General features: G+C 68.9%; 33 protein-coding genes (2 of these 33 cut by a window edge). 26 read left to right on the forward strand and 7 right to left on the reverse strand.

Annotated features, from left to right (window positions below; genetic code table 11):
* On the forward strand, nt 1-368 hold the 3' end of the coding sequence (locus tag ACFWO8_RS05960) for an acyl-CoA dehydrogenase family protein (protein ID WP_378944254.1). It extends 1,384 nt beyond the left edge of the window; 368 of the gene's 1,752 nt are visible here — the last part of the coding sequence; its start codon lies off the left edge, out of view; it ends in the stop codon at nt 366-368.
* 210 nt (nt 369-578) lie between these two features.
* Here ACFWO8_RS05960 and ACFWO8_RS05965 read toward each other — a convergent pair whose 3' ends face one another.
* Nucleotides 579-1,010, reverse strand: a complete 432-nt coding sequence (locus tag ACFWO8_RS05965) for a ferritin-like domain-containing protein (RefSeq protein WP_378944257.1) — start codon at nt 1,008-1,010, stop codon at nt 579-581.
* Entirely contained in the window at nt 1,007-1,762 is a 756-nt protein-coding gene (locus tag ACFWO8_RS05970; protein WP_378944260.1) for a hypothetical protein, read from the reverse strand. The genes ACFWO8_RS05965 and ACFWO8_RS05970 overlap by 4 nt, the downstream gene beginning before the upstream one ends.
* Before the next feature lie 183 nt (nt 1,763-1,945).
* Here ACFWO8_RS05970 and rimP point away from each other — a divergent pair, with 183 nt between their 5' ends.
* The 7 genes from rimP (at nt 1,946) to ACFWO8_RS06005 (ending at nt 9,053) form a co-directional block, all read left to right on the forward strand.
* Nucleotides 1,946-2,575, forward strand: coding sequence for a ribosome maturation factor RimP (gene rimP / locus ACFWO8_RS05975; protein WP_378944264.1), 630 nt, complete (start codon nt 1,946-1,948; stop codon nt 2,573-2,575).
* Complete coding sequence (gene nusA / locus ACFWO8_RS05980; protein WP_378944269.1) at nt 2,572-3,600, forward strand: transcription termination factor NusA; 1,029 nt, start codon at nt 2,572-2,574, stop codon at nt 3,598-3,600. The genes rimP and nusA overlap by 4 nt, the downstream gene beginning before the upstream one ends.
* Before the next feature lie 69 nt (nt 3,601-3,669).
* A complete protein-coding gene (locus ACFWO8_RS05985) occupies nt 3,670-3,981 on the forward strand; it encodes a YlxR family protein (RefSeq protein ID WP_378912298.1) in 312 nt (103 codons plus the stop codon).
* 108 nt (nt 3,982-4,089) lie between these two features.
* Entirely contained in the window at nt 4,090-7,125 is a 3,036-nt protein-coding gene (infB, locus tag ACFWO8_RS05990) for a translation initiation factor IF-2 (RefSeq protein WP_378944274.1), read from the forward strand.
* A 95-nt stretch (nt 7,126-7,220) separates the two neighbouring features.
* Nucleotides 7,221-7,514: a DUF503 domain-containing protein gene (locus ACFWO8_RS05995; protein ID WP_056811534.1), complete on the forward strand. Its 294-nt coding sequence runs from the start codon at nt 7,221-7,223 to the stop codon at nt 7,512-7,514.
* A 90-nt stretch (nt 7,515-7,604) separates the two neighbouring features.
* Entirely contained in the window at nt 7,605-8,051 is a 447-nt protein-coding gene (rbfA, locus tag ACFWO8_RS06000; protein WP_378912296.1) for a 30S ribosome-binding factor RbfA, read from the forward strand.
* 3 nt (nt 8,052-8,054) lie between these two features.
* Nucleotides 8,055-9,053, forward strand: coding sequence for a bifunctional oligoribonuclease/PAP phosphatase NrnA (locus tag ACFWO8_RS06005; protein ID WP_378944279.1), 999 nt, complete (start codon nt 8,055-8,057; stop codon nt 9,051-9,053).
* A gap of 76 nt (nt 9,054-9,129) precedes the next feature.
* Here the strand turns inward: ACFWO8_RS06005 and ACFWO8_RS06010 are convergent, their stop codons facing one another.
* A complete protein-coding gene (locus ACFWO8_RS06010; RefSeq protein ID WP_378944282.1) occupies nt 9,130-10,293 on the reverse strand; it encodes an MFS transporter in 1,164 nt (387 codons plus the stop codon).
* Nucleotides 10,294-10,671: 378 nt separating this feature from the next.
* On the opposite strand from ACFWO8_RS06010, the gene ACFWO8_RS06015 reads away from it, so the two are divergent.
* The 4 genes from ACFWO8_RS06015 to truB all read left to right on the forward strand — a co-directional run bounded on the left by ACFWO8_RS06015 (nt 10,672) and on the right by truB (nt 14,862).
* Nucleotides 10,672-12,021 (forward strand): MATE family efflux transporter, encoded by a 1,350-nt coding sequence (locus ACFWO8_RS06015; protein ID WP_378944287.1) that lies wholly within the window; start codon nt 10,672-10,674, stop codon nt 12,019-12,021.
* 140 nt (nt 12,022-12,161) lie between these two features.
* Nucleotides 12,162-13,103, forward strand: a complete 942-nt coding sequence (locus ACFWO8_RS06020; RefSeq protein ID WP_378946139.1) for a metallophosphoesterase family protein — start codon at nt 12,162-12,164, stop codon at nt 13,101-13,103.
* A gap of 155 nt (nt 13,104-13,258) precedes the next feature.
* The gene (npt, locus tag ACFWO8_RS06025; RefSeq protein WP_378944291.1) at nt 13,259-13,930 is read left to right on the forward strand and encodes a 4'-phosphopantetheinyl transferase Npt; all 672 of its coding nucleotides are present in this window, start codon (nt 13,259-13,261) and stop codon (nt 13,928-13,930) included.
* A 20-nt stretch (nt 13,931-13,950) separates the two neighbouring features.
* On the forward strand, nt 13,951-14,862 hold the full coding sequence (truB, locus tag ACFWO8_RS06030) for a tRNA pseudouridine(55) synthase TruB (RefSeq protein WP_378946143.1): 912 nt from the start codon (nt 13,951-13,953) through the stop codon (nt 14,860-14,862).
* Nucleotides 14,863-14,951: 89 nt separating this feature from the next.
* Here the strand turns inward: truB and ACFWO8_RS06035 are convergent, their stop codons facing one another.
* A complete protein-coding gene (locus ACFWO8_RS06035) occupies nt 14,952-16,442 on the reverse strand; it encodes an FAD/NAD(P)-binding protein (protein WP_378944295.1) in 1,491 nt (496 codons plus the stop codon).
* Between the two features lie 195 nt (nt 16,443-16,637).
* Here ACFWO8_RS06035 and ACFWO8_RS06040 point away from each other — a divergent pair, with 195 nt between their 5' ends.
* Complete coding sequence (locus ACFWO8_RS06040; RefSeq protein WP_378944299.1) at nt 16,638-17,753, forward strand: LuxR C-terminal-related transcriptional regulator; 1,116 nt, start codon at nt 16,638-16,640, stop codon at nt 17,751-17,753.
* Between the two features lie 140 nt (nt 17,754-17,893).
* The gene (locus ACFWO8_RS06045) at nt 17,894-18,730 is read left to right on the forward strand and encodes a hypothetical protein (RefSeq protein ID WP_378944304.1); all 837 of its coding nucleotides are present in this window, start codon (nt 17,894-17,896) and stop codon (nt 18,728-18,730) included.
* 42 nt (nt 18,731-18,772) lie between these two features.
* On the opposite strand, the gene ACFWO8_RS06050 is transcribed toward ACFWO8_RS06045, so the two are convergent.
* Nucleotides 18,773-19,534, reverse strand: coding sequence for a metal-dependent transcriptional regulator (locus tag ACFWO8_RS06050; RefSeq protein ID WP_378944307.1), 762 nt, complete (start codon nt 19,532-19,534; stop codon nt 18,773-18,775).
* Between the two features lie 100 nt (nt 19,535-19,634).
* Here ACFWO8_RS06050 and ACFWO8_RS06055 point away from each other — a divergent pair, with 100 nt between their 5' ends.
* The 6 genes from ACFWO8_RS06055 (at nt 19,635) to ACFWO8_RS06080 (ending at nt 51,971) form a co-directional block, all read left to right on the forward strand.
* Nucleotides 19,635-20,603, forward strand: coding sequence for a bifunctional riboflavin kinase/FAD synthetase (locus ACFWO8_RS06055; protein ID WP_378944310.1), 969 nt, complete (start codon nt 19,635-19,637; stop codon nt 20,601-20,603).
* Nucleotides 20,604-20,730: 127 nt separating this feature from the next.
* The gene (gene rpsO / locus ACFWO8_RS06060; RefSeq protein WP_056811493.1) at nt 20,731-21,000 is read left to right on the forward strand and encodes a 30S ribosomal protein S15; all 270 of its coding nucleotides are present in this window, start codon (nt 20,731-20,733) and stop codon (nt 20,998-21,000) included.
* Nucleotides 21,001-21,413: 413 nt separating this feature from the next.
* On the forward strand, nt 21,414-23,687 hold the full coding sequence (locus tag ACFWO8_RS06065) for a polyribonucleotide nucleotidyltransferase (RefSeq protein ID WP_378944315.1): 2,274 nt from the start codon (nt 21,414-21,416) through the stop codon (nt 23,685-23,687).
* Nucleotides 23,688-24,280: 593 nt separating this feature from the next.
* Entirely contained in the window at nt 24,281-48,652 is a 24,372-nt protein-coding gene (locus tag ACFWO8_RS06070; protein ID WP_378944319.1) for a non-ribosomal peptide synthase/polyketide synthase, read from the forward strand.
* Nucleotides 48,653-48,824: 172 nt separating this feature from the next.
* A complete protein-coding gene (locus ACFWO8_RS06075) occupies nt 48,825-50,183 on the forward strand; it encodes a M16 family metallopeptidase (RefSeq protein ID WP_378944324.1) in 1,359 nt (452 codons plus the stop codon).
* A gap of 261 nt (nt 50,184-50,444) precedes the next feature.
* Entirely contained in the window at nt 50,445-51,971 is a 1,527-nt protein-coding gene (locus ACFWO8_RS06080; protein WP_378944327.1) for a tetratricopeptide repeat protein, read from the forward strand.
* Here the strand turns inward: ACFWO8_RS06080 and ACFWO8_RS06085 are convergent.
* The gene (locus tag ACFWO8_RS06085; RefSeq protein WP_378944330.1) at nt 51,968-52,309 is read right to left on the reverse strand and encodes an ArsR/SmtB family transcription factor; all 342 of its coding nucleotides are present in this window, start codon (nt 52,307-52,309) and stop codon (nt 51,968-51,970) included. The genes ACFWO8_RS06080 and ACFWO8_RS06085 overlap by 4 nt on opposite strands.
* 107 nt (nt 52,310-52,416) lie before the next feature.
* Here ACFWO8_RS06085 and ACFWO8_RS06090 point away from each other — a divergent pair, with 107 nt between their 5' ends.
* Nucleotides 52,417-53,610 carry an MFS transporter gene (locus ACFWO8_RS06090; protein WP_378946151.1) on the forward strand — a complete coding sequence of 398 codons (1,194 nt, stop codon included), beginning with the start codon at nt 52,417-52,419 and terminating at the stop codon, nt 53,608-53,610.
* 42 nt (nt 53,611-53,652) lie between these two features.
* Here ACFWO8_RS06090 and ACFWO8_RS06095 read toward each other — a convergent pair whose 3' ends face one another.
* Nucleotides 53,653-54,048: a VOC family protein gene (locus ACFWO8_RS06095; protein WP_378946154.1), complete on the reverse strand. Its 396-nt coding sequence runs from the start codon at nt 54,046-54,048 to the stop codon at nt 53,653-53,655.
* Nucleotides 54,049-54,183: 135 nt separating this feature from the next.
* Between ACFWO8_RS06095 and ACFWO8_RS06100 the strand changes: the two genes are divergently transcribed.
* The 5 genes from ACFWO8_RS06100 to ACFWO8_RS06120 form a co-directional block, all read left to right on the forward strand.
* Complete coding sequence (locus tag ACFWO8_RS06100; RefSeq protein WP_378944333.1) at nt 54,184-55,290, forward strand: zinc-binding dehydrogenase; 1,107 nt, start codon at nt 54,184-54,186, stop codon at nt 55,288-55,290.
* Nucleotides 55,291-55,388: 98 nt separating this feature from the next.
* On the forward strand, nt 55,389-56,135 hold the full coding sequence (dapB, locus tag ACFWO8_RS06105; protein ID WP_378944336.1) for a 4-hydroxy-tetrahydrodipicolinate reductase: 747 nt from the start codon (nt 55,389-55,391) through the stop codon (nt 56,133-56,135).
* A gap of 35 nt (nt 56,136-56,170) precedes the next feature.
* Nucleotides 56,171-56,629: a hypothetical protein gene (locus ACFWO8_RS06110; protein ID WP_378944341.1), complete on the forward strand. Its 459-nt coding sequence runs from the start codon at nt 56,171-56,173 to the stop codon at nt 56,627-56,629.
* Nucleotides 56,630-56,636: 7 nt separating this feature from the next.
* Nucleotides 56,637-57,089 (forward strand): flavodoxin family protein, encoded by a 453-nt coding sequence (locus ACFWO8_RS06115; protein WP_378944346.1) that lies wholly within the window; start codon nt 56,637-56,639, stop codon nt 57,087-57,089.
* A 142-nt stretch (nt 57,090-57,231) separates the two neighbouring features.
* On the forward strand, nt 57,232-57,671 hold the 5' portion of the coding sequence (locus ACFWO8_RS06120; protein ID WP_378946157.1) for a response regulator. 208 nt of this gene lie beyond the right edge of the window; only the first 440 of its 648 coding nucleotides appear in the window; the start codon lies at nt 57,232-57,234; the stop codon falls past the right edge of the window.

Below are 57,671 nucleotides of genomic sequence, written 5' to 3' on the forward strand. Positions count from 1 at the left end.
TCTACGAGCAGGCCCAAGCGCTGCGCAACCTGCTGCTCACCGCGGCCCCCGACGCGGCCCAGCAGAAGGACCTGGACTTCATGCTGACCATCGGCCACCTGTTCTCCACGGTGGTCTACGGCCAGCTGATCCTCGAGCAGGCCGAGCTCACCGGGCTCGACCGCGATGTGCTCGACCAGATCTTCGACTTCCAGATCCGTGACTTCAACACCCACGCCACGGCGGTGCTCGGCAAGCCGTCGGTCACCGAGGCTCAGCGTGCATGGGCGATCGCTGCCCTGCGCAGCCCGGTCGCCGACGCCGAGCGTTTCGACCGGGTGTGGCAGCAGGTAGCGGCCTACGACGGCGCGTACGCGATGCGCCCGTAGTCGGGCCCTCGGTTCCGGGTGGGTCGCTGAGCTACCCGGAACCGTGTCCGAACCCCGCCGAGGAGCAATGCTGAACTGGTCGGCACGGTCGTCATCGGTGGATCGGTTCGGCCGGATATCGGCTCGCTATGAGCCGACCATCGACCGGATCGCCCATGGGTCGAGTCGTCTGTGCAGGGCCCGGAATCGCCACAAATGTCGGCTCGTTGCCTACGCCCGCCCCGGGAAGGTGACGGTGACCGGGACCGATCCCAGAATCGTCTGCCAGCGGGCGCGGCGGACGGCGGCCTCGGTGAGTGCCTCCGTCGCGGTGGCGCGGACCGATTCGTCGGTCGCGTTCTCGACGACCGCGTACCACGCTGCGGCACAATCGGATTCGACGCTCACCGCCAGATGAGCGGCCGGGATCGGGTCGTCGACCGGCGCGGGCGGGGTGTAGGCGGCGCCGGGGGCGTTCGGTGCTGTGCCCTCTGCTTCGAGCAGCTCGACCGTGGCGTCACGGCGTGCTCGATGCGCGGCGCTGAACTCGGCGACCAGGCGGGATCGGTCGGCGTTGGCGTACGCGGCGATCAGGCCGTAGGAGTAGACGGCGGCGTACTCGGCATCGAGCGCGTTCTGCAGGGACTTGCGCTGTTCGGTCATGTCAGCAGGACTCCTGCCTGGGTGGCGCAGGCCGCACTGATCGACGCGAGAAGTCCGGCGCGATAACCGGATTCGGTGCGGGCCAGGGCGGCGGCGGATTGTTGGGAGCGGACCAGCTGATCACGCAACTGCGCGACGGTAGTCGGCTGCGCGGCCGCGGTCTCGACTTCGGCGGCGGGCACCGGGGAACCATCGGGGCCGGGCACGGTCACTGTGCCCGTGCGATGTACGGGGGTGGTGCCGTCGCCGTAAACGCCGATCACCCGGTCGATTTCGGTGCGAAGCGCGTCGGCATGGGCAGTGCGCTCGGTGGCGATCGTGCTCAGCGCGGCGTTCGACTGCGGTGCCAGCGCGATCGCGGCCGTCGCGGCGGCGGCATCGGCTCGGGCCAGAACCTCTTGCGCGGCAAGAGAATCCGGCGCGTGCACGGTATCGTCCGCAGCGCAGGCGGCTAGCGCGGCCACTGCGGGAATGCCGATCGCGCTCGCGCCGACGAGTCGCAGCAGTGTGCGGCGGCGCCACATCGACCGTGTGTCGGCCGGAGCGGGCACCGACGGTGAAAGCCGCTGCACCGGTGTGGGATGCGGCACTATGGCGGCTGGGCGCGGCGGGGTCGCGCCGGTGGGAGTCGGCGTCGACCCGGCGAGGTGCGCGGTGGCAGGCTCGACCCGTAACTGATGGGGTTCGTGCCGGTCGGAGCGCATGCCGGAAGGTCGCCCGGCTCTCGGCGGGACGGTATGGCGGTGGGGCACGTGCACCATCGTGCCAGATCGCGCGCGGGTAGTTCGCGCGCGCGGCGACACGCCTCGGGCACGCCGAGTCGGACCGGTGCGTGGTGCTCAGCGCCTGGTCCTTTACACTCTCTGAGCGCGTTACGCTAGACCTTCGGCGTAGATATTTCCGATCGCGTCACAACTGAACCAGGAGCCGCCCATATGCCGATGCCCACCGAGGAAAGGGTGAGCCAGCTTGTCGCTGAGCTCGTCGCACGCCGGGGGTTCGACCTCGAGGGCGTCGCGATCGTGGCTGCGGGCAACGGCGAGTTGGCTCCGGTTCGGGTGAAGGTCACCGTCGACAGCGACGGCCCCGCGAACCTGGACGCCATCGCCGCGATCAGCCGTGAGATGTCCGAACTTCTCGATGCCGCAGGCGATTTCGGCGAATCCGCCTATCTGCTCGAAGTGACGACGCCCGGCGTGGAGCGCCCGCTCAGCACCGAACGGCACTGGCGGCGCGCACAGGGCCGCAAGGTCCGCGTCAAGCTGGCCGACGGTGCCGAGCGGATCGAGGGCAAGGCCCGTTTCGACGCGCGCGTCGGCCCACTCGCCGACGACGCGACCATCGCACTCGTCATCGGCGGCAAGGCGAAGCCGCATCGCGTTCATGTGCGGTTGGCCGATATCGCCGAGGCTGTCGTCCAGGTCGAATTCAACGCACCGGGCGCCGCCGAACTCGAACTCGCCGGCGGCATCGCGCCGGGCCGCCCGGTACCGGGCGAAGAGCCCGCCGACCTGGCCGCGCCAGGACAACACCTTGACACTCCCACCGAAGGGGTTGCGGAATGAATATTGAAATCGAAGCCTTGCGGGCGATTGTCGCCGACAAAGGCATCTCGATCGAGACCGTGATCTCGGCGATCGAGTCGGCGCTGCTCACCGCCTACCGGCACACCGACGGCCACGAGGCCAACGCACGCATCGACATCAACCAGAAGACCGGTGTGGTGCGGGTGATGGCGCGTGAACTCGACGCCGACGGCAACCTCGTCTCCGAATGGGACGACACCCCTGAGGGTTTCGGCCGCATCGCCGCGACCACCGCCCGCCAGGTGGTGCTGCAGCGGCTGCGTGACGCCGAGAACGAGAAGTCCTTCGGTGATTTCGCCACCCATGAGGGCGAGATCGTCGGCGGTGTGGTCCAGCGCGACGCCAGGGCGAATGCTCGCGGCATCGTGGTGGTTCGCATCGGCAGCGAGGCCAACGGGGCCGAGGGTCTGATCCCGCCCGCCGAACAGGTGCCGGGGGAGACCTACGAGCACGGCGACCGGATCAAGTGCTACGTCTACGGCGTCTCGCGTGGCCAGCGTGGCCCGCAGATCCAGCTCTCGCGCACGCACCCGAACCTGGTGCGGCGGCTGTTCTCGCTCGAGGTGCCCGAGATCGCCGACGGCTCCGTCGAGATCGTCGCGGTGGCCCGCGAGTCGGGACACCGTTCCAAGATCGCCGTGCAGTCCACCGTGCCCGGCGTGAACGCCAAGGGCGCGTGCATCGGCCCGATGGGCCAGCGCGTGCGCAACGTGATGAGCGAACTGGCGGGCGAGAAGATCGATATCATCGACTACGCCGAGGATCCGGCGACCTTCGTCGGCAATGCGCTCTCGCCGTCGAAAGTGGTATCGGTCACGGTCGTCGATCCCGACGCCAGGGCGGCCCGCGTGATCGTGCCGGACTTCCAGCTGTCCCTCGCCATCGGCAAGGAGGGGCAGAATGCCCGCTTGGCTGCCCGTCTGACCGGCTGGCGCATCGATATCCGCAGCGACGCGGCTCCGCAACCGGACGACTCCACCCGGCCGGAAGCGCACCGTAGTTGATCCAGGCACATCGAATCCCTGCCTGCGGATGACATGTTGGTAACTTCCGGAGGGGAGGGGTTCGTCGTTATGACCGGGTCACCGGTAGAGTGGGTACAGGACCGGCCCGCGCAATCCGTTCGCACCTGTATCGGATGCCGTCAGCGTGAGCCATCTGCCGACCTGTTGCGGATCGTTGCGCAGCATCGGAACACCGATGTCGCGATTGTTCCCGATCCGCGGCGCAGACTTCCCGGACGGGGTGCCTGGCTGCACCCCGTTTCAGCTTGTTTGCGTTCCGCAGAGCGGCGCCGAGCATTCGGCAGAGCCCTACGAGTGTCCGGAAATCTGGATATCTCAGCCCTGGAGCAGTACCTCGAGAACAGGCACGAGCACTCATGAGCACACCGTGAAGCACCAACGATGAACGTCCGTCGGAGATAACCCGAGGTCGTGCGGGCCCGCCTTACCTAGGCGGCGTCACTGCTCGGCCTCTCAGTGAGGAGAGCAGTGGCAGGCAAGGCCCGCGTGCACGAGTTGGCTAAAGAGCTCGGTGTCACAAGCAAGGAACTACTCGCGAAGCTCAAGGAGCAAGGCGAGTTCGTGAAGTCGGCGTCCTCGACGGTGGAAGCACCCGTCGCACGTCGTCTCCGTGAATCTCTGGCGTCGAAGTCCGCTCCGGCGGCCGATGCCAAGTCGGCGGCCCGTCCCGGCCCGTCGGCGGCAGCGGCAGCAGCCCGTCCGGCTGGTGCCAAGCCCACCCCCGGTGGCCCCCGCCCCGGTCCGCGCCCGGCTCCGGCCGCTCCCGCCCCGGCAGCTCCTGCCGCGCCGGTTGCGCCCAAGGTCGAGACCGCTCCGGTCGAGGCGAAGCCCGCACCCGCGGCACCCGCGAGCCCCGCTCCGGCCGCCGCGCAGTCGGCTCCGGCCGCCAAGCCCGCAGGCGCCCCGGCGCCCGGCCCGCGTCCGGCTCCCGCCGCGCCGCGTCCGGCACAGGCGCCCGCAGCGCAGACCCGTCCGGGTCAGGCCACTCCCGGTGCGGCCGCTCCCGGTCCGCGTCCGGCCGGTCCCGGCCCGAAGCCGGGGCCCAAGGCTCCGCGCGTCGGCAACAACCCGTTCAGCTCGGCCCCCGATCGTGAGCGTCCCGCGCCGCGTCCGGCCGGTCAGGGTCAGGGTCAGGGTGGCGCTCGTCCGACTCCGGGTCAGGGCGGTCCCCGTCCGACTCCGGGTCAGGGCGGTCCCCGTCCGGCTCCCGGCCAGGGTGGTCCCCGCCCGCAGGGTGGTCAGGGCCAGCGCCCGGCCGCCGCGCAGGGCGGTGCCCCGCGTCCCGGTGGTCCCCGTCCCAACCCGGGTTCGATGCCTCCGCGTCCGAACCCCGGTGCCATGCCGGCACGTTCGGCACGTCCTGCCCCCGGTGGCGGCGCGGGTCGTCCCGGTGGCGGCGGTCGTCCCGGTGGCGCTCCCGGTGGTGGCGGCGCAGGCCGTCCCGGTGGTGGCGGCGGTGGCGGTTACCGCGGTGGCGGTGGCGGTGCTCCCGGTGCTCCCGGTGCCGGTGCTCCCGCGGCCGGTGGTTTCCGTGGTCGTCCCGGTGGCGGCGGCGGTCGTCCCGGTGGCCCCGGTGGCCGTGGTGGCGCGGCAGGCGCGTTCGGTCGTCCCGGCGGCGCTGTCCGTCGTGGTCGCAAGTCGAAGCGGGCCAAGCGCGCCGAGTACGAGAACATGCAGGCTCCCGCCGTCGGTGGCGTGCGGCTGCCCCGCGGCAACGGTGAGGTCATCCGCCTCGCTCGCGGCGCGTCGCTGTCGGACTTCGCCGAGAAGATCGACGCGAACCCCGCTGCTCTCGTGCAGGCACTGTTCAACCTCGGCGAGATGGTCACCGCGACCCAGTCGGTGAACGACGAGACCCTCGAGCTGCTCGGCGGCGAGATGAACTACGTCGTCCACGTGGTCAGCCCCGAGGACGAAGATCGCGAACTGCTGCAGTCGTTCGACCTCACCTACGGCGAAGACGCCGGCGGCGAGGACGACCTCGAGCACCGTCCGCCGGTCGTGACCGTCATGGGTCACGTCGACCACGGTAAGACCCGACTGCTCGACACGATCCGTAAGGCCAACGTCGCTGAGGGCGAGGCCGGTGGCATCACCCAGCACATCGGTGCCTACCAGGTGCTCACCAACCTCAACGAGGAAGAGCGCCTGATCACCTTCATCGACACCCCGGGTCACGAGGCGTTCACCGCCATGCGTGCTCGTGGTGCGAAGGCCACCGATATCGCGATCCTCGTGGTCGCGGCCGACGACGGCGTCATGCCGCAGACGGTGGAGGCGATCAACCACGCGCAGGCCGCGGATGTGCCGATCGTTGTCGCGATCAACAAGATCGATAAAGAGGGTGCGAACCCGGACAAGATCAAGCAGCAGCTCACCGAGTACGGCCTGGTCACCGAGGAGTACGGCGGCGACACCATGTTCGTCAACATCTCGGCCAAGCAGGGCACCAACATCGATCAGCTGCTCGAAGCCGTGCTGCTGACCGCGGATGCCTCGCTCGACCTGCGGGCCAACCCGGACATGGACGCCCAGGGTGTCGCCATCGAGGCGCACCTCGACCGCGGCCGTGGCCCCGTGGCCACCGTGCTCATCCAGCGCGGCACGCTGCACGTCGGTGACTCGATCGTGGCGGGCGACGCCTACGGTCGCGTCCGTCGCATGGTCGACGAGCACGGCGAGGACGTCCACGCGGCGACCCCGTCGCGCCCGGTCCAGGTCATCGGTTTCACCTCGGTGCCCGGCGCGGGCGACAACCTGATCGTGGTCGAGGAAGACCGCATCGCCCGTCAGATCGCCGATCGCCGCAATGCGCGCAAGCGCAACGCGCTGGCCGCTCGCAGCCGCAAGCGGATCAGCCTGGAAGATCTGGATGCCGCCCTGAAGGAGACTTCGGAGCTCAACCTGATCCTCAAGGGCGACAACTCCGGTACCGTCGAGGCCCTCGAAGAGGCGCTGCTCGGCATCCAGATCGACGACGAGGTGCGTCTGCGCGTCATCGACCGCGGTGTCGGTGGCGTCACCGAGACCAACGTCAACCTGGCGTCGGCCTCGAACGCGATCATCATCGGCTTCAACGTCCGCGCGGAGGGCAAGGCCACTGAGCTGGCCAACCGCGAAGGCGTCGACATCCGGTACTACTCGGTGATCTACCAGGCGATCGACGAGATCGAGAAGGCCCTCAAGGGCATGCTCAAGCCGATCTACGAAGAGGTCGAGCTGGGCCGGGCGGAGATCCGCGCGATCTTCCGTTCGTCCAAGATCGGCAACATCGCCGGTTGCATGGTCACCTCGGGCTCGGTCAAGCGCAACGCCAAGGCGCGCCTGATCCGTGACGGTCGAGTGATCGCGGAGACGATGACCATCTCCTCGCTCAAGCGGGAGAAGGACGACGCTCCTGAGGTTCGCGAAGGTTTCGAGTGCGGTATGACCGTCACCTACAACGACATCAAGGACGGCGACATCATCGAGGCCTACGAGCTTCGTGAAAAGCCGCGCGACTGATCAAACGCAATACCGTTCGACCCACGCCGCATCCGATTCTTCGGGTGCGGCGTGGGGTCTTGCGGGATCCCCCATCTACCAGGAGGTGAGCACCGCTGTTCATCGGTGCGCTCGAATTCGATCTACTGCTCGGTGACGTGCATTCGCTCAAGGAGAAGCGGTCGGTGATCCGGCCGATCCTCGCCGAGCTCCAGAAGCGCTTCGGCGTGAATGCGGCCGAAGCCGGCGATCAGGACCTGCACCGCCGGGCATTGCTCGGTGTGGCCATGGTCAGTGCGGAAACGGGACACCTCAACGAGGTGCTCGACAAGTGTGAGCGGCACGTTGCCGCGCGTCCGGAGATAGAGTTGCTGGCAGTACGCCGCCGGATCTTCGGACCCGAAGACTAGAGGCTGCGGCACGGGTGTCAAGGCCCGGAGGCGGGAGCCTGCGTAACCACGCAGGGCCTCACCCGTGCCGCCGAAGAGAGGAGCACTCCCATGGTGGATCAAGCCAGGGCACGCCGACTCGCCAAGCGGATTTCCGCGATCGTGGCTACCGCGATCGAATACGAGATCAAGGATCCGCGATTGCGGTTCGTCACCGTCACCGATGCCAAGGTGACCGGCGATCTGCGCGAGGCGAACGTGTACTACACGGTGATGGGCGAGACCATCGATGCCGAACCCGACTACGTCGAAGCCGCCGCCGGACTGGACGCGGCCAAGGGTGTGTTGCGGTCCAAGGTGGGCGCGGGTACCGGAGTGAAGTTCACCCCGATCCTGTCTTTCACTCTCGACAAGGTGCCCGAGGTGGCCCGCGAGATGGAAGAGTTGCTCGCCAGGGCGCGCGCCATCGACGACGAGGTGGCCAAGGTCGCCGCCAATGCCAAGCACGCGGGCGAGGCCGACCCGTACAAGGCCGATCGCGACGACGAAGACGAGTAGGCGGTGACCAGCGTCCGCGACGGGACCGAACTGGGCGCGGCCGTCGCCGCATTGGCGGCGGCGCGGTCGGTGACGATCCTGTGCCACGTGCAGCCCGATGCCGACACCGTCGGTAGCGGGCTCGCGCTGGCGTTGGCGCTGCACCGGCGCGACGTACCGGTGTGCGTGTCCTTCGCCGAGCCCGCTGAGCTGCCCGCCTCGCTGCGGACCCTGCCCGGTGTGCGGTTGATCGTGCCACCGGCGCAGGTGCCGCACGAAGTCGACCTGTTGATCGTCGTCGACTGCGGCGCGCGCAACCGTCTCGGTGCTCTCGCGGACCGATTACCCGGTGCGACAATGACATTGGTGATCGATCACCATCGCGCCAACGACGGCTTCGGCACCGTCGACCTGATCGACGAATTCGCGGCCTCGACGACCGAACTGGTGACCCGGCTGCTCGACGCCTGGGGCGCGGAGATCGACGCCGACATCGCGCACTGCCTGTTCGCGGGTCTGGTCACCGACACCGGCTCGTTCCGCTGGGCCCGCCCCGGTAGCCACGCTATGGCTGAGCGTCTGCTCGCCACCGGCATCGACGGCACCGAGATCACCCGTGTCCTGCTCGACACCCACCCCTACGCCTGGCTCCCGATGCTGTCGACGGTGCTGTCCACCGCCGTGGTCGTGCCATCCGCCGGCGGTGTCGGCCTGGTCTACGCGCTGGTCCGCGCCGCCGACACCCACGATGTGGGTCCCGAAGAGGTCGAAAGCGTCATCGACGTCATCCGCACCACCGCCGAAGCGGGCATCGCCGCGGTGTTCAAGGAAGCCCGCGGCCACAACGACCGCTGGACCGTCTCACTGCGCTCCCGCGATTCCGCCCCCGGCCGCACCGACGGCGTCGACGTCGCCGCGGTCGCCAGCGGTTTCGGCGGCGGCGGCCACCGCTTCGCCGCCGGCTACACCACCTACGGAAACGCCGATGATGTTGTGCGCGCACTGATTACCGCACTCGGCTGACCTCTCGATCGCGGTGATCGCCGCGTGGTGGTGTCACCAGATCGGGGCAGTTGCGCTCGGTGTCGTTCGGTGGTGTTCAGACCGCCGCGGCGCTGTCGCGGCGGAGGCGGAGAGCAAGGGGGACGCCGAGGATTGTTGTGGTGGCGCAGAGGGTGAAGGCTAGGGATGGGGTGTCTACCAGGAGGCCGGTCAGGCCTGCCACGACGAGGCCGCCGAGGTTGCCGGTCATCCAGATGAGGCCCGCGGCGGTGCCTTCGGCGGCGCCGGTGTGGCGTTCGGCCATGGCCAGGACGATCGGGAGGGCGGGGAGCAGCGTCATGCCGATGAGGGCGAAGGCCACGAATCCTGTCGCCAGGCCGGGGGCGAGGGCGACGAGCAGGCAGGCGGCGGCGCTGGCGGTGAGGCCGACCAGCACGGCGGGAAGTTCGACGCCGCGGCGCAGGACCGCGACCGGTACCACCGCGCAGCCGACCACACCGGCGAGCACGTTCACCAGCAGCACGATGCTCGCCGCGTCGGCGCTGACACCGGACGGTTCCAGCAACGCCTGGCCGAAGGTCGCCAGCGCGACGAACGTGCCGAAGGGGAAGAACACGGCGACGCAGAGACGCCGCACATACCGGTCGCCGATGGTCGCCCGGAGCGCGCTGAGCGAGGTCGAGGTGCTCGCCGCGGGCCCGGTACCCGCGCGCATCAACTCGACGGTCAGTGCGATCGCGGCCAGGGCGGCGAAGATCGTGCCGACCGCGGTGAGCGTGGTGAGCTGGCTTTCGGCGGGGAGCGCGGCACCGAGCACGAACGCCGCCGCCATTCCGGCGAAAGTGCTCGCGGTGCCGACCGCGATGCCGGTCGGCCGATCCTTCTCGTCGAGATAGTGCCCGGCGATTCCGGTGATCGCGTTGAGCACCAGCGGTTGCGCGATCGCGACGACGGTCTGACCGATGAGCACGATCGCGAAACCGCCGTCGAGCAGGCGCAGCGCCGCGCCGATGGCGGTGAGTACCGCTCCGGCGATCAAGCTGGGCCGGAACCAGCGATCCAGTGCGATCCCCGCGGGAACGGCCAGCACGACGTAGAGCAGCGGGAACATGTTCGCCAGCCACCCGACCGCGGACTCGGAGACGCCGAAGTGCTCCGCCGCCACGGTCGTCACCGGCGCATAGGTGAGCCACACCAGCTGGGTCGCCGCGCCGACCAGGGCGAACGCCGTGATCACCCGCCATCGCTGCACAAACACCATGGTCGATCCTGAGTTGTTCGGGCGAACCGGGTGTCCGCGGCGTGATGTCGTCCACCCGAGCTGGGCGGACGACCAGTATCGCCGCCCATCCTGCCCGCCGTCCACACTTCAGACCTGCGATTCATGCTGATCGGTTGGTATGTCGGCAGTTCCGTCCGCCGACGCCGACTTGATCGACAGTTCGTGTGGTGGAGGCAGGCCGAGAACTCGGCTGCCGCGCGGCGATCATCCCCGGCGGTCGGCGAGATCGTCCTTGTGGCGATGCGCGCGATGGGCGATGTTGTCGGTGGCGTGTGCCACCATCGGCAGGTCGGCAGCGCGTTCGCGCCCAATTGTTCGTGGTGACCGTGGGAGGTCGGTGTGGGGTCCGCTGAACCGATGGATGAGGCCGTGACCGGCGAGGTCGACCGGGCCGGGCCACGGCGCATTCTCGGCATCGCCGTGCCTACCCTGGGCGTGTTGGTTGCCGAGCCGCTGTATCTGCTCTTCGACATCGCGGTGGTCGGCAGGTTGGGGGCGCTGGCGCTGGCCGGGCTGGCCGTCGGGGCGGTGATCCTCGGGACGGTGAGCACCCAGCTGACGTTCCTGTCCTACGGGACGACCGCGCGCGCGGCCCGCAGACACGGTGCGGGGGACCGGATGGGTGCGGTCGAGGAAGGCGTACAGGCCAGTTGGGTGGGTGTCGCGGTCGGTCTGGTGATCGTCGCGGTGATCCAGGTGTTCGCGGTGCCGTTGTGTTCGGTGCTGTCCGGCGGTGGGGAGATCGCCGACGAGGCGCTCGCCTGGGTACGGATCGCGCTGTTCGGCGTGCCGTTGATCCTGCTGTCGATGGCGGGTAACGGGTGGATGCGCGGCGTGCAGGATGTGCGACGACCATTGACCTACGTGGTGGTGGGACTGGCACTCTCGGCTGTGCTCTGTCCGGTCCTGGTATACGGATTGCTCGGTGCGCCGCGGATGGAACTGGCCGGTTCCGCGGTGGCGAATCTCGTCGGCCAATCGGTCTCCGGTGTCCTGTTCGCCTATGCCCTGCTGCGCGAACGTGTTTCGCTACGGCCACAACTCGCGGTGATGCGCGCTCAACTCGTGCTCGGCCGCGACCTCATCGTCCGCAGCCTGTCCTTTCAGATCTGCTTCGTCTCCGCCGCCGCGGTGGCCGCCCGTTTCGGCGCCGCGTCCGTCGCTGCCCACCAACTTGTCCTGCAACTCTGGAATTTCCTTGCCCTGACCCTGGATTCGCTCGCCATCGCCGCCCAGACCCTGGTCGGCGCGGCTCTCGGTGCGGGAAACGCGCACGGCGCCAAGGCGATCGCCCGCCGGGTAACCGTCTGGTCCGAGATCTTCGCCCTGCTCCTGGCCGCCGCCTTCGCCGCAGGTGTGACCGCGATCCCGCTGCTGTTCACCGACGATCCGGAGGTTCTCGAACGTGCCCACGTCATCTGGTGGTTCTTCGTCGCCATGATCCCGGTCGCCGGCGCCGTCTTCGCCCTCGACGGCGTCCTCCTCGGCGCGGGCGACGCCGCCTTCCTCCGCACCGCGACCCTCGCCGCCGCCCTGACCGGCTTCCTCCCGCTGATCTGGCTGTCGCTGATCTTCGACTGGGGCGTGGCAGGAATCTGGTCGGGACTGGTCGCCTTCATGCTGCTGCGATTGATCGCCGTCGTCGCCCGAGCGAAATCGGGCCGCTGGGCCAGGGTGGGGGCCGACGTACCGAGCGGGGCGGCGTGACTCAGCGCGGACAGGGGCTCGACACACGGTTTCCCGGACCGCTGGACCACCTCGTCGCCGAGGCCGCGGACGCGCAGGGGTGAACCCGGAGGTGTCGCGTGTCCGGGGTGTGCGACTGTGGACAGGTGAATCCGAAGTTGATGGCGGTCAGCGATGTGCATGTGGGGCATCAGGGGAACAAGCCTGTGGTGGAGCAGATCGTTCCCGACTCGCCCGAGGACTGGTTGATCGTCGCCGGTGATGTGGGGGAGAAGGCCGAGGAGGTGCGGTGGGCGCTGGAGTTGTTGCGCGGCCGCTTCGCCAAGGTGATCTGGGTGCCGGGTAATCACGAGCTGTGGACCACGCCGAAGGATCCGGTGCAGATGCACGGCGCCGCCCGCTACGACTATCTCGTGGCGATGTGTCGTGACCTCGATGTCGTCACCCCGGAGGACCCGTTCCCGGTGTGGACGGGAACGGGTGCCGAGAAGTACGGCGGCCGGGTCACCTTGGCACCGATGTTCCTGCTCTACGACTACTCGTGGCGACCGGCGGGCACGAAGACCAAGGCGGAGGGTTTGGCACTGGCGCGCGAACGCAATGTCGTCGCCACCGACGAGTTCCTGCTGACCCCCGACCCGTACCTCACCCGCGATGCCTGGTGCCACGCCCGCGTCCAGTACACCCAGCGCCGCCTCGACGCGCTGCCCCCCGAAACCCCGCTGGTGATGATCAACCACTTCCCCCTGGTCCGCCAGCCCACCGACATCCTGTTCTACCCGGAGTTCTCGCTGTGGTGCGGCACCGACCTGACCGCCGACTGGCACACCAGCTACAACGTGGTCTGCTCGGTCTACGGCCACCTCCACATCCCCCGCACCACCTACTACGACGGCGTCCGCTTCGAGGAGGTCTCCCTCGGCTACCCCCGCGAATGGAAACGCCGAGGCATGCCGAACCCGCTCCTACGCCAAATCCTGCCCGACCCGGTCTATGCCGAAGGCGACCTGAACTCCTGGGGCGGCCACTTCAAGGTAACCCCGGAGATGGAAGCCGCAGCGGCGGAAATGCGCGAAAAAGCCGAACGCAGACGAGGCATCTAAGCGCAAATTTGCACGAGAACGCCACGCCTGATTTCGTAAGAACATCGGTAACTCACCGGGCACGAGCAAACCCGCCCACCCCGGTACCGCCAGACGCCCACGCTGCTGAACCAGCACCCGAGTCTGGCCAAAATACGCGGAGAGGCGGAACAGCAGTGCTGGAGAGGATATTGCCGAGGAGTGTGGCTTCGGCGGAGTTGTTGGTGTTTCCGGAGGAGTTGACAGCGCATCCCGCCGAGGAACACCTCATCGCCAAATCCGTGGAGAAGCGTCGCCGCGATTTCATCGGCGCCCGGCACTGTGCTCGCCTCGCCCTCGAACAGCTCGGTGAGCCGCCCGTCGCGATCGGCAAGGGTGAACGCGGCATGCCGCTGTTCCCGCGCGGCATTGTCGGCAGCCTCACCCATTGCGACGGATACCGTGCCGCCGCGATGGCGCACGCGCTGCGTTTCCGCTCGGTCGGGATCGACGCCGAACCGCACGGCACCCTGCCCGAAGGCGTGCTCGATTCGGTCAGTCTGCCCGAAGAACGTGAGTGGCTGTCCGCCACGCCCGGCGAGGGCCTGCACCTGGATCGGCTGCTGTTCTGCGCCAAGGAGGCCACCTACAAGGCCTGGTTCCCGCTGACGCTGCGCTGGCTCGGTTTCGAGGACGCGCATATCACCTTCGAGATCGACTCCCGCACAGACGATTCGGGATCGGGCACCTTCCACACGAAACTGCTCGTGCCGGGCCTGGCGAACGACGGCGGCGCCGCGCTGACCGAGTTCGACGGCAACTGGTTGATCGCCGACGGGCTGATCCTGACCGCGATCGCGCACGTCTGATGGCGGCGCGAGTGTCGCGGGTGGGCGAGCTCGGCGGTCTCGTGATCGTCGACAAGGACAGCGGGCTCACCAGCCACGATGTCGTGGCGCGCAGCCGAAAACTGTTGCAGACCAGGAAAGTCGGCCACGCGGGCACTCTCGATCCGATGGCCACCGGTGTGCTGGTGCTCGGGGTGGAGCGGGCCACCAAACTGCTCGGCCAGCTGCTCCTCACCACCAAGGCCTACACCGCGACGATCCGCCTCGGCCAGGCCACGAACACCGACGACGCCGAGGGCGAAGTCACCGCGACGACGCCCGCGGTGCACATCACCGACGACGAGATCGCGGCCGGTGTCGCGGCCCTGACCGGTGACATCGAGCAGGTCCCCGCCACGGTGAGCGCCATCAAGGTCGACGGTGAACGCGCCTACGCGCGCGTGCGCGCCGGCGAAGAGGTGCAACTGGCCGCCCGCTCGGTGACGGTGTCGCGCTTCGATATCCTGGCGCGCCGCGATATCGCCGACGGCGAATTCGTCGATGTCGATGTCGACGTCGAATGCACCTCGGGCACCTACATCCGCGCGCTGGCCCGCGACCTCGGCGCCGCCCTCGGCGTGGGCGGCCACCTGACGGCCTTGCGCCGTACCAGAGTCGGCCCCTTCACCCTCGAGCACGCCCGCACCCTCGAAGAACTGGCAGCTGCCGCCGAGGCGGAGCAACCGCTGCTCAGCCTCGATATGGACGCAGCTGTCCGTATCTCCTTCCCGCTCCGAGACATCGACGAATCGCAGGCCACCGACCTGCGTACCGGTCGCTGGCTCGAACCTGTCGGCATCAAGGGCGTCTACGCTGCCATCGACCCACGCGGCCGGGCGATCGCACTCCTGGAGGAGAGCGGTAAACGCGCGGGCTCGGTCATAGTGGTGCGCCCGAGGGGAATCGGCGACTGACCGGTGCGCCCGGTGCCGGTCGATCTTTCGACGACCGATGCCTGCTCGGGCTACGGTGGCCGCGGTGACGAATCCGCCGCCGACAGAGGTCAGCTGCGCACCGTCGCAGACGCCGCCTGTCGTCCGAGTTCTGGGCGGGGAGATTCCCTCGTCAGGTGCGCGGCCAGCATCGCCGCTTCGGCGGCGAGGCCGGGTGGATTGGTGGCGATGAACATCGAATCCGCTGCCAGGTTGCCGAGGACGTGCCAGGTGTCGGCGCGCAGTGCGCGGGTCCGTGGTTCGGCGCGTAGACCGCCCGTGGGTGCGAATTCCGCTGTGCCACTGTCGAGTAGGCCTGCCATCAGCGCCTCGGTGTCCTGCGGGGTGCGGTAGGCGGGTGGGTTCACGGCGTTGATAACGATGTCGGCCGGCCAGCTGGATTCGTCGGTCACCGTGAATGCGGAGTCGGCCGCCGTGATCGCCGTGATTCCGATGCGCAACCGGACCTGGCCCGAATCCACCAGGCGCAGCAGGATTTCCGCGTTGTGCGGGACCATCGGTGAGCTGAGACTGCTGATGGTGCGGTGATGGCCGGTGCGCAACATCGTCCGGTCGTCATCGGTGAGGGCGGGCCACAGGATCGGGCCCATCGTGCGAATCGCCATCGTGACCAGGCGTCGACCGAGCAGTGTGGAATCGACATCGGCGAGCTGGCGGCGCAATCGGTGTGTCGGGTCCTCGGTGCCGGTGGCCCGGATCTCGGCGGCGAACTCGTCGAAATCCTCGCCCAGGTCGGCCAGCTCGGCCCGTAGCAGCGAGACCACGTCGGTGAACTCGACCGGACCGCGCGCCGCCAGGTCCAGCGCGGCGGCCGGGGTGAGGTGTCGCGGTGTCAGTGGTTGTGGACGTTGCTGCACGAAGGGCAGGATGCCGCTGCGCGACAACAGGGTGATCGGACCTCGATGGCCGTTCGCGGTCAATGAGGCGGCGATGTCGACGGCGGTCAGGCCGCTACCGATCACGGCTACCCGAGCTTCGGGTCCCACCTCGGTGAGGGTGTGCGCCAGTGGATACGGCTCGTCGATGTAGCCGGGCGCGCCGGTCAATCCGTACCGGTCACGAGGGCGGCCGCTGCCGACACAGAGCGCCACACGATCGACCGGATGCGCCGCCCCGCCCTCGGTGCGCAGCACCACCGGCTGTCCTGCGGCGACGCCGGTCACCCGGTCGTTCACGACGCTGACCTGCCATCCGTCGCGCCGCAACCCGTCGATCGACGCCCGCGCCGATTGTTCCAGGTACTCCCCGTACAGCGCGCGTGGCACGATCGGCTGACCCAGCCCGGGATCGACGAAGCGCCCGGCATCCGGGTGCTGCGTCAGCCACCGCTCGAAATGCCCACGATCGTTGGCTCGCACGGACATCAATCCGGGCGGTGCGTTCACCCGCACCGCGGGCACGTCGTGCTGGTAGGCACGGCCCCGCCACAGCGCCGACGTACCCTCGAACACCGTGATCGTGCCTGGTTCTCGGTCGGCGGACGCGAGCGCGTCGAGCAGTCCGACCGCGGCCACTCCCGCACCGATGATCCCGATTCGCATATCGACTCCTGTCGTCAGACGGCATTGCCGCACAAGCTCATTCGATGGCGTGACGACGTGTGTCGATGTCGTGCGCGCTCGTTGTTCAGCGTGGTCGCGCGCGGGCCGCTGCGAAATCCCGCGTTTGCGGGATGTGCCGGAAGCCCCCTCGATTGCGGGATGGCCACGGGTGCTCAACCCGACGACAATCGATGAATGACCGCCCCGGCTTCGCCCTCGATGACCGCCCTGCTCACCGGGGTCGCGGCCGCGCCGGACGCGCACGAGTTGTTCGCGCGGACCTCTACCCGACTGCGTCGGACGGTGGGGTTCGATGCCGCGGTGTGGGTGGCCACCGATCCGGTCAACGGTCTCACCACCGCGCCGGTGCGGGTGGAGAACCTGCACGAGGGCGGCTGCGGGATCTACTGGGAGTCGGAGCTGTTCGCCGAGCACGTCAACTTGTTCCGCGATCTGGCGCTGGCACCGGTACCGGTGGCCGGATTGCGCGCGGTGACAGGCGACCGGCCGACGCTGAGCCCGCTGTATCGAAACTTCATGCGCCCGCGTGGCTTCGGTGACGAGTTGCGGGCCGTGCTCCGCGTGGACGGGCAGGGCTGGGGACAGGTGAGTCTGTTCCGGGAACGCGGCAGGCAGGCGTTCGCCGCCGCCGATATCGCGGTGCTGCAAGCACTGTCGGCCCCGATGGCGCGTCGGCTGCGTAGTTTCGCGCGACCGGCGACAACGGGCTCGGACGGCGTCCACGCACCCGGCCTGCTGCTGTTCGGCGCCGACGGCGCACTGCTCTCGGTGAACGACGAGGCCCGTGAACTGCTCGCGCTGATGCCGCCGGGCCCGTCGACGACGACCGATACCGGACTCGAATTGCCCTTGCCGGTCTGGATTCTCAGCACCGCGGGGCGTGCGCGGCTCACCGGCGACAGCGCCCGCATCCGAATCCGGACCCTGACCGGGCAGTGGCTCGTCTGCCACGCCTCGTGCCTGCGTGATGTGAACGGCGAACCGACGACCACGGTGCTGGTGATCGAACACGCGACCCCGTCCGACGTCGCCGCACTCGTCGTCGCGGCCTATGAACTGACCCGCCGCGAACTGGAGGTCACCGAACTCATCGCGGCGGGGCTGTCCACCGCGGGCATCGCCCGGCACCTGCTGGTCTCCGCGCACACGGTGCGCGACCACGTGAAGTCCATCTTCGACAAGACGGGCGTCACCAGTCGTGGTGAGCTCGTCGCGGCCTTGTTCACCGAATACCGGCAACCGGCGTCCGAACCGGTCACGCTGCGTGTACTCGACGGGCACGCCAGCTGAGCCGCGGCCCCGAATCCCTGGAGCGTCGCGGCACCTTGCCGGTGAGATCAGGCTGTCAGTGGCACTGGACGCGTGGCTAACGCCCTGTCCGGAACAGGCGATAGCGAAGATATATAGCTTTCGCGTCGGAGGGGCAGACCATGACTGCGATCAGGAAGACCTGGATCGGTGTCGTCGCCGGTATGACGATAGTGCTCGCGGGCTGTGGCAGCGGCGATCCGCAGGGTCCGGCAGCGCCGCGTCCGACGACCACGATCACCGCGCCGAATTCGGTCACCGCTCCCAGCGCTGCTCCCGCGGTCACCCAGGCCGGGCCGCCGCCTGCCGCTTCTCCTGGCGGACCGCCGAATTCCGTGGGTGTCCCCACTGCGCCCGCGGTGACGGCCAGGCCGCCCGAACCCGCGACCGGCACTGTCGTCCTGCGCACCGTGACCCTGTCCGGCATCCCTGTTCCCGGTGTGCCGGTGCACCTTTCGCTGCAGCAGCCGTGTGATCCGTCGAGCAATGACATCCCCGTCGGTGAAACGGTGGAAACGGTACGCCGCGACGGTGTCACCGACGAGCAAGGCCGGGCGGCCTTCATCACCGAAATCGGTTGCTATCGCTTCGGGATGACCGCGCCCGCGGGCACGAACCCGGTCCCCGAGGGCATGCACACGCTGTTCCTGGTCACTCCGGGTGGCACGGCCACCGGCCAGCTGCGCTTCCAGGACACGCCACCCGAACCTGCCCCTGCCTGCGCCGAATCCACCATCGAATCCGAGCTCGGCGTCGATCCAGGACCCACCGCGACCATCCCCGACTGCGATGGGCAGTGGGGTGTCATCCGCTGGGATACCCCCGGCGACAACCAGCGCGTTATCACCCGCACGTCAGGAACCTGGACCACCTACGTCATATTCCCCCATGACACCTGCTGGGCCGGCGCCGCCGCCGACGGCGTACCGGACCGCCTGCGCACCTACTTCAACTGCTGATCCATCGGACATGGGTCAGCCGGTCGGCAGGGTTCCGCGGACCTACGTAGTGAGCCAAATAGCTTCGGCGGCAAGGGTTCCCAGCTCGGTAGGGGTTTCGGCCGAGGCGATGTGGACGGCGATGGTGCCGGCGAAATCGCGCCTTTCCGCTACTTCGATGGTGGTGTCGAGGGCGATGCCGACGGAGTCGAAATAGCGCAGCATGGCGGGGTCGGAATCGGAGATGCGGGCTACCCGGCCGGATTCTCCCGCGGCGAAGTCGCTGAGTTGACGGGCCGGGGGAGTGGGCACAGCGCCGTCGGCGGACGGGATGGGGTCGCCGTGGGGGTCGCGGTCGGGGTAGCCGAGTTTCGCGTCGATGCGGGACATGAGCAGGTCCGAGACGGCGTGTTCGAGGACCTCGGCCTCGTCGTGCACCTCGTCCCAGCCGTAGCTGAGTTCGTTCACCAGGAACGTCTCGATGAGACGGTGCCTGCGCACCATCGCGACTGCGGCGCGGCGGCCGTGTTCGGTCAGGGTGATCGCGCCGTAGCGGGCGTGTTCGACCAGACCCTGATCGGTGAGCTTGCGCACCGCCTCCGACACCGTCGAGGCCGACACGCCGATTCGCTCGGCCAGCAGCTTGGTCGACACCTTCTCCTGCGACCACTCCTGGGCGGTCCAGATGACCTTCAGGTAATCCTGTGCCACCGCCGACAGTTCGGGCGCGATCGTGGCGGCGAGTTCGGCCTGCTCGGCGGGTTGCGTCAGCGCGCTGCGGGTCGCGACATCTCGTTTAGCTGGCACATCACCAATGTTAGGCATCCCTGGCCCGAATGACACATCGGCGAACCGGCACGGCGCGCACCGATGATCGGTCACACCTGAATTCTGTTCGGGGACCGCTTTGCGTAGGCTTCGCTCTGTGCAGAGATGGCGAAGTCTCGACGACGTGCCCGCGGACTGGGGGCGTTGCGTTCTCACGATCGGCGTGTTCGACGGGGTACATCGGGGGCACGCGCAGCTGATCAGCCGCGCGGTCGCCGCGGCGGGCAAGCGTGGTGTTCCCTCGGTCCTGATGACCTTCGATCCGCACCCGATGGAAGTGGTGCGACCCGGATCGCATCCCGCACAGCTGACCACGCTGACCCGCCGCGCGGAACTGGCCGCCGAACTCGGGATCGACGTGTTCTGCGTGATGCCGTTCACGCAGGATTTCATGCAGCTCACCCCGTCCGATTACGTGCACGACCTGCTGGTCGAACGTCTGCACGTCACCGAGGTCGTGGTCGGCGACAACTTCACCTTCGGCAAGAAGGCCGCGGGCACCGTCGACACCATGCGCGAACTCGGCGAGCGGTTCGGCTTCGAGGTCGACGGGGTGACCCTGCTCGGCGAACACGCCGTCACCTTCTCCTCCACCTATATCCGTGCCTGTGTCGACGCGGGCGATATGGCCGCGGCGGCCGAGGCGCTCGGGCGCCCGCATCGTGTCGAGGGTGTCGTCGTGCACGGCGACGGTCGCGGTCGCGGGCTCGGCTTCCCGACCGCCAACGTCGCCCCGCCGATGCACGCCGCGATCCCGGCCGACGGGGTGTACGCGGGCTGGTTCACCGTGCTCGGGGCAGGCCCGACCATCGGCCAGGCCGCACCCGGCGAGCGCGCGATGGCCGCCATCTCGGTCGGCACCAACCCCACGTTCTCGGGCCGCGCGCGCACCGTCGAAGCGTTCGTCCTCGACGGTGAGGCCGACCTCTACGGCCAGCACGTCGGTGTCGATTTCGTCGAACAACTGCGCGGGATGCGCAAGTTCGACTCCATCGACGATCTGGTCGAGGCCATGGGCCGCGATGTCGAGGCCGCGCGCAAAGTCCTCACCGCCGCCGACGCCTGAGCCCGGATTTACCTCGCCACCACGTGTCGAGTAAAGTGGCTCCTCGGGTTTGCTGCGGTCCGCGGTGGCGCCCATCCCGGGTAACCGGACCTTCGAGCGCGGAACTGAAAAATAGGAGTCGAGCCACATGGCGCTGACCACTGAGCAGAAGTCGGCGATTCTCGCCGAGTACGGCCTGCACCCCACCGACACCGGCTCGCCGGAGGCGCAGATCGCGCTGCTGTCGAAGCGGATCTCGGACCTGACCGAGCACCTGAAGCAGCACAAGCACGATCACCACACCCGTCACGGCCTGCTGGCCCTGATCGGTCGTCGTCGCCGCCTGTCGAAGTACCTGCAGGCCAACGACATCAACCGCTACCGTTCGCTCATCGAGCGCTTGGGTCTGCGTCGCTGATCTGAATCAGACACGCCTCCTCGTCGAGGCGGTCGACACCTAGCCAACGAGAAGAAGTACACTTCTTCTCGTTGGCTATTCGTGTATTCGGGGACCATCGGGTTCCCGGCTGCACTACAACATGTGACAGCCGTATGTACCCGTCCGCGTGGCGTCGGTCTTCGGTAGTGGCCTTTCGGCAGGCGTTTCCCGCCGCCGTCGGGCTTCGATCGATGATCGCCTCCGCGTCGCCCCTCTTGTGGAATGTTCCAGCCAAGGGGATCCGGCCGGGTGCTGCGCGTGGCAGCCAGGAGGGTTTCCACGTGTCCGTGTCCGGTACGGCTGACGACAGCTGGGTTCGCGCCCACCAGGGGAAAAAATACGCCTGGAAACGGCAGCGCGACCAGCGAGACGAGAGGTCGAGAGAAGAGAATATGACGCAGACAACTGAACGCCCTTCGACTGCGGTCGAGGTCGAGCCCGGAGTTTTCGAGTCGGTCGCGCTGATCGACAACGGTAGCTTCGGCACCCGCACCATCCGCTTCGAGACCGGCCGTCTGGCCAAGCAGGCCGCGGGTTCCGTCGCCGCCTACCTCGACGACGAGACCATGCTGCTGTCGGCGACCACCGCCGGTAAGTACCCCAAGGACCAGTTCGACTTCTTCCCGCTGACGGTCGATGTCGAAGAGCGCATGTACGCCGCGGGTCGCATCCCCGGCTCGTTCTTCCGTCGCGAGGGCCGCCCCTCCACCGACGCCATCCTGACCTGCCGCCTGATCGACCGGCCGCTGCGCCCGACCTTCATCGACGGTCTGCGCAACGAGATCCAGGTCGTCGTCACGGTCCTGAGCCTCAACCCGGCCGACCTCTACGACGTGGTGGCCATCAACGCCGCCTCGGCATCGACTCAGCTCTCGGGCATCCCGTTCTCCGGCCCGATCGGTGGCGTCCGCGTCGCCCTCATCGGTGGCCAGTGGGTCGCGTTCCCGACCGTCGAGCAGCTCGAAGGCGCCGTGTTCGACATGGTCGTCGCGGGCCGCGTCACCGACACCGGCGACGTCGCCATCATGATGGTCGAGGCCGAGGCCACCGACAAGGTCATCGCGCTGATCGAAGACGGTGCGCAGGCCCCGACCGAAGCCGTGGTGGCCGAGGGTCTGGAGGCCGCCAAGCCGTTCATCGCGCGCCTGGTCCGCGCCCAGGCCGACCTGGCCGCGCTGGCTGCCAAGCCGACGCAGGAGTTCCCGCTCTTCCCGCCGTACGGCGCCGACGTGTTCGAGGCCGTCGAGGGCACCTCGAAGGTCGAGCTGAACCAGGCGCTGAGCATCGCCGACAAGCAGGCCCGCGAGGCCCGCATCGACGAGATCAAGGCCGAGGTGCTCGGTCGCCTCGGTGACGACTTCGTCGGTCGCGAGAAGGAACTGGGTGCCGCGTTCCGCTCGGTCACCAAGAAGCTGGTTCGCCAGCGCATTCTCACCGACGGTTTCCGCATCGACGGTCGTGGCCTGGCGGACATCCGTCAGCTCTCCGCCGAGGTCGACGTGATCCCGCGCGCCCACGGTTCGGCGATCTTCGAGCGTGGCGAGACCCAGATCATGGGCGTCACCACCCTCGACATGGTGAAGATGGCGCAGCAGGTCGACTCGCTCGGCCCGGAGACCTCCAAGCGCTACATGCACCACTACAACTTCCCGCCGTTCTCCACCGGCGAGACCGGTCGCGTCGGTTCGCCGAAGCGTCGCGAGATCGGCCACGGCGCGCTCGCCGAGCGTGCGCTGATGCCGGTGCTGCCCTCGCAGGAGGAGTTCCCCTACGCCATCCGTCAGGTCTCGGAGGCGCTGAGCTCCAACGGCTCCACCTCGATGGGTTCGGTCTGTGCCTCGACCCTGTCGCTGCTCAACGCCGGTGTGCCGCTGAAGGCGCCGGTCGCGGGTATCGCCATGGGCCTGGTCTCCGACACCATCACCAACGACAAGGGCGAGGACGAGGTCCGCTACGTCGCGCTCACCGACATCCTCGGTGCCGAGGATGCCTTCGGCGACATGGACTTCAAGGTCGCCGGTACCCGTGACTTCGTCACCGCCCTGCAGCTCGACACCAAGCTCGACGGCATCCCCTCGCAGGTGCTCGCCGGTGCGCTGAACCAGGCACACGACGCCCGCACCACGATCCTGGACGTGATGGCCGAGGCCATCACCGATCCGGACGAGATGAGCCCCTACGCCCCGCGCGTGACGGCCATCAAGATCCCGGTCGACAAGATCGGCGAGGTCATCGGGCCCAAGGGCAAGATGATCAACCAGATCACCGAGGAAACCGGCGCCAACATCTCCATCGAAGATGACGGCACCGTGTTCGTCGGTGCGACCGATGGGCCGTCGGCCCAGGCCGCGATCGACATGATCAACGCCATCGCCAACCCGCAGCTGCCCAAGGTCGGCGAGCGCTTCCTCGGCACGGTCGTCAAGACCACCGCCTTCGGTGCGTTCGTTTCGCTCCTGCCGGGCCGCGACGGTCTGGTGCACATCTCCAAGCTGGGCAACGGCAAGCGCGTGGCCAAGGTCGAAGACGTGGTCAACGTCGGCGACAAGCTGCGCGTGGAGATCGCCGATATCGACAACCGCGGCAAGATCTCGCTCATCCCGGTCGAGGACGAGGCCGCTGCCGCCGAGCCGGCCGCCGTCGAGGAGACCACCGAAGCCGAGTAGGCCTCGCTCCAGCTGACTGACGAAACCCCCGCCGTTGTACGGCGGGGGTTTTGTCGTTCTCCGGCGCCGGACGGGTCCGTGATCTGGATCACGATGATGCAACGGTGATGCAACGTTGTCTCGCTTAGTGTGTCCGGACACAGTAAGAATCTGTGTCGACAGCCGTGATGCCGCCCATCGAGAGCGGCGCGCCGACCGCTGTCGGCTCGGCGTACGCGGTCGGATCGCTGGACCGTTCTCAGCGTCGAAAAGTGAGTCGTCCAGCCGTGATTTTGACTGAATCTGGTCCGGTTTATTATTGAAACGAATACGCTTCTCCTCGTGTTCGCCACGCGTGGTTCAGGTGTCGGGGTTGACGATGGAGGTCGGGAGATAGCCGAGTCATTGCTGGTTGTGTGGCGGCGAGCCGGATTGCCGCGATCGTGTCATAGCCGATCGCACTGAATCCGGTGTGAGCGGGTGGATTTCGGGCAGGGTGCCCGAGGTTGGCCACCCCCCGCCGATCCACCTCACCCCGGTGCGAGCCGGGGAGTTCCGAGAGTTTGTGCGGCCGCGTGGCGTTACCCGCGGCCGGTAATGGAAGGCAGTGTGCGATGACCAACCCCACTCCGGCGCGCGCGGAAACAGAACAGCTGGCAGCGCTGGTGGCGACGGTCGCGGCGATGGATCCGGCGCGGATCGCGGTCGAGTTCGACGGCACCGCGGTGTCCTATGCCGATCTCGATGCCCAGCTCACGCTGATGGCCGAGCTCACCGGTGGGGCGCTGGACGCGGACACACTCGTGCAGGTGGTGCTCGCCGAGTTGTTCCCCGGCGTGGTCGATGCCGCCGAGGGGACCTTCGGTGTGCTGCTGGATTCACTCGCCGGTGATGCGATGGCCGCGTTGGGGATGGAGGTGGCGGCCGCCGCGACGCTGGTCGATCGGTTCGCCGCGCAAGTGGCTCGGACGCCTGATCGGGTCGCGGTGCAGTTCGGTGACGAGGTGCTCACCTACGCGGAATTCGATGCCAGGGTGCGGGTGCTGGCGGTGCGGCTGGTCGAGTCGGGCGTCGGCCCCGAGACGCTGGTCGGGTTGGCACTGCGACGCAGCGTCGAGTTGATCGTCGCGGTGCACGCGATCGTGCGGGCGGGTGGTGCGTACGTGCCGCTCGACCCCGATCATCCGGTGGACCGGCTGCACTATGTGCTCGAGGTGGCGCGGCCGGTAGTGGTCGTGACGCGTGCCTGCGATGAGCCGGATCTCAACGGCGCGCCGGTGCTGCGCACCGATGACATCGACTGGGACGCGGCGCCCGGCGTGGTGGCTTCCGCGGCGCGGGCCGACAATACGGCCTACGTCATCTTCACCTCCGGTTCCACGGGCCGCCCGAAGGGGGTGGCGGTGACCCACGGGGCGATCGTGGCGAACCTGGATTGGCGGCAGCGCCGCTACGGCATGACCGATGCCGATGTGGTACTGCAGAAGACGCCCTACACCTTCGATGTGTCGGTGTGGGAACTGTTCTGGCCCTTGCAGATCGGTGCTCGGCTCGTTGTCGCCGAACCGGGGCGCCACGGTGATCCCGCGTATCTGGCGTCGTTGATCGCGGCGCATCGAGTCACCGTGACGCACTTCGTGCCGTCCATGCTGGCCGCGTTCGTCGGTGAGCTGGGGCCCGAGGTGGATCTGTCGTCGTTGCGGATGGTGTTCGCCTCGGGCGAGGCGCTGCCCGCTGCCACTGCCGCCCGGCTGCGCAAGCTGTCCTCGACCGCGCTGCACAATCTGTACGGGCCCACCGAGGCGGCCGTCGACGTCACCGCGCACGAAGTGACCGCGCTCGACGAGGTGTCGGTGCCGATCGGTGGTCCGGCCGATGACACCGGGCTGCTGGTGCTCGACGAGAATCTCGATCAGGTGCCCGTTGGAGTGGTCGGCGAGCTGTACCTGTCGGGTGTTCAGTTGGCTCGCGGGTATGTGGCGCGGCCAGGTCTGACCGCGGACCGGTTCGTCGCCAACCCCTACGGCGTGGCCGGTGAGCGGATGTATCGCACCGGTGACCTGGTGCGTGAGTCGCGTGGTGAGCTGGAGTATCTGGGGCGCACCGACTTTCAGGTGAAACTGCGTGGTCTGCGGATCGAGCTGGGGGAGATCGAGGCCGTGTTGGCCGCGCATCCGCGGGTGGGCAATGCCGCGGTGGTGCTGCATCGGCATGCCGCGGGTGAGGCACTGGTCGGCTATGTGGTGAGCGGCGACGGTGCGGCCATCGACGAGGCCGAGTTGGTCGCGCACGCGAAGGCGTCGATGCCGGAGTACATGGTGCCGTCGCTGCTGGTGCGGCTGGACGCGATGCCGATCAATGCCAGCGGAAAGCTGGACCGGAAGGCGTTGCCGGAACCCGACTTCCGGGTTGCGGCCGCGCAATTCCGGGAGCCACGCACCGCGACCGAACGTTCGGTCGCCGCGTTGTTCGCCGAGCTGCTCGGGGTGCAGACCATCGGGTTGGACGACGACTTCTTCCGCCTCGGCGGCAACTCGCTGATCGCGACCAGGGCCATCGGGCGGTTGCAGGCGAATTTCGGTGTGCGCGTGGATGTTCGCGACTTCTTCGACAGCCCGACTGTCGCTGTGCTCGCGAAGCTGGTCGAAGGCGGCGTGGTCGACGAGCGGCCCGCGCTCGTCGCGGGGCCGCGTCCCGAGGTGGTGCCGCTCTCGCCGGCGCAGCAGCGGATGTGGTTTCTGAACCGGTTCGATCCCGAGGCCGGGGCTTACAACATTCCGATCGCGGTGCGGTTGTCGGGTGTGCTGGATCAGGACGCGTTGCGGGCGGCGGTCGGCGACCTGATCGCTCGGCACGAGGTACTACGCACGGTGTACCCCGAGGTCGGCGGCGTGGGAACGCAGCAGGTGCTCACGCCCGCTGATGCGCTCGAAATGCTTGTCGCCGAGTCGAACTCGGAGATCCGTGCGGCCGACGCCGGTGCGGCGGTCGGCGTGGGTGGTGGAATTCACGCTGCCGACACGGTGAGCTTCGGTGGTGGGGCGAACCCACTGGTCAACGGTGTAGCGAGGTACCTCGAACCGGTCAGCATCGGTGCTCGAGAACTTCCCGGAGTGCTGGCCGCGGTGATCCTGCGCGGATTCGACGTCACTGCCGCACCGCCGATTCGGGCCAGGTTGTTCGAGGTCGACGGCGATCACGTGTTGGTGCTGGTGGTGCATCACATCGCCGCCGACGGCTGGTCGGCCGGTCCGCTGGTGCGCGACACGATGGCCGCCTACTACGCGCGTACCGAAGGCGCGGCGCCGCAGTGGGCGCCGTTGCCGGTGCAGTACGCCGACTACACCCTGTGGCAGCGTGCTGTCCTCGGCGCGGAAGGTGATGCCGACTCGCAGGCCGGGCGGGAGATCGCGTTCTGGCGAGATTCGCTGGCCGGGCTGCCGGATGAGTCGGGCCTGCCGACCGACCGGCCTCGCCCCGCCGTCGCGTCGATGCACGGACGCCGGGTCGAGTTCGAGCTCGACGCGGACGTTGTCGCCACGCTGAATGCTGTTGCGGCGGAACACGGTGCGACGCTGTTCATGGTCCTGCACGCGGCGCTGTCGGTGCTGGTCGCGCGACTGTCGGGCACTGCCGATGTGGCGATCGGCAGTCCGGTCGCGGGACGCGGCGCGGCGGAACTCGACGACGTCATCGGCATGTTCGTCAATACCGCTGTGTTGCGCAGCCAGGTGCGTGGCGCGGAACCGTTCGCCGAGCTGCTCGGCCGCGTCCGCGCCGGGGATCTGGCCGCGTTCGACCACACCACCGTGCCGTTCGAGCGACTCGTCGAGGTGCTCGCGCCGTCGCGTTCCGGTGGTCGCCATCCGCTGTTCCAGGTCGCGCTGTCGCTGCAGAACCTGCCACCGACCACCTTCGAACTTCCAGGCCTGCGGGCTGCCGCTGTCGACCTGCCCTATGACGTCGAGAAGTTCGATCTTTCGGTGACTGTGCGCGATTCCGAGACCACGGGGTTGCTCGGCGAATTCTCGTACGCCACAGATCTATTCGACGAGCCGACCGTGATCGGCATGGTGCGTCGCTTCACCGGTTTGCTCGCCGCGATCGCCGCTGCCCCGCAGACACCCGTCGCCGATCTGCCCTTGCTGATCGACACCGAGCTCGATGAACTGACCACCCGCAGCGGCGGCCCGTCGACTCCCGCTCCCTTGCTGCCGGAAGTGTTGTCGCGTGCCGCCGCCGACCCCACCGTGATCGCGATCCGCGACGGTGCCCGTACCCTCACCTACGGCGAGCTCGATGCGGCCTCCGCGCACCTGGCCGCCCGTCTGACCGCCCTCGGCATCGGCGCGGGTGACCTTGTCGCCGTGAGTATCCCGCGCTCGGCGGACTCGGTCACCGCGGTCTGGGCCGTGGTGAAGTCCGGGGCAGGCTTCCTTCCGGTCGACCCGAACTACCCTGCCGACCGCATCGCCCACATGCTCGCCGATTCCGGCGCGGCGGCGGGCATCACCATCGATGCGGTGCTGGCGGATTTGCCCTCCACAGTGAACTGGCTCGTGGTCGATCCGCTGCTGCCTACCGCCGCGGCCGCTCGTGGTGATGCGGCCGAACGGGGCGTCGGAGCCGGTCATTCGACAGCGTCGGATAGCACTGATCCCGATACCGATACCGATGCTGATGCTGATGCTGATGCTGATGCCGGTGTCGGCGATCGTCGCGGTGGCGTCGACGACGCGATCTCGACAGGTGATGACACCTTCTCGAACGGCGTGCCGGGTGGACGTGCGGTGGATCCGCTCGATCCGGCATATGTCATCTACACCTCCGGAACCACGGGTCTGCCCAAGGGCGTCGTGATTCCGCACGGTGCGGTGGCGGCGTATCTGCCGGTGCAGGCGGGGCGGTATCTGGCATCGGCGGATTCGCGGGTATTGCACGTGGCGTCGCCGTCGTTCGACATTTCCGTGGCCGAGCTGCTGCTGACGGTGACCGAGGGGGCGACGATGGTTGTCGCGCCCGCCGGCGTGTTCGGCGGGGCGGAGCTGGGTGAACTGTTGCGGGTCGAGCGGGTGACCCACGTGGTCATCACGCCCTCGGCGTTGGCGACGGTGAACCCGGAAGGGCTCGACGAGCTGCGGGTGGTGGTGGTCGGTGGTGAGGCGTGCCCCGGGGAACTGGTCGCACGCTGGACGGCCGCGATTCCGGGGCTGATCTTCCGCAACGGGTACGGCCCGACCGAGACGACCATCGTCACCAATATCAGCGAACCACTCAGCGCGACAACGCCTGTCACCCTCGGCGCGCCCGTCGAGGGCACCACCGAGCTGGTGCTCGACGAGCGGCTGCGACCGGTACCCGTCGGCGTCGTCGGCGAGCTGTACATCGCAGGTGCCCAGCTCGCGCGCGGCTACCACCGCAGGCCCGCGCTGACGGCGGGCCGGTTCGTCACCAATCCCCATGGCGCGCCCGGTGATCGGATGTACCGCACGGGCGACACCGTGCGGTGGGTGCGGCGTGCTGGTTCGCTCGACCTGGAATACCTGGGCCGCAACGACTTCCAGGTGAAGGTACGCGGCTTCCGGATCGAACTCGGCGAGATCGACGCGGTCCTCGCCCGCCATCGGGCGGTCGATTTCGCCGCGACCATCGGCCACCGCACCGATGCGGGCGCGACCCTGCTGGTGTCGTATGTGGTTCCCGTCGCCGGAGCCACGATCGACACCGCGACCCTCATCGCGCACACCGCCGCGCACCTGCCCGCACACATGGTGCCTGCCGCGATCGTCGCCCTCGAGGCTGTGCCATTGACTCCGGTGGGCAAGCTCGACCGGTCCGCACTGCCCGCGCCGGTCTTCGAAGCCGCCGTCTACCGCGCACCCGAAACCGGCGCGGAGCAGGTCGTGGCCGCCGCCTTCGCCGAGGTACTCGGACTGGACCGGGTGGGCCGCGACGACGACTTCTTCGACCTGGGCGGCAACTCGCTGCTCGCCACCCGGTTGATGGCACGCATCGGCACCGACCTCGACATCCGCATCCCGATCCGCCAGCTTTTCGACACCTCGACCGTGCTGACCCTCGCCGCGGCGGCCGACCCTCTGCGTGGGACGGGCACCGGCCCCGCTCTGGTGGCAGGACCCCGCCCGGATCCGCTTCCGCTCTCGCCCGCCCAGCAGCGCATGTGGTTCCTGAACCGCTTCGACCCCGGCTCGGCCACCGACAACATCCCGATGGCTGTCCGCCTCACCGGCGCCCTCGACATCGCCGCACTCCAGGCGGCGATCGTCGACGTGCTGGACCGGCACGAGGTCCTGCGCACCCGCTACCCGGAGCTCGACGGCAACGCCATCGCCGAGATCCTCCCGGCAACCGGCATCATCCGCGAGGTTCACCCCCACCTCGTGGGCGCGACCGAACTGTCCGATGCCGTACGCACCTTCGCCGCTACCGGCTTCGACCTCACCGTCGATGCCCCGATCCGCGCGACCTTGTTCCGCGTTGCCGCGAACACGGTGGCAACACATGCTGATTCGTCGGAAATCGACGTCGACCGTGCGACCCCCGGTCCCTTGGCGGAACGCGCCGACTCCATGGGACAAGTCGACGCGGTGGATCATGCTGCATCGGTTGATCACGCTGGATCAGCTGATGGCGCTGGGACGGTTGATCACGTCGGACCCGTAGGACGTGCGCGGTCGCTGGATCGCACGACTGTTGATCGTGAACGGGCCTTCCGGCGGACCGGGGCGGTGGACTCGGCAGGGTCTGCTGCGGAGTATGTGCTGGTCATCGTGTTGCACCACATCGCGGCCGATGGTTTCTCGTTCGGGCCGTTGATCCGGGACGTGCTCACGGCCTACGGCGCGCGCGCCACCGGCGAGGCCCCGAGCTGGATGCCGTTGGACGTGCAATATGCCGACTACGCCGTGTGGCAGCACACGGTGCTCGGCGACGCGGCCGATCCGAAATCGGTGGCGGCCGAGCAGCTCTCGTTCTGGCGCGCTGCGCTGGCGGGAGTGCCCGAGCAGTTGGAGCTGCCCACCGACCGGACCCGGCCCGCGGTCGCTTCTCGCCGCGGGGCGATGCACAACGTCGAGATCGATGCCGACACCCATCGGGCGCTGGCCGAATTCGCTCGCGCACAGGGTGTGACGGTGTTCATGGCCGCGCACGCGGTGTTCGCGATACTGCTGGCGCGGTTGTCGGCAACCGCCGATATCGCGATCGGCACCCCGGTGTCGGGACGTGGTGAACGCGCGCTCGACGATCTGGTCGGCATGTTCGTCAACACGCTCGTGCTGCGCACCGAAGTCGCGCCCGCGACCCCGTTCACCGAGCTGATCGCCCGGGCCCGCGCTACCGACCTCGCGGCCTTCGGTCACGCCGACGTCCCGTTCGAGCGCCTGGTCGAGATCCTCGACCCGGTCCGCTCCACCGCCCGCAACCCGCTGTTCCAGGTGATGCTGTCCCTCAACGAGGACACTCCGAGCGAGCTCGCGCTGCCCGGTCTCGCCGTCGCGGGCTACGACCTGCCGACCGGCGTCGCCAAGTTCGACCTGGAGCTCACCCTCACCGAACATCGTGACGACAACGGCACTCCCGCCGGCATTTCCGGCGCCTTCCTGTACGCCACCGACCTGTTCGACGCGGCCACCATCGCCGGCTTCGCCACCCGTCTGCACCGCGTACTCACCGCCGTTCTCGCCGACCCGACCCGCCCCGTCGGCGACGTCGACCTCCTCGACCCGGCCGAGCAGACCCAACTCCTGACCACGTGGAACGACACCGCCACCGCCACCGGCCAAGCCGCAACTCTCGCCGCACTCCTCGCCGACCAGGCCGCCGCAACTCCCCACGCAATCGCCGTGGTCGTCGACACGGACCCCGCCGCGGCCGGTGACGCGACAGCGTCGGCCGCCTGGGGCGCCGCTACGACGGCTACGCGTCAGCTCGCCGCACATCACGCTGGGGGAGCGGCTTCTGAGGTTTCCTCGCGTGACACCGGCGATTCCACGGCAGCAGTGGAGCTTTCGTACGCGGAGTTCGGTGTTCGAGTCGCACGGCTGGCCCGTCATCTGATCGGGCTAGGGGCGGGTCCGGGCTCGCTGGTCGCGGTGGCGATGCGTCGTGGCGCGGAGCAGTTGGTCGCGGTGCACGCGGTGCTCGCGGCCGGGGCGGCGTATGTGCCGGTGGATCCCGATCATCCGGCCGAGCGGACTGCCTCTGTGCTGGCGCAGACGGCACCGGTCTGTGTGCTGACGGTTGCCGGAAGTGGTATGGCTGTAGGCGAGTCGGTGCTGGAGGTCGATGGGCTCGATCTGTCGGAACTGTCCGGCGAGCCGATCACCGATGACGAGCGGGTCGCGCCGCTGCGTCCCGAGCACCTGGCCTATGTGCTGTTCACCTCGGGGTCAACCGGTCGGCCGAAGGGTGTGGCCGTGCCGCACAAGGCTGTGGTGAACCAGTTGCGTTGGCTGCAGCGGGAATACCCGCTCGGTGTCGACGATGTGGTGCTGCAGAAGACGCCGTTCACCTTCGACGCGTCGGTGTGGGAACTGCTGTGGCCGTTGCAGGTCGGTGCTCGGCTGGTGCTCGCCACCGCCGACGGGCATCGCGACCCGGCGTACCTGGCGGCGGCCACCGTGCGTCATGGAGTGAGCGTCGTCCAGTACGTGCCGTCGGTACTCGCCGCTGTGGTGGCGGAACCGGCTTGCGCGCAAGCGGATTCGTTGCGAATGGTCTTCGCGGGCGGTGAGGCGCTGATGACCGACCTGGCGCGGCGGGTGCGCACGAGCACCGGCGCGACCGTGGTCAACCTGTACGGCCCCACCGAAACCGCCATCCAGGTCACCGCATACGAGGCCGGTGACGAGCGGAGTGCCACGGTGCCGATCGGTGCGCCGGTCGCCGATACCCGTGTCTACGTGCTGGATTCGCGCCTGCATCCCGTTCCGGCGGGTGTTCCGGGTGAGTTGTATGTGGCGGGCGCTCAGCTCGCCGACGGCTACCACGGCCGCGCCGACCTCACCGCCGAACGTTTCATCGCCGACCCCTTCGGCGCGGGCGAACGCCTGTACCGCACCGGCGACCTCGTCACCTGGCGCACCGGCCCCGACGGCCCGGCGCTGCACTACCTGGGCCGCACCGACTTCCAGGTGAAGCTACGCGGCCTGCGCATCGAGCCCGCCGAGATCGAAGCCGCGATCGCCGCTGTTCCAGGAATCAGCCGTGTCGCCGTCCTGGTCCGCTCGGACGAAGGCAGGCCCGACCAGCTCGTCGCCTACGTCGTCCGTGCCGCCGGTACACCCGAGGTCGTGCCGCGCGAGAAGGCGGGAGCCTCGGACTCCGGCGGCCCGGATGCCGCGCTCGCACCAGATGCCGTGCTCGGCACCGACATCGCCACCAGGGGTCGCGGCGCCGATTCCGACGGAGACGGTGCGGTTCGTGCTGTCCTCGCGGCCGCCGACACCGCAGCAGCCGGTTCGGTGCCTGTCTCGTCGACAGTCCCCAGCCCCGCCGATCTCGACGCCGCGATCGTCGCGACCCTGCCCTCCTACATGGCGCCGGGTGCCTACGTCTTCCTCGACGAATTGCCCGTCAATGCTTCCGGCAAGCTCGACCGCCGGGCGTTGCCCGCGCCGCAATCACGGCAGCTCGACTATCGCGAACCGGCCACCGCCACCGAGCGGGTCGTTGCCGCGACCTTTGCCGGAGTACTCGACCTCGACCAGGTCGGTGCGGGTGACGACTTCTTCGCCCTCGGCGGCAATTCCCTGCTGGCGACCCAGGTAGCGGCGCGGCTCGGTGCCGCGTTGGATGCCAGGGTGGCCGTGCGGGAGCTGTTCGAGGCGAGCACCGTCGATGGACTCGCGGTGCGGCTGGACGCGCTGCGTGGCACCGGCAGCAGGCGTGGACCCGTGGCAGGTCAACGGCCGCAGCGGATTCCGCTCTCGCCCGCGCAGCAGCGGATGTGGTTTCTGCACCGCTTCGATCCGGACTCCGCCGCGTACCACATCCCGGTCGCGATCCGGCTCAGCGGCGAACTCGACACGAAGGCGCTGCGCGGTGCGTTGGGTGACCTGATCGACCGGCACGAGACATTGCGCACCACCTATCCCGAATTCGACGGGCAGGCGACGCAACTCGTTGGCCCGCCGTTCGTGCCCGCTCTCGCTGTCGCCGACGTCGAGGCCGATGATGTGCCCGCGGCGGTGGCCGCCGTCCTCGCCGGTGGTTTCGAGATCACCACCGAGGTGCCGGTGCGCGCCGCACTGCTTCAGGTGGCGGCGACCGAACACGTGCTGGTGCTCGTCGTGCACCACATCGCGGCCGACGGCTGGTCGATGGGCCCGCTGACTCGCGATCTGGTGGCCGCCTATGCCACCCGCGCGGCGGGCGCGCAACCGCAACTGCCCGCGCTGGCCGTGCACTACGCCGACTACGCGCTATGGCAGACCGAGGGACTCGGCAGCGCCGACGACCCGGACGCACCGCTGGCCCGCCAGCTCGGGTACTGGACCCACCGACTCGCGGGCCTACCCGATGTCCTGACGCTGCCCGCCGACCGTCGCAGGCCGCTGATCGCCTCGAACCGGGGCGCCACCTTCATGACCACCCTCGGTGCCGACCTGCATCGCGGGATCGAGGAGCTGGCGCGTGCGCACCGCGCCACCCCGTTCATGGTGCTGCACGCGGGCCTGTCGGTGCTGCTGGCACGGCTCTCGGCCGGTGCCGACATCGTTGTCGGCACACCCGTGGCCGGTCGCGGTCATCGCGAACTCGACGACATCGTCGGCATGTTCGTCAATACGCTCGTGTTGCGTGCGCGGGTCAGTGCCGACGCCCGCTTCGGTGATCTGCTCGACGAGGTCCGCGCCGACGATCTCGACGCCTTCGACAACGCCGATGTGCCGTTCGAAAGCCTGGTCGACGCGCTGAATCCCGCTCGCTCACAGGGCTATTCGCCGCTGTATCAGATCTCGCTCGCGCTACAGAACCAGCGCAGGACCGCGTTCGAACTGCCCGGTCTCACCCTGTCGGGGCTGACCCTGCCGGATGCGCCGATCGAAGTGGATCTGGACTTCACCTTCGTCGACCGATTCGCCCCCGATGGCGCACCCGACGGTCTCGACCTCGAACTGCGCTACGCCACCGACCTTTTCGACGCCGACACCGTCGCGACGATGGTCGCGATGCTCGAGCGGGTGCTGCGGAACGCGGTCACCGCACCCGGCACCGCGGTCGGCGACCTCGCCCTGCTCGCCGACACCGACGAGGCCACGCTGCTGGCGGGCCCCCACGGCGACGTGGTTCCACTCGGCAGCGCACTGGCCGAACTGGGCGTACGCGCCCCACTGGCCGCCCATCTGCTCGATGCCGCGGCCGCGCGAGATCCGCGGGCGGTGGCGGCGGTGTTCGAAGGCGCCGAGATCACCTACGGTGCGCTCGCCGCCAGGGCCAACCGGCTCGCCCGGCGGTTGATCGACTGTGGCGTCGGGCCGGAAACGCCGGTGGCCGTAGCTGTTCCGCGCAGCATCGAACTGCTGGTGGTGCTGCACGGCGTGCTCGCCGCCGGTGGCGTGTACGTGCCGATCGACGCGGGCCAGCCCGCCGAACGCATCGGGCATGTGCTCGAGACCGCTACGCCACGACTCGTCGTTGTCGCGTCCGCCGGTGACCTCGACCATGTGGACAGCGGGATCCGATCCGCCACGGCCTCCGTACATTTCGCCGCCGCGTCGCGCTCCGGATTCCCCGTACTCACCGTCGCCCAGCTCGAGGATTCCGCGCACGACACTGTCTCGGGCCGCCCGCTCACCGATGCCGAACGCCTCGCGCCACTGCACCCCGAGCACCCGGCCTATGTACTGTTCACCTCCGGCTCCACCGGTACACCGAAGGGTGTGCTGATCTCGCATCGGGCCGTCGTCAACGAAATCTGCTGGCTGCGTGGTGAATACAGCATGACCGCGGCGGATCGTTTCCTGCAGCGCGCGCCGCTCACCTTCGATGTCTCGCTCTGGGAACTGCTGGCTCCCGCCTTGCTCGGTGCGCCGCTGGTGCTGCTGCGCCCCGGCGGTCACCTCGACCTGGATTATCAGGCGCGAGTGGTGCGTGAGCAGGGCGTCACCATCATGGAGATCGTGCCGTCGGTGCTGGCCGCGATGCTCGCCGAAGGGCTCGGCGACGCACTGCGCGGGCTGCGGATGCTGCACGTGGGCGGCGAGGAACTGCCAGCCCCGCTCGCGGCGACCGTGCTCGCCGCGATCCCCGGCGAGCTGCACAACACCTACGGCCCCACCGAAGTAGCGATCACCAGCACCTTCGGGCAGATCACCGCGCCGGTCGAGCAGACCGAGCTGCCCATCGGCAGGCCGACCTGGAACGTGCGCGCCTACGTCCTCGACGAGCGGCTGCACCTGGTGCCCGGCGGGGTCGCGGGAGAGCTGTACCTCGCGGGCGATCAGCTGGCCCGCGGCTACCTCGGCAGGCCCGACCTGACCGCCGACCGCTTCGTCGCCGATCCGTTCGGGGCCGACGGTGCCCGCATGTACCGCACCGGCGACCTGGTGCGCCGCGATCGGGACGGTGCGCTGGTTTACCTGGGCCGCAACGACTTCCAGGTGAAGATCCGTGGACTGCGGATCGAGCTGGGCGAGATCGAGACCGCGCTCGGCGACGCACCCGGGGTCACCCACGCGACCGTGCTGCCCGCCACCGACGACGCAGGCCGCCAATGCCTGGTCGGATACGTCGCGGGCGAGGTCGACATCGTGGCGGTGCGCGCGCACGTCGCGGGCCGGGTGCCCGCGTACATGGTGCCCTCGCATCTGCTGGTGCTCGACACCGTGCCGCTCAACTCCGCGGGCAAACTCGACCGGGCCGCGCTACCGGCCGCAGACCTGTCCACCACCACCGAATACGTGGCGCCCCGACCGGGCGCGCAGACCGCTCTGGCGGGTGTGATCGGTGAACTGCTCGGGGTGGCGCGTGTCGGTGCCAACGACGACTTCTTCGCCGTCGGTGGCAATTCACTGCTCGCGATGCGGCTCGTCGCCCGAGCCAACGCGGCGCTCGGCAGTGCGCTGGACGTGCGCGACGTGTTCGACGCCCCGACCGTCGCCGGACTCGCCGAGCGTGCTGGCACCGGCGGCGAACAGGTGCCCGCGCTGGCCGTCGTGGGACCGCGCCCGGACCGAATCCCGCTGTCGCTGGCGCAGACTCGCCTGTGGCTGCTGAACCGGATCGATCCCGAATCGGCCGTCTACACCCTGCCGATCGCCCTGCGCCTGACCGGCGACCTCGACACCGATGCCCTGTGGGCGGCGCTCGCCGACGTCCTGGACCGGCACGAATCACTGCGCACCGTCTTTCCGGAAGACGCCGATGGTCCGACCCAGGTGGTCCTGCCCGTCGACGCGGTGTTGCCCGCCACCGTCGTACACGAGATCGCCGAGGCCGATCTCGCCGACACCGTGCGCACCATCATCGGCGAGGGTTACGACCTGACCACCCAGCCGCCGCTGCGCGCCGCGCTACTCCGTCGCGCGACGCGAGTCGCAGCTGCGGACCACCTATCCGATGAGGCGATGGGCGATGTAACGCGTCCCGCTGCTGTGGATTATGCGGATTCGCGCGAGACCGAGCATGTGCTGGTACTCGCGGTGCATCACATCGCCGCCGACGGTGTATCGACCACACCGCTGGCACGTGACCTGATCGCTGCCTACGCCGCGCGCGCGGCGCGGATCGCTCCGGCGTGGGAGCCGTTGCCGGTGCAGTATCCGGACTTCACCCTCTGGCAGCACGCCGTGCTCGGCGACGCGGCCGACCCGGCGTCGCGGCTGGCGCGGCAGTTGGCGCACTGGCGTCATGAATTAGCCGGGATCACACCGGTTCTCGAACTGGCGGCAGACCGGCCGCGGCCCGCTGTGCGCACGGGCGCTGGTGGCGCTGTCGGGTTCGATGTGCCCGCCGAAGTGGTCGCGGGGATCGAGGCGCTGGCTCGCCGCCACGGGGTGTCCACCTTCATGGTGGTGCACGCGGCGTTCGCGGTGCTGCTGTCTCGTCAGGGCGCCGGTGCGGATGTTCTCGTCGGCACGCCGGTCGCCGGGCGGGCCGATGCCGCGCTCGACGATCTCGTCGGGATGTTCGTCAACACCCTCGTGTTGCGGACGGCGGTCGACGCCGGTGCCGGGTTCGGTGCGCTGCTCGCCGAGGTGCGGGCGGCCGATCTGCGGGCCTTCGCGAATGCCGATCTGCCGTTCGAGCGACTGGTCGACGAGCTGAATCCGGTTCGCTCCACCTCGTATTCGCCGATCGCGCAGGTGATGCTGGCGTTCGAGCATCGCGAGGACACCACCATCGAACTGCCCGGGCTGCGGATCGACGAGTTCGCGCTGCCCGCCGCGACCACCCAGTTCGACCTGTCCCTGGCGATCAACGAGATCGTCGGTGCCGCGGGCGAACCCGGAATGCGGGGGTGGCTGCGCTATGCCACCGATCTGTTCGACGCCGACACGGTGGCTTCGTTCGGTGCGCGGTTCGTGCGGGTGCTGAGCGCCGTCGTCGCCGATGACAGCGTCGCGGTCGGCGAGATCGATCTCCTGGATGCCGCCGAGACCGCCCAACTCGCGGCGTGGAACGACACGGCCGCCCCGCTCGACACCGACGCGACATTGGTCTCGTTGTTCGCCGCGCAGGCCGCGCGCACCCCCGACGCGGTTGCCCTCGAGTTCGAGGGACAGCTGATCACCTACGGCGAGTTCGCGGTTCGTGTCGCCCGCCTGGCGCGATGGCTGATCGCCGAGCAGGTCGGACCCGGCGCGGTGGTCGGTGTCGGGCTCCGGCGTGGCATCGATCTGCTGGTCGCCATCTACGCCGTGCAGGCCACCGGTGCCGCGTACCTGCCGCTGGATCCCGACCACCCGGCCGACCGGATCGCCGATGTCCTGGCGACCGCGGCTCCCGTCTGCGTGCTGGCCGCCGCCGACTTCCCCGAAACCGGTTCACACACAGTTCAACCCGATTCGCGCCTCGAATCCGGCCAACGGACAGTCGTATCCATCCTTCGCGCGGTTGAGTCCGGCACGCGCGCGAACGGCCTCGGCAGTCGGGCAGGCGAACCCGGCAGTCGGGCAGGCGAACCCGCCAGTCGGGCAGACGAACCCGCCAGGCGGGCAGACGAACCCGGCACGCGGGCAGACGAATTCGGCACGCGGGCAGACGAACTCGGCAGTCTGGCAGTCCGGCCTGCCACGCGTGTCGTCGAGCCCGCCGCGCTCGACCTGTCGGGGTTCGGTGCTCACCCGGTGACCGATGCCGACCGGATCCGGCCGTTGCGTGGCGCGGACCTGGCGTATGTGCTGTTCACCTCCGGCTCGACCGGTAAGCCCAAGGGGGTCGCGGTTACCCATTCCGCGATCGTCAACCGCCTGGTCTGGATGCAGGATGCCTATCGGCTCGATGGCACCGGCACCGTATTGCAGAAGACGCCGATCACCTTCGACGTGTCGGTGTGGGAACTGTTCTGGCCCTTGCAGATCGGTGCCACCCTGGTGATCGCTCGTCCCGAGGGGCATCGCGACCCCGCGTACCTGGCCGAGGTCATCACCCGCACGGGTGTCGACGTCGCTCACTTCGTGCCGTCGATGCTGGCGGCGTTCCTCGCCGAACCGCGTGCCGACGACTGTGTTTCGCTGCGGCAGGTGTTCGCCTCCGGTGAGGCGCTGCCCGCGGCCGATGCCCAGCGCCTGCGCGCGCTGATCCCCGGTGTCACCGTGCACAACCTGTACGGGCCCACCGAGGCCGCCGTCGACGTCAGCTTCCACGAGGTCACCGACGTCGACACTGCCACCGTGCCGATCGGCGCCCCGGTCGCCAACACTGCCCTGCACGTGCTCGACGCCCGCCTGCGCCCCGTTCCTGTCGGCACACCGGGTGAGCTGTATCTGGCCGGCGTCCAACTGGCCCGCGGCTACCTCGCCCGCCCCGACCTGTGCGCCGACCGCTTCGTCGCCAACCCGCTCGGCGCCCCCGGCGACCGCATGTACCGCACCGGCGATCTCGTGGTCCGCACGCGCTCGGGCGAACTGGAATACCTGGGCCGCACCGACTTCCAGGTGAAACTGCGCGGCCTGCGCATCGAGCTCGGCGAAATCGAAGCGGTCCTCACCGGTCTCGACACCATCGAACGCGCGGTAGTCACCGTCCGTGACGACGGCACCGGCGACTACCTCACCGCCTACCTCGTCCCTGTACAGGCGAGCCACACGGCTAGCACTGCTGAGGATGGCACCGCCGACGTTGCTGTCGACGTCAACGCTACTGCCGGCGCTTCCTTTGCTGACGGCGCTGCGACTGCCGACGTTGCCGCCGCCGACGCCGATGCCTTTGCTGCCGCCTCTACCTTTGCTGACGCCCTTCCCACTGCCACTGCCACTGCCACTGCCACTGCCACTGCCACTGCCGCTGCCGCTGCCGCTGCCACTGCCGCTGCCACTGCCGCTGCCGCTGCCACTGGCACTGCCGCTGCCGCTGCCGCTGCCGCTGCCGCTGCCGCTGCCGCTGCCGCTGGCACTGCCGCTGCCGCTGCCGCTGCCGCTGCCGCTGCCGCTGCCGCTGCCGCTGCCACTGTCGCTGCCACTGCCGCTGGCACTGCCGCTGCCACTGCCGCTGGCACTGCCGCTGCCGCTGGCACTGGCACTGGCACTGGCGCTGACGCTGGCACAGCCGCTGCCACAGCCGCCGTCGTGCGCCGTGGTGTCGTAAGCGACGGCTCGGCGTTCGACCTCGACATGGTGAAAGTCGCCCTGCAGCAAGCGCTTCCGGCCTACATGGTGCCGAGTGCGTTCGTTGTTGTCGGTGAGTTCCCGGTCAATGCCTCCGGCAAGCTCGATCGGCGGGCGCTGCCTGCGCCGGAGGTGGTCGCACGCGAGTTCCGTGCTCCGGCGACACCGTTGGAGCGGTTGGTGGCCGCGGTTGTCGCCGACGTGCTCGGTGCCGAACCGGTCGGTGCCGACGACGACTTCTTCGATCTGGGCGGCAACTCGCTGATCGCTACCCGGGTTGCCGCGCGACTCGGGGCCGCGTTGAACCGGCAGGTGCCCGTGGCGCGGATCTTCGAGACGCCGGTCGTTGCCGCGTTGGCTGCCGCGCTCGATGCCGACGGCGGCGTGGCCCGGCTGGCCCTGGTTGCGGGGGAGCGGCCTGCTTCGATTCCGCTCTCGCCCGCCCAGCAGCGCATGTGGTTCCTCAATCGGTTCGATCCCGATTCGGCCGGGTACAACGTGCCGATCGCGGTCCGGCTCAGTGGCGTGCTCGACCTGGACGCGCTCGCCGCCGCGGTGGATGATCTCGTCGGTCGGCACGAAGTGCTGCGGACCTTCTACCCCGAGACCGCCGACGGACCGGAGCAACGGATCCTGTCCGCCGCCGAAGCCGGTGTCGCACTGCGGGTTCGCGATGTCGACGCGGACGAGATCCTCGAGGCGGTGACAGCACTGGCTGCCACCACCTTCGATGTCACCGCGGGTGTGCCGTGGCAGGTGGTGCTGTACCGGATCAGCGCCGACGAGGCGGTACTGGCCATGGTGGTGCACCACATCAGCGCCGACGGTTCGTCGATGCCGCCGCTGGTGCGTGACCTGATGACGGCCTATCTCGCGCGCCGCGAGGGTGCCGCGCCGCGGTGGACGTCACTGCCGGTGCAGTACGCCGACTACGCGCTGTGGCAGCGGGCGGTGCTCGGCGACGAAGCCGATCCCGAATCGGTGGCGGCTCGCCAGCTCGACTTCTGGCGCGGCGAACTCGCCGATCTACCCGATGAGCTGGCGTTGCCACTGGACCGGCCGCGCCCGGCGGTACGGACACTCGCCGGTGGGACAGTGCCGGTAACCCTGGACGCGGGCACGCACACCCGGCTCAGCGCGTTGGCCAGGGAATCCGGGGCCACGCTGTTCATGGTCGTGCACACCGCGTTCGCCGCTCTGCTCGGTCGGCTCTCGGGCAGCTCCGACATCACGGTCGGTACGCCGGTCGCCGGGCGTGGCGAGGCCGCACTCGAAGACCTGATCGGCATGTTCGTCAACACGCTGGTCTTCCGTACCCGCCTGCGCGCGGGAGAGTCGTTCCGGCAGTTGCTGATTCGCCAGCGCGCGACCGACCTCGCGGTGTACGCCAATGCCGAGGTGCCGTTCGAACGCCTCGTCGAGGTGCTCGATCCGACCCGCTCCACCGCCCGGCATCCGCTGTTCCAGGTCGGCTTCTCGTTCCAGAACTTCGAGCGTGCCGAACTGGCGCTGCCCGGGATCACCGTGTCGGGACTGGATACCGACAACGAGCTGTCGCAATTCGATCTGCACCTCATCGTCAGCGACGAGTACGCGGCCGACGGGACGGCCGCCGGTGTCACGGGCGTGCTCACCTTCGCGCACGACGTGTTCGACGCCGAGACCGCCACGACGATCGGTGCCCGCCTGGAACGGCTGCTCACCGCCGTCGCCGCGGCGCCGCACACACCGCTGGACGCCGTGGATGTGCTCGAACCCGCGGAGCGCACCCGCATCCTCACCGAGTGGAACGCCACCACCCATGAGATCGACAGCACCGCAACGCTACTCACGCCGTTCCGGGCCCAGGTCCGGGCCAGCCCCGAAGCGACCGCGCTCGTTTTCGAGGGCACGGAACTGACGTACGCGGAACTCGACACCCAGGTCAACCGTCTGGCCCGGCGGCTGATCGACGAAGGTGTCGGCCCTGATGTGCTGGTCGCGCTCGCCATCCGGCGCTCCACCGCGCTGGTCGTGGCCATGTACGCGGTGCTCACCGCGGGCGGCGCGTATGTGCCGATCGACCCGGACCACCCGGCAGACCGCATTGCCCAGGTCCTCGACACCGCGCGACCGCACCTGCTCCTCACCACCGCCGAGGACGAATTCGACGGGCCGGCACCGGCAAGCGGCTCACCTGCCGAATCCGGATACGTCGTCACGCCGGCTCCAGTTGTCGCCGAATCCGATTCGGAGCCCGCGGCCGATTCGTTCGGGTCACCGTTCTCTGCGATCGGGAGCAATGAGGGATCGCCGATCCGGGGAGTCGATGACGTCGTCGAGACCGCGGCAGGTGCTTCGTCGGTTGGCTCGCCGACCAGGGTCGTCGTGCTCGATGGCGCTGATGCTGCCCGCTATTCAGGTCTACCGGTCGCAGAGTCCGAACTCCGTGCCCCCCTACGGGATTCGAACCTCGCCTACGTGCTGTTCACCTCCGGATCGACCGGCAGGCCCAAGGGTGTGGCGATGAGCCATGCCGGAGTTCGCAACCAGATCGCGTGGCTGATCGCGCGGTACGAACTCGACGGCGACGATGTGTACCTCCAGAAATCGGCGGCCGGATTCGATCTGTCGGTGTGGGGCTTCTTCGCACCGCTTGCGGCGGGTGCGACGCTGGTGCTCGCGTCCCCGGATGGTCATCGCGACCCGCGGTATCTCGCCGAACTCGTTGCCGCGCAGCGGATCACCGTCGTCGACTTCGTGCCGTCGATGCTGGCGATGTTCGCCGCGCACGCCGAGGCCGATCAGCTGCGGAGTCTGCGGCTGGTCTTCGCTATCGGTGAGGCGCTCACCCCGGAGACAGTGGGCGCGCTCCGCGTGAAATCGCCTGCGTCCGTGCACAACCTGTACGGTCCCACCGAAGCCGCCGTGTCGGTCACCGCCTGGCCCGCCGACGGCGCGACCGGGCAGACTGTGCCGATCGGCGTGCCCGAGTGGAACACCAGGGTCTATGTGCTCGACGAGCGGTTGCGGCCGGTGGCTCCTGGTGTCGCCGGTGAGCTGTATCTGGCCGGTGCGCAGTTGGCTCGCGGCTACCTCGGTCGGCCCGACCTGTCGGCGGATCGCTTCGTCGCCGACCCCTTCGCCGCCGCGGGGACGGCGGGTGCCCGCATGTATCGGACCGGCGACCTCGTGCGCTGGACTCGTGACGGCGTGCTGGTCTACCTGGCGCGCATCGACTTCCAGGTGAAGTTCCGTGGTCAGCGCATCGAGCTCGGGGAGATCGAGACCGCGTTGCAGGGCTTGGCCGGGGTCAGTCAGGCGGCCGCGGTGGTCTCGCCGAGCGCGACCGGTGATCGGCTCGTCGGCTACACGGTGCCGACGCCGGGCGTGGAGCTGGATCCGGCTGCCCTGCGGTCTGCCGTTGGCACGGTGTTGCCGTCGTACATGGTGCCGTCGGTGATCGTCGTGCTCCACGCCTTCCCGCTCAACACTTCCGGCAAGCTCGACCGGAAAGCCCTGCCCGCACCGGAATTCGTGGCGAGGCCGTTCCGGGCCCCGGTCAGTGCCGTGCAACGGGCAGTGGCCGAGGTGTTCGGTGCGGTACTCGGTCGCGAGCAGGTCGGGCTCGACGACGACTTCTTCGAACTCGGCGGCAACTCGCTCATCGCGACCAGGGTCGCCGCCCGGCTCGGCGCGGCATTGTCGACCCGGGTGCCGGTGCGGACCCTGTTCGAAGCGACCACCGTGGTCGACCTGGCGGCCCAGCTCGCGGCGTGGGCAGGCAGTGGCGCGGGGATCGCGCTGATATCAGGCGAACGACCGGCACGGATTCCGCTGTCGGCGGCCCAGCAGCGCATGTGGCTGCTCAATCGCCTCGATCCCGAATCCGCCGCCTACAACATCCCGATCGCGGTGCGGCTCACCGGCGATGTCGACGCGGGCGCGCTGGCCGCCGCGGTCACCGATGTGCTCGACCGGCACGAGGTGCTGCGCACGGCCTACCCCGCGATCGACGGGATCGGGCACCAGGCGGTGTGGGAGTTCGTGCCGGCACCGGTGGTGGAGACCGTCGATCCGATCGCGGTACCGGCGATCGTCGCGGCCGAGATCGGGCGTGGATTCGATGTCACCGTCGCACCGCCCGTGCGGGTGCGCGTACTGCGTTGTGCCACAGACGAAGTGGTGCTCGTCGTGGTGATCCATCACATCAGTGCCGACGGATTCTCCGCCGGGCCGCTGCTGCGCGACACCACCGCCGCCTACCTCGCCCGTCGTGGCGGCACCGAACCCGGTTGGGCGCCACTGGAAGTCCAGTACGCCGATTACACGCTGTGGCAGCGTGCGGTGCTGGGTAGCGAGGACGACGCCGAGTCGGTCGCCGCACGACAGCTGCGATTCTGGCGCAGCGAACTGGCCGGGCTGCCCGGTCTGCTCGAACTTCCCGTCGACCGGCCACGTCCGGCCGTCGCATCGCACCGTGGTGCCAGTGTTGACGCTGTTGTACCGCAGTCTGTTTGGCAGCGGGTGGCGCAGGTGGCTCGTCGCGCCGACGTCAGCGAGTTCATGGTCGCCCACGCCGCGCTGGCCGCGCTACTCGCACGACTGAGCGGCACCGGCGACATCGCGATCGGCACCCCGGTGGCGGGTCGCGGTGAGCAGGCACTCGACGATCTCGTCGGCATGTTCGTCAACACGCTGGTGCTGCGAACCGCTGTCGATCCCGCCGCCACGTTCTCCGCGCTGCTGCGCGAGACCAGGCGGGTGGACCTGGATGCCTTCGAGAACGCGGAGGTGCCGTTCGAGCGGCTCGTCGACGTGCTCGATCCGAAACGTTCGACCGCGCACAGCCCGCTGTTCCAGGTGATGCTGGCATTCCAGAACCTGGCCGCGAGCCCGGTCGAGGTGGTCCTGCCCGACCTCACCGTGACCGGAATGGCGGCCGACGCCGCCATCGCCAAGTTCGACCTGGACCTGGTGCTCGCCGACATCGCCGACGGTGGTTGCGCGGTGAGTCTGACCTACGCCACCGACCTGTTCGACGCCGAGACAGCCACCCGCATCGCCGACGGCTACGTCCGGATGCTCGACGCGGTGACGGCAGACCCCGGGGGCATCGTCGCCGATATCGACCTGATCACCGACGACGACCGGCGAACTCTCGAAAGGTGGTGTGACACTGAGTATCCGGGTCGCACGTCCGGGATCGCTGCGGCATCGGACCCGCTCATCGATGGCTCCGCCGCCCAGCGCGGCACAGCGGAGTCCGGCCGTCAGCTCGCCGCGGCACCGGACGTGATGACACTGCCGGGTCAGTCCGATACGGTCGGCGTTCTGCCCGCGGCGTTCGATCGCCAGGCCGCCGCGACACCGGATGCCGTCGCGCTCATCGACGGCGACACTGTTCTCACCTACGCCGAATTCGCGGGACGGGTGAACCGGCTCGCTCGTCATCTGATCGAACACGGTGTCGGGCCGGATTCGGCGGTGGCGGTGGCCGTGCGCCGGTCGGCAGAGCTGCTCGTCGGGGTGTACGCGGTGCTGGCGGCGGGTGGCACCTATGTGCCTGTCGATCCCGATCATCCGGCCGAGCGCGTCACCCGGATTCTGCGGATCGCACAACCGGCCTGCGTGCTCACCACCGGCCGCGATGGCGCCGAGCTCCCGCTGCGCGGGTTCGATGTGGTTTCGCTCGACACGGTGGACCTCACCGCCTACTCGGCGGGACCGATCAGCGACGCCGAGCGAGTGCACCCGCTGCTGCCGGAGCACACCGCGTACGTGATCTTCACGTCCGGATCGACCGGCCTGCCCAAGGGCGTCGGCGTCCCACATCGTGCGATCGTCAACCAACTCGATTGGCTGGCACAGCGTTTCGGATTCGCCGCCGGTGACACCGTGCTGCACAAGACACCGACGACCTTCGACGCCTCGATCTGGGAACTACTGCTGCCGCAGCGGGTCGGCGCCCGGACGGTCATCGCCCGCCCCGGCGGCCACGGCGATCCGGCCTACCTGGCCGCGCTGATCACCGAACACCGCATCGACACAGTGCAATTCGCGCCGACCTTGCTCGCGGCGTACGTCGCGCACCTGGTGCAGGCACGCGCCGATCGGAACGCGTCCGCTACCGCGGGCCGAGCGTTCACCGCTGACCGAGGTGACGTCGGAGGAGGACCGCTCGCAGGAGCGGCAGAGCAAGGCGCAACCCGGTCGCGGCTCGCCGACGACTTCGTGGGTGATTCACTGCGTCGGGTCTTCGCGGGTGGCGAGGCGTTGCCCGCTGCGCTGGCACAGCAGGTGCGGGCGCTGATGGGGGCGAAGGTGGTGAACCTGTACGGGCCCACCGAGACCGCGGTGCAGGTGAGCAGTCACGTGGTGACCGACGACGACCTCGTCACGGTGCCGATCGGTGCACCCGTGTGGAATACCGGGCTCTATGTGCTCGATGCCCGGCTGCGGCCGGTGCTGCCGGGGGTCACCGGCGAACTGTATGTCGGCGGTGCACAGCTCGCGCACGGGTATGTGGGGTCGGCCGAACTCACCGCTGAGCGGTTCGTGTCCGATCCGTTCGGAGCGGTCGGTGCGCGGATGTACCGCACCGGCGACCTCGTCCGACTGCGTGGAAGGGGCACTCCCGCACTGGAATACGTCGGTCGCGCCGATCTGCAGGTGAAGCTCAACGGGCAGCGCATCGAGCTGGGCGAAGTCGAAGCCGCACTCCAGCGGCAACCGGGGGTCGCGCAGGCCGCGGCCGCCGTAGTGTCCGGGGTCGGCGCGGATCGGCTCGTCGCCTACGTCGTCGCATCGCGTTGCGAGGAGTTCGAGCGTGCCGGTGCCGATGACAACCCGAGCGGCATTGTCGGTGCGGTTGGTCGTGCCGCTGACGCTGCTGCTGGTGCTGCTGCCGATCCGAGCGCTCGAGCTGCCGGTATGGCGGCCGGTGCGAGTGCTGGAGCTGCCGATTTCACGGTGGCGCAGGGCGGTTCGTTCCTCGATGCGGCAGCGCTGCGTGCGGCGCTTGCCGTGGAATTACCCGGCTATCTGGTGCCCGCGGTGGTGCTCGAGCTGGACGCGTTGCCGGTCAACGCCTCCGGCAAACTCGATCGTGGCGCCCTCCCGCGCCCGGAACTTCGCCAAGCCACCTATCGGGCGCCGATCACCGCGACCGAGCAACTCGTGGCCGGCGCGTTCGCCGGCGTGCTCGGACTGGACCGAATCGGCATGGACGACAACTTCTTCGACCTCGGCGGCAACTCGCTCACCGCGGTCCAGCTGTCCTCGCGACTGAGTGAAGCGCTGGGCAGTGCGGTGCCGGTGGCGTGGTTCTTCACCGGCCCCACGCCCGCTGTCGTCGTGGAACGGCTACGCGCCGAAGATGATTCGAGCGACGACGCGTTCGCGGTACTGCTACCGCTGCGTGCGGGCGGCACCGGCGCACCACTGTTCTGTATCCACCCGGTGGGCGGTGTGTCCTGGTCGTTCGCCGGACTCACCCGCCACCTCGACCCGCAGCGCCCGATCTACGGGTTGCAGTCGCCTGCCCTCACCGCCGACGAACCGCTGCCCGGCACCATCGATGCCTGGGCGCAGCGCTACATCGCCGCCATCCGCGCAGTGCAGCCGCAGGGTCCGTATCACCTGCTCGGCTGGTCGCTGGGTGGGTTACTGGCCCACGCCGTCGCCACCGGCTTGCAGGCCGGTGGCGAGCAGGTGGCGCAGCTGGCCATGATGGACAGCTGGCTCGGCGACGGACCCGAACAGACTCCGATGCCCACCGTCGGCGACCTGCTCGGCGGCCTGGCCGGTGACGATCTCGCCTTCGACACCGAGGGTCTCGCCGCCGCGGCCGCGGGTATCGGCGGACCGCTGGCCGCACTCGACCGCGCCCGCATCGCCCGCATCATCGACGCCGCCACCGCCTCGATGCGAATGGTCGACGACTATCGTCCACGGCCCTTCGACGGCGACCTCGTCTACTTCGCGGCCACCGTCGACGATCCCAGCGGATCGCGGGGCGCGGCGAGTTGGGCCACCGCGGTCGAGGGCACAGTCCACCGGCACGGCATCGACGCCACGCACTGGTCGATGGCGGGCGAGGCGGCGCTCGCCCGGATCGCGGACGTTCTCGACGGGCCCGGATCCGGCGCACGTGGGTTCGCGAGCGAGAACCCGACGACGAGGGCCGATGCGCGGGCGGGGGCGATGGGCGCATAGAATCGCGGAGTCGGCCTTCGTGCCTACTGCCTGCATAATGAGGCATTTCCGCGCACGTCGCCAGCTCCCGTTCGAGAGGTCGAGGAACCATGCCAGAACAGCCGTCCGGTGGGATCGGGTGACGACGTCGAAGCTGACAGAATCGGAAACCGCGTCAGATGAGGACGCCGCAATGGGGGATCGGGTGACAGAGCCGAAGTTGACCGAATCGAATTCCGAATCCGCTGATGATGTCTCCACCGACGGTGGGGTGCGCCGCACCGTGCTGCCCGGTGGCCTGCGCGTGGTCACCGAACACGTGCCCGGCGTGCGCTCCGCCTCCATCGGGGTGTGGGTAGGGGTCGGTTCGCGCGATGAGGGCCCCACCGTGGCAGGCGCCGCGCACTTCCTCGAACACCTGCTGTTCAAGGCGACACCGACGCGCACCGCCCTCGACATCGCGCAGTCCATGGACGCGGTCGGCGGCGAACTCAACGCGTTCACCGCCAAGGAACAGACCTGCTACTACGCCCACGTCATCGACGAGGACCTGCCACTGGCGGTCGACCTCGTCTCCGACGTGGTGCTCAACGGTCTGTGCCGCGCGGTCGACGTCGATGTGGAGCGCCAAGTGGTCCTGGAAGAGATCGCGATGCGCGACGACGACCCCGAAGACCTGGTCGCCGACTCCTTCCTCACCGCCATGTTCGGCGACCACCCCATCGGACGCCCGGTGATCGGCAGCGTCGAATCCATCGAGAACATGCAGGCCGCACAGCTGCGCGGCTTCCATCAGCGCCGCTACCGGCCCGAGCGCATGGTGGTCGCGGTGGCGGGCAATGTGGAGCACGAGCGTGTCGTGGAGCTGGTGCACCGTGCGTTCGGGCCGCATCTCGACACCGCCGCCGAACCCGCACCGCGGCGCGAGGGGAAGTTCCGCGCGCAAGGCGCACCCGGTCTGATCAGGATCAATCGCGACAGTGAACAGACCCACCTCGCCTTCGGCGTGCGGGCATTCGGCAGGCACGAAGGCCAGCAGCGCTGGCCGCTGTCGATCCTCAACACGATCGTCGGCGGGGGCCTGAGTTCCCGTCTGTTCCAACGTATTCGGGAAGAGCGCGGCCTGGCCTACTCGGTGTACTCGAGCGTCGATACCTTCGCCGACACCGGCTCGTTCTCGGTCTCGCTCGGCTGCCAGCCCGAAAACCTCGGACAGGTCACCACGTTGGCGCGTGACGTGCTCGACGAGATCGCGGCCAACGGTGTCACCGACGCCGAATGTGCCAGGGCCAAAGGCTCTTTGCGCGGCGGACTGGTACTCGGCCTCGAGGACTCGGCATCCCGGATGAACCGAATCGGCCGCAGCGAACTCAGCTACGGCAACCACCGCAGCGTCTCGGCGACCCTGGCCCGCATCAACGCCGTCACCACCGACGAAGTCAGCGAAATCGCCCGCACCCTGCTCGCCCGTCCTTACGGTGCGGCGGTCTCGGGCCCGTACCAGCGCACCCGTGACCTCCCGGCCTCAGTACGAAAGCTCGTCGAGCGCTGAGCAATTCGGCCGGACTCGGTCGTCACGGTGCTCGTGAACGGCGACCGGTGTCCGGCCTGGCAGTCCCTTCCTCGGGGTGGGTGCGTGGGGATGCCGGTCTCGCGGACCGAGCGTGGCACCTGGGACCGCGGTCGACGGCGGCGACGCGTCGGCCGGCTGGTCCGCGTCTGACGCAGTGCTGTGGTGTGCTCGGGCGCCTGGGCATCAGATCCAAAGCCGGTACGGTGAATTCGGATAGCGCACAGGGGGAGGGGTTCAGTTATGCCGGTGCAGGTGGCGCTCGAGCGGGCACGCGTGGCCCAGGAGATCGGGCGGATCGAGGAGGCGCGGCAGATTCTCGGAACGGCGCTGCTCAATGCGCCAGAGGATCCGTACCTGCTCGTCGCGCTCGCGGATATCGCCTACGAACTCGACGAATATGACGACACGCTGCGCTTAGCGGGACAGGCCCTGCGCGCGAATCCTGATTCGTCCGGGGCGCACCACACGGTGGCGCTGGCGTACGCGATGCTCGACAACTGGGATCTGGCGCGCGAACACGGCCACACCGCGGCCCGGCTGCGCCCGCACGACGCGGCGACGGCACTGCTGCTGGCCTGGCTGCACAGTAGCGGTCCGCGGCGCGACCCGGAGCAGGCGCGCGCGGCGTCGGCCCACGCGACGGCGCTTGCGCCCAACGACGCGCAGGTTCACTTCTCGGCGGCACAGACCTATAAGCGGCTGTCCGACAGCCCCGCGGCCGAGCGCCACGTCGCCGCCGGACTGGCCATCGACCCGACCCACGTCGGCCTGCTCGGCATGCAAGCACGCGCCGAATTTGCGGTCGGCGGCGTCGAGGGCGGCCGCGCAGCCGCGATCGCGACACTGCGCGGTCTGCTCGCGAACGTGCCTACCGATCGCCAGGCCGGTCGGCTGCTCGCCGAGGTGCACTGGCGTGCGCTGCTGCGCCTGGCCGCATGGGTGTGGGCGTTCGCGGGATGCTATGCGGCACTGGCGATGTGGCTGCCGGCGATCGCGTTGCGGGTGCTGGCGCCGATGATGTTCTTCGCGTTGCCGCTCGCCTGGTACGGGGTGTTTCGCAAGCTGCGCAAGCAACTACCTCCCGGATACCTGCGAGCCAGGGTGATGCGGCCGCGGGCCGTGGTCGCGCTGGCCGCGGTGGCATTGTCGGCGGTGCTGGTGGACCTGGGTGCGATCGCGATGCGCTCGGAATTCGTCGCGCTGGTTCGGCTCGGCGGCATTGTGCTGGTACTGGGGGTGCTCGGTGCGGCCTTCGGGCATCTGCTGCTGTTCACGGCGTGGATGCGGCCCGGGCGCGATGACCCCGACCCTGACGACGGTGAGGATTTCGCGGGATTTCAGATCTTCGTGCTCGTCTTGTTCGTGGTGCCGTTGGTGATTGTGGTGGCGTTCCTGCGCGGCTGGGCTCGTCAGCCCGCGGTGTTCGGTGCGCTGGTCGCGATTGTCGGCGTGGTCGTTCTCACGCTGCTGGTCGAGGCGGCGATCGCAGGCTGGCGCGACAGGCGCAACTACCGTCGGTCGTGGCCGACCCTGGTGATCGTGCTGGTCATTCTCGCCATGATGGGTGGCTCGGGTGGTGCGGTGTGGTGGGGTGGCGGCGAGATCGTCCACGGGGAAACGCGCGGGCGGGACCTGGTGGACAAACCCACGACGTCGACGTCGACGACTACACGTCGTCCGCTTCCGACGCTTCCGACTCGGCTGTTGCAGACGCCGAACCGGCCACTGCCGAGCACGACGGTGCCGCCCCCGACGACCGAACGCTAGCGAGCAGGCGAGGCATCGGCTTGGTTGGCGGCGTCGACGATCGAGGGGAGTAGGCCGGGCAGGGCGTGCTCGATGGCGTCGGCGCGCAGGTTTTGGAAGGTCTGGCCGTCGATGGTCAGGCGCTCGATCAGGCCCGCTTCGCGCAGGATCTTGAAGTGGTGCGTCGCGGTGGATTTATTGATCGCGTCGTAGAGGGCCGCGCAGCGGATGGGGGCGGCCGCGTTGCTCAGGCGCCGGACCATTTCCAGGCGGACGGGGTCGTGCAGGGCGCCGAGGACGGTGGGGAGCGCGGCGACGGGCATGGTCGGCGCCGGGGCGAGATCTTTAGCCTGTGTCATGAGTTACCTCACTCGGGGGTTTGATAGTCATCATACTCGGCGTAGCCTGAGTCTCGTTCGATGGTGATCAAACTCTGCTGATGGGGGCCGCTGTGGCAGCGACAACGATGGTGCCGGTCGAGGCCGGGCAGCGCTGGGCGTACGGGCTCGTCCTGGCCGCGAGCGCGGTGGCGCTCGGGGTTTCCGGGGCGCCCGCGCCGCTCTACGGGATCTATGAGACCGAGTGGCACCTGTCGCCGCTGACCACGACCATGGTTTTCGCCGTCTATGCCTTCGCGGCGCTCGGTGCGGTGCTGGTCTCCGGGCGGATCTCCGACGTGGTGGGCCGCAAGCCGGTGATGATCGGCGCCTTCGCCACCATGATCCTCGGACTGGTCGTCTTCCTGCTCGCTGACTCGGTGCCGATGTTGTTGCTGGCCAGGGCATTGCATGGCACGGCAGTCGGGGCCACCGTCGTCGCCGGCGCCGCGGCGCTGCTGGATCTGCGGCCCGAGCGTGGAGCGCGGTCCGGGCAGCTCAGCGGGGTGGCGTTCAACGTCGGCATCGCGATCGCCGTTCTCGGCACCGCGGTGCTCGCGCAGTACGCGCCATCGCCGTTGCGCACGCCGTATGTGGTGATCACAGTCATCTGCGTGGCCGCGGGGGCAGGCATTCTCGCCCTTCGTGAACCGCACACCACTCGGGTGAAGGCACGCATCACCATCACGAAACCATCTGTCCCGCACGAGATCAGAGCTGACTTCTGGTTCTCCGCGATCGGCGTGATGGCCGCCTGGTCGGTGCTCGGTGTGCTGCTGTCGCTGTATCCGTCGCTGGCCGCGGCCGAAACCGGCGTGCACAACCTGGTGTTCGGTGGCGTTGTCGTCGCGAGCACCGCGCTGGCAGGCGCGCTGGCGCAGTTGCTGGCCACCCGCGTTCCGGCCCGTCGCGCCGCGGTGATCGGCGACCTCGGCATGGCGGCGGCGCTACTCGCGACTATTCCGGCGCTGGCAACGAAAGAGCCTGCGGTAGTGATTCTCGCGGGTCTGGTGCTCGGCGCCACCTTCGGTCTCGGTTTCGGTGGCTCGTTGCGGCACCTGTCCGAAGTCGTTCCGCCGCATCGCCGTGGCGAGACCATGTCGGCGTTCTATCTGCTGGCCTATTCGGCGATGGCATTGCCGACGTTGGCAGCGGGCTGGGCGGCGACGACTTGGGGACTCACGACGGTGTTCCCCTGGTTCATCGTGGGCGTCTCGGTGGCGTGTGTCGGCGCCGCACTGCTGGGTCTGCGCGGGACCAGGGCTGCCGCGAAAACGGCGTGACACGCAGGACGGTCCCGCGGAAAGCGGGACCGACCTGGGTGATTACTCGGGCCAACCGCCGTACGGAACGGTGATCAGTTCCAGGAAGTGGCCGTTGGGGTCGAGGAAATAGACGCCGCGACCGCCGTCGTTGTGATTGATCTCGTTGACCCCGTGTTTCTGGGGGTCGGCCCAATGGTCCAGCTTGTAGCGCTGGATCTTGGCGTAGGCCGCGTCGAACTCGGCCTCCGAGACCAGGAACGCGTAGTGCTGTGGCTGGATCTCGGAAATGAAGGGCGGAACCTTGGCGAAATCGAAGGCCGCGCCGTGATCGAGGGCGATCGGAATGAACGGCCCCCACTCATTTCCTATGTCCAACCCGAGGATGTCCGCCCAGAACTCGGCGGTCTCCCGATTATCGCGACATCCGACAATGGTGTGATTGAACTGCACTGACAGTGGATTTCTCCTTGTTTTGTGATGGCACCGACCCTGGGCTCGGTACGAGGCGGCCAACAGGAGCACCATCACCGAGATCGAGGTTAGCGACAGATCCCGGAATCTGTAAAGGGCTCTCGCGGTAGCGTCGCGAGCATGAGGATTCGTGGAGCCGTTCTGGAACGGATCGCCGACCCGGCGCCGTTCGCCGATTCGCAGCCGATCACCGTGTGCGACCTGGAATTGGCCGAACCGGGTCCGGGCGAATTGCTCGTACGGATCGAAGCGGCCGGGCTGTGCCATTCGGATCTGTCGGTGGTGGACGGCAATCGGGTGCGCCCGGTACCGATGCTGCTCGGCCACGAAGCCGCGGGCATCGTCGAATCGATGGGCGCCGGTGTCACCGATGTGACGCTCGCGCAGCGGGTCGTGATGACGTTCCTGCCGCGCTGCGGTGACTGCCCTGGCTGTGCGAGCAACGGGCGCACGCCGTGCGGTCCGGGCAGTGTGGCCAACAACGCGGGCGAACTGCTCGGCGGCGGGCGACGGCTCACCCGCGACGGCGAGCAGGTGCAGCACCACCTCGGCGTCTCCGGCTTCGCCACGCACGCGGTGGTGGACCGGCGTTCGGTGGTGCCGGTCGACGACGATGTGCCGCCCGAGGTGGCGGCGGTGCTCGGTTGCGCGGTGCTCACCGGCGGCGGTGCGCTGCTCAATGCGGCGAAACCCGGTGCGGGAGACCGGATCATGGTGGTCGGCCTCGGCGGGGTGGGGATGGCGGCCGTGCTCGTCGCGGTCTCGCTCGGTCTCGGTGAGGTGATCGCCGTCGATACGGTCCCCGAAAAGCTGGCGCTCGCAAGGGAATTCGGTGCTACTTCGGCCTGCACGCCGGCCGAAGTAGCCGAGCGGGGTGTGGTGGCCGAGGTGGTGATCGAAGCCGCCGGCAACGTACGCGCGTTCGAAACCGCCGTCGCCGCAACAGCACCCGGTGGTGTCACCGTGACGGTCGGCCTGCCCGCGCCGACCGCCACCGCCACGATCTCGCCACTGGCGCTGGTCGCGCAGGGCCGCACCATCATCGGCAGCTACCTGGGCTCCGCTGTCCCCGCCCGTGACATCCCCGAATATGTGCGGATGTGGCGTGCGGGCAAGCTGCCGTTGGAGCGGCTGGTCTCGGCCCGTATCGGACTCGACCAGGTGAACCAGGCCATGGACGATCTCGCGGCGGGTGCGGCCCTGCGGCAGGTCATCGTCTTCGACTGACACCTCGGCGAGCCGGATGGTGTGAGGTCGGCGCCGCGGTCGGGTCGGGTGCTCGATAGGCTGCCACGAGCAAGCTGAGTCGAGGACGAGGAGATGCGGTGACCATTCGGGTCGGAGTGCTCGGAGCACGCGGCAAGGTCGGGCAGGCGATCTGCGCGGCGGTGGAGGCGGCGCCCGATCTGGAGCTGGTGGCGCAGGTCGACAAGGGTGACGCGCTCGAGACGTTCACCGAGAACGGCACCCAGGTGGTCGTCGATTTCACCCACCCCGATGTGGTGATGGGCAACCTGAAGTTCCTGATCGAGAACGGCATCCACGCGGTCGTCGGCACCACCGGCTTCGACGAGGCCCGCCTCGCCGAGGTCCGTGGGCAGCTCGCGCAGCAGCCCGAGGTGGGGGTGCTGATCGCGCCGAACTTCGCCATCGGCGCCGTACTGTCGATGCGTTTCGCCGAGCAGGCGGCGCGGTTCTTCGACTCGGTCGAGGTCATCGAGCTGCACCACCCGAACAAGGCCGACGCGCCATCGGGCACCGCCTACCGCACCGCCGCGGTGATCGCCGCGGCCCGCGCCGAGGCCGGCGTCGGGATCAGCCCCGATGCCACCACTGCCGAACTCGAGGGTGCGCGCGGTGCCGATGTCGACGGTGTGCGGGTGCATTCGGTGCGCCTGGCCGGGCTCGTCGCCCACCAGGAGGTGCTGTTCGGTACGCAGGGTGAGACCCTGACCATCCGCCACGACTCCATCGACCGGTCCTCGTTCGCGCCGGGTGTGCTGCTCGGGGTGCGCGAGATCGCCGGGCGGCCGGGTCTGACCGTCGGGCTCGACCCGTTCCTGGATCTGTGAGTACCTCCGACGCGCAGCGACCTGGTCGGCAGGTCATGAGAACCGTTGCGGTCGTGGCATTTCTGGTTGTCGCGCTGCTGTTCTACTTCGTCCGGCTCGGCGGGCTCGCCATCGCCTACATCGCCGACGGCACGTTCGCGGGTATCGCGATCGGCATCGGGATGCTGCTGCTGCCCATTGTCGGTATCTGGATCCTGTGGGCGACCTTGAGCGCGGCGTTCGATCATCAACGGCTGGCCCGGCGGATCCACGAGGAGGGCCTCGAGGTCGACACCTCGGCACTGCCGCGCCGACCCTCCGGCCGGATCGAACGCGACGCGGCCGACGCCCTGTTCGCCCAGATCAAGACCGAGTGGGAAGCCGACCCGGACAACTGGCGCTCCTCCTACCGGCTCGCCCGCGCCTACGACTACGCCGGCGACCGCGGCCGCGCCCGCGACACCATGCGCCGCGCGGTGGCACTGGAAAAACTGGAACGCGACCCAGGAGAGTAGCGAGCCCATGGCCCGGTTGCTGATCATCCACCACACCCCGTCGCCGCATACCCAGGCGATGTTCGAAGCGGTCCTCGCCGGTGCGAGCGACCCGGAGATCGAGGGGGTCGAGGTGGTGCGCCGGGCCGCGCTCGCGGTCACCGCCGTCGACGTGCTCGAAGCCGACGGATACCTGCTCGGCACCCCGGCCAACCTCGGCTACATGAGTGGCGCGCTCAAACACGCGTTCGACACGATCTACTATCCGTGCCTCGACTCGACCGGCGGCCGTCCGTATGGCCTCTACCTGCACGGCAACGAGGGCACCGAAGGCGCCGAGAGCAGCGTGGAGCGGATCACCACCGGGCTGGGCTGGCAGCGTGCCGCCGCGGCGGTCGTGGTCTCGGGACCGCCGAGCAAGGCTGATCTGGAGAAATGCTGGGAGCTCGGCGCCACCGTCGCCGCCGGTCTGATGGACTGAATCGGGTCCGCCCCGAATTTTGGTGGGCTGACACGCGGGCTCGGGATGCGGTAGAACTCGAGGCCGACGTGTTGCGGGCTGGCCGCGGTGGGTGTTCGAAGATGGGGAGTGGTCGGTGAGCGAGTTGGAACAGACGCGCACGATGGCACGGGTCGGTCTGGTGGAGGACCACGAGTCCGTGGCGATCGGGTTGGCGGCGATGCTCGGTCCCGAACCCGATCTGGAACTGGTGGCGGTGGCGGAATCGGTCGCCGGGCTGCTCGCCGAGACCACCGACCTCGATCTCGTCGTTCTCGACCTGCGTCTGCCCGACGGGTCGACGCCCGAGGACAATGTCACCGCACTGCGCGAACGCGGCATCGAGGTGCTGGTCTTCACCGGCGCCGACAACGCCTTTCTGGTCCGCTCCGCCGCCAAAGCGGGCGTGCTCGGAGTGCTGCGCAAGTCCGAGAGTGTGGCGACGGTGGTCGCGGCGGTGCGCCGGGCCGCGTCGGGGGAGCAGGTGGTGACCACCGACTGGGCCGCCGCCATCGACGGTGATCCGAAGCTCTCCGATGTCGGGCTCAGCCCGCGTCAGGAGGA

It is taken from the genome of Nocardia sp. NPDC058480, from assembly GCF_042720495.1.
Lineage (GTDB): Bacteria > Actinomycetota > Actinomycetes > Mycobacteriales > Mycobacteriaceae > Nocardia.

Coding starts and splice junctions, on each gene's coding strand:
- ACFWO8_RS05965 (WP_378944257.1), bottom strand. CDS start 1,010: ATGACCGAACAGCGCAAGTCCCTGCAGAACGCGCTCGATGCCGAGTAC.
- rimP (WP_378944264.1), top strand. CDS start 1,946: ATGCCGATGCCCACCGAGGAAAGGGTGAGCCAGCTTGTCGCTGAGCTC.
- nusA (WP_378944269.1), top strand. CDS start 2,572: ATGAATATTGAAATCGAAGCCTTGCGGGCGATTGTCGCCGACAAAGGC.
- ACFWO8_RS05985 (WP_378912298.1), top strand. CDS start 3,670: ATGACCGGGTCACCGGTAGAGTGGGTACAGGACCGGCCCGCGCAATCC.
- rbfA (WP_378912296.1), top strand. CDS start 7,605: ATGGTGGATCAAGCCAGGGCACGCCGACTCGCCAAGCGGATTTCCGCG.
- ACFWO8_RS06010 (WP_378944282.1), bottom strand. CDS start 10,293: ATGGTGTTTGTGCAGCGATGGCGGGTGATCACGGCGTTCGCCCTGGTC.
- ACFWO8_RS06015 (WP_378944287.1), top strand. CDS start 10,672: ATGGATGAGGCCGTGACCGGCGAGGTCGACCGGGCCGGGCCACGGCGC.
- ACFWO8_RS06020 (WP_378946139.1), top strand. CDS start 12,162: ATGGCGGTCAGCGATGTGCATGTGGGGCATCAGGGGAACAAGCCTGTG.
- ACFWO8_RS06035 (WP_378944295.1), bottom strand. CDS start 16,442: ATGCGAATCGGGATCATCGGTGCGGGAGTGGCCGCGGTCGGACTGCTC.
- ACFWO8_RS06040 (WP_378944299.1), top strand. CDS start 16,638: ATGACCGCCCCGGCTTCGCCCTCGATGACCGCCCTGCTCACCGGGGTC.
- ACFWO8_RS06045 (WP_378944304.1), top strand. CDS start 17,894: ATGACTGCGATCAGGAAGACCTGGATCGGTGTCGTCGCCGGTATGACG.
- ACFWO8_RS06050 (WP_378944307.1), bottom strand. CDS start 19,534: ATGCCTAACATTGGTGATGTGCCAGCTAAACGAGATGTCGCGACCCGC.
- rpsO (WP_056811493.1), top strand. CDS start 20,731: ATGGCGCTGACCACTGAGCAGAAGTCGGCGATTCTCGCCGAGTACGGC.
- ACFWO8_RS06065 (WP_378944315.1), top strand. CDS start 21,414: ATGACGCAGACAACTGAACGCCCTTCGACTGCGGTCGAGGTCGAGCCC.
- ACFWO8_RS06070 (WP_378944319.1), top strand. CDS start 24,281: ATGACCAACCCCACTCCGGCGCGCGCGGAAACAGAACAGCTGGCAGCG.
- ACFWO8_RS06075 (WP_378944324.1), top strand. CDS start 48,825: ATGGGGGATCGGGTGACAGAGCCGAAGTTGACCGAATCGAATTCCGAA.
- ACFWO8_RS06080 (WP_378944327.1), top strand. CDS start 50,445: ATGCCGGTGCAGGTGGCGCTCGAGCGGGCACGCGTGGCCCAGGAGATC.
- ACFWO8_RS06085 (WP_378944330.1), bottom strand. CDS start 52,309: ATGACACAGGCTAAAGATCTCGCCCCGGCGCCGACCATGCCCGTCGCC.
- ACFWO8_RS06090 (WP_378946151.1), top strand. CDS start 52,417: ATGGTGCCGGTCGAGGCCGGGCAGCGCTGGGCGTACGGGCTCGTCCTG.
- ACFWO8_RS06100 (WP_378944333.1), top strand. CDS start 54,184: ATGAGGATTCGTGGAGCCGTTCTGGAACGGATCGCCGACCCGGCGCCG.
- ACFWO8_RS06110 (WP_378944341.1), top strand. CDS start 56,171: ATGAGAACCGTTGCGGTCGTGGCATTTCTGGTTGTCGCGCTGCTGTTC.
- ACFWO8_RS06115 (WP_378944346.1), top strand. CDS start 56,637: ATGGCCCGGTTGCTGATCATCCACCACACCCCGTCGCCGCATACCCAG.